The organism is Sphingomonas sp. CFBP 13714 (genome assembly GCF_014842205.1).
In the GTDB taxonomy this organism is placed as follows: domain Bacteria; phylum Pseudomonadota; class Alphaproteobacteria; order Sphingomonadales; family Sphingomonadaceae; genus Sphingomonas; species Sphingomonas aerolata.
This window is the reverse complement of sequence record NZ_JACYVG010000004.1, coordinates 1-57671: the sequence shown is the minus strand read 5'-3', so window position 1 is coordinate 57671 and position 57671 is coordinate 1. Positions and strand designations below refer to the sequence as shown.

48 protein-coding genes and 1 tRNA gene (1 of these 49 running past the window's edge) are annotated in these 57671 nt (G+C 66.2%); 25 read left to right on the top strand and 24 right to left on the bottom strand.

Annotated elements, in window-relative coordinates:
* From IFT54_RS10465 to IFT54_RS10450, 4 genes are all read left to right on the top strand, one after another.
* On the top strand, positions 1-781 hold the 3' portion of the coding sequence (locus IFT54_RS10465; RefSeq protein WP_192070600.1) for a 4-(cytidine 5'-diphospho)-2-C-methyl-D-erythritol kinase. 77 nt of this gene lie to the left of the window's left edge; only the last 781 of its 858 coding nucleotides appear in the window; the start codon falls outside the window, past its left edge; the stop codon is at positions 779-781.
* Between the two features lie 313 nt (positions 782-1094).
* Positions 1095-2168, top strand: a complete 1074-nt coding sequence (recA, locus tag IFT54_RS10460; RefSeq protein ID WP_031396669.1) for a recombinase RecA — start codon at positions 1095-1097, stop codon at positions 2166-2168.
* Between the two features lie 259 nt (positions 2169-2427).
* Complete coding sequence (locus tag IFT54_RS10455; RefSeq protein WP_192070599.1) at positions 2428-3285, top strand: class I SAM-dependent methyltransferase; 858 nt, start codon at positions 2428-2430, stop codon at positions 3283-3285.
* The gene (locus tag IFT54_RS10450) at positions 3282-3917 is read left to right on the top strand and encodes a glutathione S-transferase family protein (RefSeq protein WP_192070598.1); all 636 of its coding nucleotides are present in this window, start codon (positions 3282-3284) and stop codon (positions 3915-3917) included. The genes IFT54_RS10455 and IFT54_RS10450 overlap by 4 nt, the downstream gene beginning before the upstream one ends.
* Positions 3918-3975: 58 nt before the next feature.
* Here the strand turns inward: IFT54_RS10450 and IFT54_RS10445 are convergent, their stop codons facing one another.
* Complete coding sequence (locus IFT54_RS10445; protein WP_031441733.1) at positions 3976-5313, bottom strand: dicarboxylate/amino acid:cation symporter; 1338 nt, start codon at positions 5311-5313, stop codon at positions 3976-3978.
* A 72-nt stretch (positions 5314-5385) separates the two neighbouring features.
* Between IFT54_RS10445 and IFT54_RS10440 the strand changes: the two genes are divergently transcribed.
* Positions 5386-6654: a M24 family metallopeptidase gene (locus IFT54_RS10440; protein WP_192070597.1), complete on the top strand. Its 1269-nt coding sequence runs from the start codon at positions 5386-5388 to the stop codon at positions 6652-6654.
* 16 nt (positions 6655-6670) lie between these two features.
* Here IFT54_RS10440 and IFT54_RS10435 read toward each other — a convergent pair whose 3' ends face one another.
* The 5 genes from IFT54_RS10435 to IFT54_RS10415 form a co-directional block, all read right to left on the bottom strand.
* Positions 6671-7372, bottom strand: a complete 702-nt coding sequence (locus IFT54_RS10435) for a phosphocholine cytidylyltransferase family protein (protein ID WP_192070596.1) — start codon at positions 7370-7372, stop codon at positions 6671-6673.
* A 1-nt stretch (position 7373) separates the two neighbouring features.
* Positions 7374-8465, bottom strand: a complete 1092-nt coding sequence (locus IFT54_RS10430) for an inositol-3-phosphate synthase (protein WP_031396675.1) — start codon at positions 8463-8465, stop codon at positions 7374-7376.
* A 15-nt stretch (positions 8466-8480) separates the two neighbouring features.
* On the bottom strand, positions 8481-9251 hold the full coding sequence (locus IFT54_RS10425) for a CDP-alcohol phosphatidyltransferase family protein (protein WP_244648837.1): 771 nt from the start codon (positions 9249-9251) through the stop codon (positions 8481-8483).
* Positions 9252-9371: 120 nt separating this feature from the next.
* Positions 9372-11447 (bottom strand): NAD(+) synthase, encoded by a 2076-nt coding sequence (locus IFT54_RS10420; RefSeq protein WP_192070594.1) that lies wholly within the window; start codon positions 11445-11447, stop codon positions 9372-9374.
* A gap of 69 nt (positions 11448-11516) precedes the next feature.
* The gene (locus IFT54_RS10415) at positions 11517-11750 is read right to left on the bottom strand and encodes a hypothetical protein (protein ID WP_192070593.1); all 234 of its coding nucleotides are present in this window, start codon (positions 11748-11750) and stop codon (positions 11517-11519) included.
* Between the two features lie 254 nt (positions 11751-12004).
* Here IFT54_RS10415 and IFT54_RS10410 point away from each other — a divergent pair, with 254 nt between their 5' ends.
* From IFT54_RS10410 to IFT54_RS10375, 8 genes are all read left to right on the top strand, one after another.
* Positions 12005-12361 (top strand): ArsC family reductase, encoded by a 357-nt coding sequence (locus tag IFT54_RS10410; RefSeq protein ID WP_192070592.1) that lies wholly within the window; start codon positions 12005-12007, stop codon positions 12359-12361.
* Positions 12362-12372: 11 nt separating this feature from the next.
* Entirely contained in the window at positions 12373-12654 is a 282-nt protein-coding gene (locus IFT54_RS10405) for a DUF427 domain-containing protein (RefSeq protein ID WP_192070591.1), read from the top strand.
* Between the two features lie 71 nt (positions 12655-12725).
* Positions 12726-13598 (top strand): 3-methyl-2-oxobutanoate hydroxymethyltransferase, encoded by an 873-nt coding sequence (panB, locus tag IFT54_RS10400; RefSeq protein ID WP_192070590.1) that lies wholly within the window; start codon positions 12726-12728, stop codon positions 13596-13598.
* 92 nt (positions 13599-13690) lie between these two features.
* Entirely contained in the window at positions 13691-14428 is a 738-nt protein-coding gene (locus tag IFT54_RS10395; RefSeq protein ID WP_192070589.1) for a tetratricopeptide repeat protein, read from the top strand.
* Positions 14425-15747, top strand: coding sequence for an outer membrane protein assembly factor BamB family protein (locus IFT54_RS10390; protein WP_056406153.1), 1323 nt, complete (start codon positions 14425-14427; stop codon positions 15745-15747). The genes IFT54_RS10395 and IFT54_RS10390 overlap by 4 nt, the downstream gene beginning before the upstream one ends.
* 71 nt (positions 15748-15818) lie before the next feature.
* A complete protein-coding gene (gene der, locus IFT54_RS10385) occupies positions 15819-17207 on the top strand; it encodes a ribosome biogenesis GTPase Der (protein ID WP_192070588.1) in 1389 nt (462 codons plus the stop codon).
* Positions 17208-17210: 3 nt separating this feature from the next.
* Positions 17211-17492 carry a sulfurtransferase TusA family protein gene (locus IFT54_RS10380; protein WP_342354803.1) on the top strand — a complete coding sequence of 94 codons (282 nt, stop codon included), beginning with the start codon at positions 17211-17213 and terminating at the stop codon, positions 17490-17492.
* 55 nt (positions 17493-17547) lie between these two features.
* Entirely contained in the window at positions 17548-17985 is a 438-nt protein-coding gene (locus IFT54_RS10375; protein WP_031395627.1) for an Hpt domain-containing protein, read from the top strand.
* A gap of 54 nt (positions 17986-18039) precedes the next feature.
* Here IFT54_RS10375 and bfr read toward each other — a convergent pair whose 3' ends face one another.
* From bfr to purL, 3 genes are all read right to left on the bottom strand, one after another.
* Positions 18040-18555 (bottom strand): bacterioferritin, encoded by a 516-nt coding sequence (gene bfr, locus IFT54_RS10370; RefSeq protein ID WP_042467738.1) that lies wholly within the window; start codon positions 18553-18555, stop codon positions 18040-18042.
* Between the two features lie 93 nt (positions 18556-18648).
* Positions 18649-18819 (bottom strand): (2Fe-2S)-binding protein, encoded by a 171-nt coding sequence (locus IFT54_RS20475; protein ID WP_037527780.1) that lies wholly within the window; start codon positions 18817-18819, stop codon positions 18649-18651.
* Positions 18820-18912: 93 nt separating this feature from the next.
* Positions 18913-21132: a phosphoribosylformylglycinamidine synthase subunit PurL gene (gene purL / locus IFT54_RS10365; protein WP_166746066.1), complete on the bottom strand. Its 2220-nt coding sequence runs from the start codon at positions 21130-21132 to the stop codon at positions 18913-18915.
* Positions 21133-21296: 164 nt separating this feature from the next.
* Here purL and IFT54_RS10360 point away from each other — a divergent pair, with 164 nt between their 5' ends.
* Positions 21297-21719 (top strand): hypothetical protein, encoded by a 423-nt coding sequence (locus IFT54_RS10360; RefSeq protein WP_192070586.1) that lies wholly within the window; start codon positions 21297-21299, stop codon positions 21717-21719.
* A gap of 135 nt (positions 21720-21854) precedes the next feature.
* Here IFT54_RS10360 and map read toward each other — a convergent pair whose 3' ends face one another.
* A complete protein-coding gene (gene map / locus IFT54_RS10355) occupies positions 21855-22682 on the bottom strand; it encodes a type I methionyl aminopeptidase (RefSeq protein ID WP_192070585.1) in 828 nt (275 codons plus the stop codon).
* Between the two features lie 52 nt (positions 22683-22734).
* On the opposite strand from map, the gene IFT54_RS10350 reads away from it, so the two are divergent.
* Positions 22735-23493 (top strand): competence/damage-inducible protein A, encoded by a 759-nt coding sequence (locus tag IFT54_RS10350; RefSeq protein WP_037527778.1) that lies wholly within the window; start codon positions 22735-22737, stop codon positions 23491-23493.
* Positions 23494-23818: 325 nt separating this feature from the next.
* Positions 23819-26575 (top strand): hybrid sensor histidine kinase/response regulator, encoded by a 2757-nt coding sequence (locus IFT54_RS10345; RefSeq protein ID WP_192070584.1) that lies wholly within the window; start codon positions 23819-23821, stop codon positions 26573-26575.
* A gap of 66 nt (positions 26576-26641) precedes the next feature.
* Here the strand turns inward: IFT54_RS10345 and IFT54_RS10340 are convergent, their stop codons facing one another.
* Positions 26642-27256 (bottom strand): TetR/AcrR family transcriptional regulator, encoded by a 615-nt coding sequence (locus IFT54_RS10340; RefSeq protein ID WP_031441750.1) that lies wholly within the window; start codon positions 27254-27256, stop codon positions 26642-26644.
* A gap of 22 nt (positions 27257-27278) precedes the next feature.
* On the opposite strand from IFT54_RS10340, the gene IFT54_RS10335 reads away from it, so the two are divergent.
* A complete protein-coding gene (locus tag IFT54_RS10335; protein WP_342354802.1) occupies positions 27279-28280 on the top strand; it encodes an NAD(P)-dependent oxidoreductase in 1002 nt (333 codons plus the stop codon).
* Here IFT54_RS10335 and IFT54_RS10330 read toward each other — a convergent pair.
* The 5 genes from IFT54_RS10330 to IFT54_RS10310 form a co-directional block, all read right to left on the bottom strand.
* A complete protein-coding gene (locus IFT54_RS10330; protein WP_192070582.1) occupies positions 28277-28648 on the bottom strand; it encodes a DCC1-like thiol-disulfide oxidoreductase family protein in 372 nt (123 codons plus the stop codon). The genes IFT54_RS10335 and IFT54_RS10330 overlap by 4 nt on opposite strands.
* Entirely contained in the window at positions 28645-29220 is a 576-nt protein-coding gene (locus IFT54_RS10325) for a TspO/MBR family protein (protein WP_192070581.1), read from the bottom strand. The genes IFT54_RS10330 and IFT54_RS10325 overlap by 4 nt, the downstream gene beginning before the upstream one ends.
* Before the next feature lie 3 nt (positions 29221-29223).
* On the bottom strand, positions 29224-29475 hold the full coding sequence (locus IFT54_RS10320; protein WP_244648835.1) for a glutaredoxin domain-containing protein: 252 nt from the start codon (positions 29473-29475) through the stop codon (positions 29224-29226).
* A gap of 91 nt (positions 29476-29566) precedes the next feature.
* Positions 29567-30586, bottom strand: a complete 1020-nt coding sequence (locus IFT54_RS10315) for a phytase (RefSeq protein WP_192070580.1) — start codon at positions 30584-30586, stop codon at positions 29567-29569.
* Positions 30586-33642 (bottom strand): TonB-dependent receptor, encoded by a 3057-nt coding sequence (locus IFT54_RS10310; protein ID WP_192070579.1) that lies wholly within the window; start codon positions 33640-33642, stop codon positions 30586-30588. Before IFT54_RS10310 ends, IFT54_RS10315 begins: the two co-directional genes overlap by 1 nt.
* Before the next feature lie 278 nt (positions 33643-33920).
* On the opposite strand from IFT54_RS10310, the gene IFT54_RS10305 reads away from it, so the two are divergent.
* A tRNA-Gly gene (locus IFT54_RS10305) sits at positions 33921-33994 on the top strand.
* A 95-nt stretch (positions 33995-34089) separates the two neighbouring features.
* Here IFT54_RS10305 and IFT54_RS10300 read toward each other — a convergent pair.
* Positions 34090-35742, bottom strand: coding sequence for an OFA family MFS transporter (locus IFT54_RS10300; protein WP_244648833.1), 1653 nt, complete (start codon positions 35740-35742; stop codon positions 34090-34092).
* Between the two features lie 81 nt (positions 35743-35823).
* Entirely contained in the window at positions 35824-36498 is a 675-nt protein-coding gene (locus tag IFT54_RS10295) for a fumarylacetoacetate hydrolase family protein (RefSeq protein WP_192070578.1), read from the bottom strand.
* Between the two features lie 141 nt (positions 36499-36639).
* Here IFT54_RS10295 and IFT54_RS10290 point away from each other — a divergent pair, with 141 nt between their 5' ends.
* Positions 36640-37731 (top strand): catalase family protein, encoded by a 1092-nt coding sequence (locus IFT54_RS10290; RefSeq protein ID WP_192070577.1) that lies wholly within the window; start codon positions 36640-36642, stop codon positions 37729-37731.
* A gap of 1 nt (position 37732) precedes the next feature.
* On the top strand, positions 37733-38497 hold the full coding sequence (locus IFT54_RS10285) for a metallophosphoesterase family protein (RefSeq protein ID WP_192002988.1): 765 nt from the start codon (positions 37733-37735) through the stop codon (positions 38495-38497).
* 112 nt (positions 38498-38609) lie between these two features.
* On the opposite strand, the gene rpoC is transcribed toward IFT54_RS10285, so the two are convergent.
* Together rpoC and rpoB are read right to left on the bottom strand one after the other, a co-directional pair.
* Entirely contained in the window at positions 38610-42896 is a 4287-nt protein-coding gene (gene rpoC / locus IFT54_RS10280) for a DNA-directed RNA polymerase subunit beta' (RefSeq protein ID WP_192070576.1), read from the bottom strand.
* Positions 42897-43065: 169 nt separating this feature from the next.
* A complete protein-coding gene (gene rpoB / locus IFT54_RS10275; RefSeq protein WP_031393738.1) occupies positions 43066-47247 on the bottom strand; it encodes a DNA-directed RNA polymerase subunit beta in 4182 nt (1393 codons plus the stop codon).
* Between the two features lie 550 nt (positions 47248-47797).
* Between rpoB and IFT54_RS20900 the strand changes: the two genes are divergently transcribed.
* Together IFT54_RS20900 and IFT54_RS10265 are read left to right on the top strand one after the other, a co-directional pair.
* Positions 47798-49075 carry an EAL domain-containing protein gene (locus IFT54_RS20900; protein ID WP_192070575.1) on the top strand — a complete coding sequence of 426 codons (1278 nt, stop codon included), beginning with the start codon at positions 47798-47800 and terminating at the stop codon, positions 49073-49075.
* Positions 49076-49201: 126 nt separating this feature from the next.
* Positions 49202-50545 (top strand): hypothetical protein, encoded by a 1344-nt coding sequence (locus tag IFT54_RS10265; protein ID WP_192070574.1) that lies wholly within the window; start codon positions 49202-49204, stop codon positions 50543-50545.
* Between the two features lie 212 nt (positions 50546-50757).
* Here IFT54_RS10265 and rplL read toward each other — a convergent pair whose 3' ends face one another.
* Entirely contained in the window at positions 50758-51132 is a 375-nt protein-coding gene (gene rplL, locus IFT54_RS10260; RefSeq protein ID WP_031392842.1) for a 50S ribosomal protein L7/L12, read from the bottom strand.
* A gap of 64 nt (positions 51133-51196) precedes the next feature.
* A complete protein-coding gene (gene rplJ, locus IFT54_RS10255) occupies positions 51197-51712 on the bottom strand; it encodes a 50S ribosomal protein L10 (protein WP_031392843.1) in 516 nt (171 codons plus the stop codon).
* Positions 51713-52113: 401 nt separating this feature from the next.
* On the opposite strand from rplJ, the gene IFT54_RS10250 reads away from it, so the two are divergent.
* The gene (locus tag IFT54_RS10250) at positions 52114-54618 is read left to right on the top strand and encodes a PhoX family protein (RefSeq protein WP_192070573.1); all 2505 of its coding nucleotides are present in this window, start codon (positions 52114-52116) and stop codon (positions 54616-54618) included.
* Positions 54619-54713: 95 nt separating this feature from the next.
* A complete protein-coding gene (locus tag IFT54_RS10245) occupies positions 54714-55568 on the top strand; it encodes an oxidoreductase (RefSeq protein WP_192070572.1) in 855 nt (284 codons plus the stop codon).
* A gap of 84 nt (positions 55569-55652) precedes the next feature.
* Here the strand turns inward: IFT54_RS10245 and rplA are convergent, their stop codons facing one another.
* Together rplA and rplK are read right to left on the bottom strand one after the other, a co-directional pair.
* Positions 55653-56345 (bottom strand): 50S ribosomal protein L1, encoded by a 693-nt coding sequence (gene rplA, locus IFT54_RS10240; protein WP_031439626.1) that lies wholly within the window; start codon positions 56343-56345, stop codon positions 55653-55655.
* A 4-nt stretch (positions 56346-56349) separates the two neighbouring features.
* Positions 56350-56781, bottom strand: a complete 432-nt coding sequence (rplK, locus tag IFT54_RS10235; protein WP_031392847.1) for a 50S ribosomal protein L11 — start codon at positions 56779-56781, stop codon at positions 56350-56352.
* Positions 56782-57306: 525 nt separating this feature from the next.
* Here rplK and IFT54_RS10230 point away from each other — a divergent pair.
* Positions 57307-57618 carry a hypothetical protein gene (locus IFT54_RS10230; RefSeq protein WP_192070571.1) on the top strand — a complete coding sequence of 104 codons (312 nt, stop codon included), beginning with the start codon at positions 57307-57309 and terminating at the stop codon, positions 57616-57618.
* Positions 57619-57671 lie beyond the last annotated feature (53 nt).

Below are 57671 nucleotides of genomic sequence, written 5' to 3'. Positions count from 1 at the left end.
TCACGAGCTTGAAACGCTGTTTGCCTTTGCCGAGCATGGCGACGTCGTCACGATGCGCACGGCGGACGTGGACAGCTTTGCCATCATCGGGCCGTTCGCCGCGGCATTGCGCCCGGCGGCGGGGGGCACCGACGGCGCGCCATGGGACGGCAACCTCGTGACGGCCGCGGCGGACGCGTTCGTCGCGACGTTCGGGATCGCCGCGCATCACGCGATCACGCTCGACAAGCGGCTGCCGATCGCATCGGGGATCGGTGGCGGATCCGCCGATGCCGCAGCGACGCTGCGCGCGCTGGCGCGGTTGCACGGCGTCGCGGTGCAGGATCCGGCTCTCCAGGACATTGCCGCTCGACTGGGTGCGGACGTGCCTGCGTGCCTCGTCAACCGGACGACGTTCGGGACCGGGCGCGGCGACACGCTCGTCGCGGTCGACGGGCTGGCGGGAACGCCGTTGCTGTGCGTCAATCCGGGCGTAACGGTGTCGACCGCGGCGGTATTCGGCGCGTGGGACGGGATCGACCGCGGGCCGCTCGGCGCGGGGCCGCTGCTCGAACGCGCGATCGCCGGGCGAAACGACCTCGAGGCGCCGGCCTGGGCGATCGCGCCGGCGATTGCCCGGGTCCGCGCGCTCCTCGACGCGGCGCCGGGCGTGCTGCTCTCGCGCATGTCGGGATCGGGGGCGACCTGCTTTGCGCTGTTCGACAGCATCGCGGCCCGCGATTCCGCGGCGACGGATGCCGCTGCGCGGGGCTGGTGGACGCTGGCGTGCGCGCTGCGCTGAACGCAGGTCAAATGCCGCGTTGAAACTGTTCGGCTTTGGGACTCCGGACGCTGTAAAATCGATTGCATCGCACCAGTCGGAAGCGTCAAATCGGGATGTCCACTACCGGATCGGCGCCACGGTTTGCCGACCGGCCCAAGGTTTCTCCCAAGACGCCGAAGCGGACCAATGATGGGAGGGCGGTCACCGAAAGGCGGCCGCCCTTTTTCACATTCCCCGATGTTCCGTACTTGTTCCGTGAGAACAAAAGCAATACATGGCGTTTGACGCGTTGAATGGCACGCGCGCTTGCTTTAGCGATGGGAGCTTATCGATGGCCGCTAATCTGAAAGTGATCGACACCGGCATGGCAACAGCAACCAACGACCGGCAAAAGGCGCTCGATGCCGCACTCGCGCAGATCGACCGCGCGTTCGGCAAGGGCTCGGCGATGCGTCTGGGCTCGAAGGAGACGATGCAGGTCGAGGTGATATCGACCGGCTCGCTCGGGCTCGACATTGCGCTCGGCGTCGGCGGCCTGCCGCGCGGCCGCGTGATCGAGATCTACGGTCCGGAAAGCTCGGGCAAGACCACGCTCGCGCTCCACGTCATTGCCGAAGCGCAGAAGAATGGCGGCACCGCCGCGTTCGTCGACGCCGAGCATGCGCTCGACCCGGTCTATGCCAAGAAGCTCGGCGTCAACATCGATGAGCTGATCGTGTCGCAGCCCGACACCGGCGAGCAGGCGCTCGAGATCGTCGACACGCTGGTCCGCTCGAACGCGATCGACGTACTCGTTGTCGATTCGGTCGCTGCACTCGTGCCGCGCGCCGAAATCGAGGGCGAGATGGGTGACAGCCATGTCGGGCTTCAGGCGCGTCTGATGTCGCAGAGCCTCCGCAAGCTGACCGGTTCGATCAGCCGGTCGCGCTGCATGGTGATCTTCATCAACCAGCTGCGCATGAAGATCGGCGTCATGTACGGCAACCCGGAGACGACGACGGGCGGCAACGCGCTGAAGTTCTACGCCTCGGTCCGTCTCGACATTCGCCGCATCGGTGCGGTCAAGGCAGGCGATGAGGTCACCGGCAACCAGACGCGTGTGAAGGTCGTCAAGAACAAGGTCGCACCGCCGTTCAAGCAGGTCGAATTCGACATTATGTACGGGCAGGGCGTCTCAAAGCTTGGCGAGATCCTCGATCTCGGCGTGAAGGCCGGGCTGGTCGAGAAATCGGGTGCGTGGTTCAGCTATGACAGCGTCCGGTTAGGTCAGGGTCGCGAGAATTCGAAGACGTTCCTCAAGGACAATCCCGAGACCGCCGATCGTCTCGAAAAGCAGATCCGGGCGCGCACCGACAAGGTCGCCGAGGAAATGATGGTCGGTCCCGACGCCGAAGACGACGCCTGAGTGAGAGTCGGAGCCCGTATCCTCGCGGCGAAGGGCTCCGCGGCCTGTGACAGGGCGAAGTAGCGTCCAGGGCTGATGGGACGGGCAGGTTTCGTCACGCCTGGTTGAGCTAGTGGGCCGCAGCGGGACGCGTGTTGGGCGATCGTCCGTAAATCCATTGAGCCTTAGCGGGCATACGCTTCACGACTTGCGTCAAACGCGCCACAAGAGCGGATTTTGTGCGCACAGACGGAAGCTCAACCATGCAATATGGCCAATCATGACCAGTGATCGAGACTGGACCGGACGCGTCGGCGACATCTGGGCCACGGAATGGCGCCGTACCGACCGCAGCTTTGAGGGGCTCGCGCCCGTACTGAACGCCGCGATCCTTGCGGCGGCAGGACCGCAGACCCGCAAGATCGTCGATATCGGTTGCGGCGCCGGCGCCACGTCGCTGGCCAGCGCGCAGGCGCTGCCGGACGGGCAGGTGATCGGCATCGACCTCTCCCCGAAACTGATCGCGGTGGCGAACCACCGCGCCGGACGCCTGACCAATGTCGCGTTCCGCTGCGCCGACGTCGCATCCGCGGTCGGTATGCACGCGCCGGTCGACCTTTATGTATCGCGGCACGGGGTCATGTTTTTCGCCGATCCGGTGGCCGCCTTTGCCCAGCTCGCTGAGGCCGCCGCCCCCGGCGCCGCGCTCGTCTTCTCGTGCTTTGCCGAGCGTGCCGCCAATCGCTGGGCGGTGGAAACCATCGCGGGTGTGGATGACGCATCCGGACCGACGGGGGCAATGACCGCGCCGGGGCCCTTTGCCTTTGCCGATCCGGCCTATGTTGCGGAGATGCTGAAGCAGGCCGGGTGGCGCGCGACGACGCCGCAGCGAGTCGACTTCGGCTATCGCGCGGGAGGCGGCGCGGATCCGGTGGCGGACGCGGTCGACTATCTCAGCCGGATCGGCCCCGCGGCGTCGCGGATCCGCGACACGCACGGGGCGGAACGCGAACAGGCGCTGGCGCGTCTGACCAGCGCCTGCGTCGATCGTCTGGCCGGGGATGCGGTCGAATTTCCGGCCGCTGCCTGGATATGGACGGCGCACGCGGCGCGCGACAGCCAAGGGAGCCTGCCATGATCACCGTCCACCATCTCGAAAACTCGCGGTCGCAGCGGATCCTGTGGATGCTCGAGGAACTCGGGTTGTCCTATGAGATCAAGCGCTATGCGCGTGATCCGAAGACGATGCTCGCACCCCCGGAACTGAAGGCGGTCCATCCGCTCGGCAAGTCGCCGGTGATCGAGGACCGCGACGTCGAGGGTGGCCGGGTCGTGGCGGAGACGGGCGCGATCGTCGAGTATCTCGTCGACAAGGCGGACGGTCGGCTCGGGGCCCCCGCCAAGCGCGCGGATGCGCTGCGCTATCGGTTCTGGCTGCATTATGCCGAAGGTTCGATGATGCCGCCGCTGTTGCTCAAGCTGGTGCTCGCGAGGATTCCGGTGATGGGGAAGATCGCGCTGAAGCGCATCCAGCCGATGATCGATGTCCATCTCGATTATGTCGAGGCAGAGCTCGCGCAGCGCCCCTGGTTTGCGGGCGACCAGATGACCGCGGCGGACATCATGATGAGCTTTCCGCTCGAGGCGGCGCGCAGCCGTGCGGGGCTCGACGAATCGCGCCCCGCGACGATCGCCTGGCTCGGCAAGGTCCACGCGCGCCCGGCCTATCAGGCGGGGCTACAGAAGGGCGGCCCCTATGCCTATGCCTGACCCGGGCGCACGCCACGAGGCGGGCGGGGCGACCGCCTCCTGACGTCCCCCGTGCCGCTCAGGCTTGGCCGGGCTTGATCTTCTCATAGCTGTCGACATTCACCTTCGGGCCATGCCCGGTCGGTGCGTGCGGCGGGTCGCGGTCGGCGGGTTCACGCTCGTCGAGCCCGCCCTCCCATTTCGCGACCACGGTCGCGGCGACCGCATTGCCGATGACGTTGGTCGCCGACCGGCCCATGTCGAGGAAGTGATCGACCGCGAGGATGAGCAGGATGCCGGCCTCCGGAATCTTGAACATCGACAGCGTGCCCGCGATCACCACGAGCGAGGCACGCGGCACGCCGGCGATGCCCTTCGACGTGACCATCAGCACCAGCAGCATGGCGATCTGCTGGCCGATCGGCATGTCGATTCCGTAGGCCTGCGCGATGAACAGCGACGCGAACGTCATGTACATCATCGACCCGTCGAGATTGAACGAATAGCCGAGCGGCAACACGAAGCTGGCGATCCGCGGCGGCACGCCGAACCGGTCGAGCGCCTCAAGCGTACGCGGATAGGCCGCCTCCGACGACGCCGCGGAGAAGGCGAGGATCAGCGGGTCGCGGATATAGCGCACCAGCAGCCGCGTCCGCGGGCCGATGAGCAGGAAGGCGATGCCGATCAGCATCAGCCAGAGCAGTGCCAGCCCGAGATAGAAGGTCAGCATGAAATAGCCGAGATCGCCGAGGATGCTCGGGCCCCGTTCGGCGAGCGTCGCGGTCACCGCGGCAAACACCGCGAACGGCGCGAACCGCATCACATAGTTGGTGATCTGCAGCATCACCGCGACGAGCGCCTCGATCGCCTTGACGAGCGGGGCGGCCTTTTCGCCGACCGCGGTGATCGCGACGCCGACGAACACAGAGAAGACGACGATCTGAAGGATCTCGTTGCTCGCCATCGCCGAGATCATCGAGTCGGGAACGATATGGGTGATGAACTTGGCGAGATCGAAGGCGGCTCGGTCGACGCCGCTCGACGCGGTCGCTGGCGGGATGGCGAGCGCGAGGCCGACCCCGGGCTGCAGCACGTTCACCAGGATCATGCCGAGCGTCAGCGACAACAGGCTCGCACAGATGAACCAGCCGAGGCTGCGCAGGCCGACGCGGCCGAGCGCGCCGGTGTCGCCCATATGCGCGATGCCGACGACCAGCGTCGAGAAGACCAAGGGTGCGATGATCATCTTGATCAGCCGCAGGAACAGCGACGTGACGATCGAGAAATAGCCGGCAATGTCCTTCAGCTGCGCGGCGGATTGCGCGCTGCCGTCGTCGATCGACGCGTTGAGGATCCAGCCGACGGCCATGCCCGCGACCAGCCCGAACAGGATATAATAGGTTAGCCGCTTGGCCATTAAACGCTCCCGAAACTCGCGCAGGAGGGAAGGGGATTGCGGCGCCCGGGTCAAGGACCCTATCGTCCCGGCATGGCAATCTCACCCGAATTACCCACCAGGCGCATGCTCCTCGGTGCCGCCGCCGCGCTCCCGCTGCTGTCGATCGGCGCGGTCCTGCGCGCGGCCGAGCCCGACCTGTCGGCGCTGTCCGATCTCACGGGGGGCGCCAAGCCGATCGATGCGGACGAGCGCGCCGCCCGGCTGGTGCGCGCCCAGGCGCTGATGAAGGCGGCGGGGATCGGCGCGGTCCTGATCGAGCCGGGATCGTCGATGCTCTATTTCACCGGGGTCCGCTGGAGCCGGAGCGAGCGGCTGACCGCCGCAATCCTGCCGGTCGAGGGGCAGCCCTGTATCGTCACGCCGTTTTTCGAGGAGCCGTCGGTGCGCGAGAGGCTCGCGGTACCGGCGGAGGTCCGCGTCTGGCAGGAGGATCAGAACCCGCTCGCGGTGGTCGCGGGCTTCCTGCGCGATCGCAGGCTCATCGCGCATCCGATCGCGATCGAGGAGACGATGCGCTTCTTCGCCGTCGACGCGCTGCGTCGGCTGGTACCGGAGGCGCGGATCGTATCCGCCAACCCGGTCGTACGCGGCTGTCGGATGATCAAGACGCCTGCCGAGATCGCGCTGATGCAGACGGCGACGGACGTCACGCTCGCCGCCTATCGCTGGACGCATGCGCGCGTCGAGACGGGCATGACCGGTCCCGAGATCGGCGCGCTGATGACGGCCGCGACCCGGAAGCTCGGCGGGGCGCCCGAATTCTCGATGGCGCTGGTCGGCGAAGCCTCGGCCTATCCGCATGGCAGCCGGGAGATCCACCGCGTTGCGGACGGGCAGGTCGTGCTGATGGATTGCGGGTGCACCGTGCAGGGCTATCAATCCGACGTCTCGCGCACCTGGGTTCACGGATCGGCTACCGCCGACCAGCGCAAGACCTGGGACCAGGCGATCCGCGGTCAGCAGATCGCGTTTGCCGCCGCGCGGATCGGCGCGACCGCGGGCAGCGTCGACGATGCGGTGCGGCAGCATTACCAGGCGCTGGGCTATGGTCCGGGCTATAAGCTGCCCGGGCTGTCGCATCGGACGGGGCACGGGATCGGCATGGACGGGCACGAACCGGTCAATCTGGTGCGGGGCGAGACGACGAAACTCGCGGCGGGCATGTGTTTCAGCGACGAGCCCGGCATCTACATCCCTGGGCGCTATGGCATCCGGATCGAGGATTGCTTCCACATGACCGAAGCGGGGCCGACATGGTTCAGCGTGCCGCCCACATCGCTCGACCGCCCGCTGGGCTGACGAGCCTGGGGGCTGCTCAGGCGGCCTGGCTCATCCAGCGTTCGGCATGTGCGAGGGCGGCTGCGTCGTCGACGTCGATCCAGTCGATGTCGCTGCAGTCGACGGTCTCGGCACGGTTCTCCGCGGCGAGCATGCGGACGCCTTCGGTCAGCGAGGGACTGGCCAGCGTGGCGAGTGCGGCGCCGAGGCGAGGCGAGATCGCGAAAACGCCCGTGTCATAGGCGTCATGCGGTTCGAGGCCCTTGCCGATCGCCACGATCGCCGACCCGTTGGTCGCGACACATGTGACGTCTTCGGGGTCGACCCAGGGATGGCCGAGCCGGCGGTCGATCCCGAGCCGAAGCCCGTTGCCCGATCCGGCGGTGGCCATGCGGCGATACAGCGCGGGGAGGACGAGGTGGTCGCACATCGCCAGAACCGCGTCCTGCCCGGCCAGCGCCTCGGTCGCGGCAAGCACCGATACGCCATTGGGCTCGCGGTGATCCGCGAGGACGGTTTCGACATGAAGCGGCCAGCTGCGGCTGGCGAGATAGGCCTCGATCGCGTCACGGCCGTAACTCAGCGTGACGATCGCACGCTTGAGGCCGGCCTCCGCAAGACCCTCGAGCGCATGCGCGATGAGGGGGCGGCCAGCGACCGGGCAGAGCGGTTTATAAGGCGCCGAGGCGCGAAGACGGCTGCCCTCCCCGGCGGCGAGGATGACAGCCGTCTCGATCATGTCAGGCGGCCTTGATGAACCGCTCGACCTCGATCTGCGCGAGATCGTCGGTCATCTGCGTGCGCGGGTGCTTGCAGAAATAGGCCGATGCAGGGTCGATCACGCCGGCGATGCCGCGATCCTTGGCGATCTTGGCGCAGCGGATCATGTCGATCGCGACACCCGCCGAGTTGGGCGAATCCTCGACCGAAAGGCGCAGCTCGAGGTTCATCGGCACGCCGCCGAACAGCTGGCCTTCCATGCGCAGGAAGCAGACCTTGTTGTCGTTCTGCCAGGGGACATAGTCCGACGGACCGATATGAACGTTGTCGTCGTCCATGCGCTCGGCCGCGACCGACTGGACGGCTTCGGTCTTCGAGATCTTCTTCGATTCGAGACGGCGATGGTTCGACATGTTGAGGAAGTCGGTGTTGCCGCCGGTGTTGAGCTGGTAGGTGCGATCCAGCTTCACGCCGCGCTTGGCGAACAGGTCGGTCAGCACGCGGTGGACGATCGTCGCGCCGAGCTGTGCCTTGATGTCGTCGCCGATGATCGCGACGCCGGCGTCTTCGAACTTCTTTGCCCAGACGGGGTTCGACGCGATGAAGACGGGAATGTTGTTGACGAACGCCACGCCGGCTTCGATCGCGCAGTCGGCATAGAATTCGGTCGCTTCCTGCGAACCGACGGGCAGGTAGTTCATCAGCACGTCGGCGCCCGACGCCTTCAGATCCGCGATGACCTGCTCACGCGTCGGCTCTGCGGCGTCGGCGAGGAGGAAGGTGCGGTCGTCCTTGAAGTCCGACATGTGGTCGGCGACGCCGTCGAGCGTCTTGCCCATCTTCACGATGGTGCCGGTGTTGCCGACATTGGGGGCGAACACTGCGGTGCAGTTGGGCTTGGCGAAGATCGCCTCCGCGACGTCCTTGCCGACCTTGCGACGATCGACGTCCCAGGCCGCGACGACCTTGATGTCGCTCGGCTTGTAGCCACCCATGTCGAAATGCATCAGGCCGACCTGGTCGTTTGCCCCCTCGCGATAATGCTCGAGACCCTGGACGAGCGAGCTCGCGCAGTTGCCGATGCCGACCACGGCGATCCGAATGCTATTCATTACTGACCCTGTTCCTTACGAAAGATGCATGCGCGACGCGGTCTTCGATCGCGGCGGTGTGGTATTACGGACGAAAGCCCGTTCGACACGACGGTGCCAGACGAGCCCGACGATGGCGACGAGCGTCAGAGGGACGATCTCGAACCACCAGAAGATGCGCGGGTTGCTTGCAAAGCAGGCGACGAAGATCGCCCATACTCTGACATTCGCGGTTAGCAAGGCCATGAAGCGCAATGGCGCCACTGCGCGCGCGGCATAGCTCTGGCCGAGCGCGACAGGATCGCTGGCCTGACCGAGCGTGCGTTCGAACGGCATCGCGATCCGGTCGATGCTGCCGGCCACTCCGTCATAGAAGCGGACGAGCGCGTTGCCGGTCGGCACGGGCGGCGCATCGAGTGCGACACCGCGGATCCGGCGATGGAAGCGCGAGCGCTCACCCTCGTACATGTTCGACTGCACCGCGTGCGCGCCACCGGCCGCAACCGCGAGGATCCAGGCCTCTGGCGTGTCGATGGTAAGGGCCAGCGAGATGTAGATCAGCGCGAACACGCCGTGATCGCATAGACCATCCAGCATCCGCCCGAGCGGGCTCGCGGTCTTGGTCGCGCGGGCGACCATGCCGTCGAGGCCATCGGCGATCAGCCACCCGATCGACAGGGCCAGGCCGACCAGTGCCAAAGCGGGATTGCCCCAATGCGTATAGGCCAGCGCAGCAGCGCCCCCCAGGACCAGTCCCGCCACCGACACCGTGTTCGCCGAGATGCGACGCGCGAGTGCGAGGGGCAAAAGCGCGCGGCCTGCCGGGTGAATCAGCCAAAGGTTAGATGGGATCTCGATCCGGCGATCGCGCGATCCATCCGGTGGAGCCACTGTCATAGGATTTTCATAATGCGCGCGGCACGCAATTTATGCAAGGTCGCCCGGCTCGGCCCGCGGAACGGCTGAGCGCAATTCGTCGATCCAGACCCGCGCGGTTCCGTCCGACGGTGCGCGCCAGTCGCCGCGCGGCGACAATGCGCCGCCCGCCGAGACCTTCGGTCCGTTCGGCAATGCGGATCGCTTGAACTGGCTCGTCGCGAAAAAGCGCTGAAGAAACCTTTCGAGCCATGCGGTTATCGTCGGCAGGTCATAGGCGACGCGGCCAGCCGCCGGCAGGTCCGCGGGCCATGCCCCGCTCTCCGCATCGCGCCAGGCATGCCAGGCGAGAAACGCGATCTTAGACGGCGCAAGGCCGTAGCGGACCACGTAATGCGCGAAGAAATCGTTCAGCGCATAAGGTCCGATCATCGATTCGGTGCTTTGCAGCGCGCCGTCCGCCCCCGCGGGGACGAGTTCGGGAGAGATTTCCTGCGCGACGATCGTCGACAGGATCGCATCGGTTGCCTCGTCATACTGGCCGGTCCGAATGCACCAGCGGATCAGGAACTGGATCAGAGTCTTGGGCACGCCCGCGTTGACCGCATAATGGCTCATCTGGTCGCCGACGCCGTAGGTGCACCAGCCCAGCGCCATCTCACTCAGGTCGCCCGTGCCGACCACGATCCCGCCGCGCTGGTTGGCGAGACGGAACAGATAATCGGTCCGCAACCCCGCCTGGACGTTCTCGAAGGTGATGTCATATGCCGGGGCGCCATCGGCAAAGGGATGCCGCATGTCCTCGAGCATGCGCCGCGCCGCGGGGCGGATGTCGATTTCCTCCGCGGTGATGCCCAGCGCGCGCATCAGCGCCCAGGCATTCGCCTTCGTGCCCTCGCCCGTCGCGAAGCCGGGCATGGTGAAGCCGAGGATGTCGGCACGCGGGCGGCCAAGCCGGTCCATCGCCTTGGCCGCGACGATCAGCGCATGCGTCGAGTCGAGCCCGCCCGACACGCCGATCACCAGCGTGCGGGCGTGCGCCGCCTCGAGCCGCTTCGCCAGCGCCTCCACCTGGATGTTGAACGCTTCGTAACAATCCTCGTCGCGGCGGGCGGGATCATTGGGGACGAACGGGAAGCGGGGGACGACGCGTTCGAGCCCGACGTCCGCGACGGCAGGATCGGGCAGGTGATCGAACGCGATCCGCCGGACGCGCGTCTCGGGATGCCCCGCAAACGTCGCCGCGTCGTTGAACGTGCCGGTCCGCAGCCGTTCCTGCGCGATCCGCTCGCAATCGACGTCCGCGACGACCAGATCCGGCTCGGTCGCGAAGCGGCGTGATTGGGCAAGCTGTTCGCCGAGCTCGTGGATCAGCCCCTGGCCGTCCCATGCGACCTCGGTCGTGCTCTCGCCCGGGCCCGCCGCGGAATAGACATAGGCGCATACCGCGCGCGCCGACTGCGCCGCCGCCAGCATCTCGCGCTCGCGCGCCTTGCCGATGACGATGTTCGACGCGGACAGGTTGCAGCAGATTAGAGCACCGGCCAGCGCACCCGCGGTCGATGGCGGGGTGGGGGCCCAGTAATCCTCGCAGATCTCCGCATGGACCACGAAGCCGGGCAGGTCGCGCGCCGCAAAGATCAGGTCGGTGCCGAACGGCACGGACTCGCCGCCGAGTTCGATCGACAGCCCCGTCAGTCCCGCTCCGCTCGCGAACCAGCGCTTTTCGTAGAATTCGCGGTAATTGGGCAAAAAGGTCTTGGGCACGACCCCGAGCACGCGACCGCGCGCGATCGCCACCGCGCAATTATACAGCCGCCCCGCGCGCACCAGCGCCGCGCCGACCAGCAGCACCGGCCGCAGCGTCGCACTCGCCGCGACGACGCTATCGATCGCCGCCAGCGTCGCACGCTGCTGCGCGGTCTGCAGATGCAGGTCGTCGAGTGCGTAGGAGGTGAGGTTGAGTTCGGGAAAGACGACGAGGTCGACATGCTGGGCATCCGCCTGCGTCGCCAGTGCGATCGTTGCCGCGGCATTGGCGGCGGTATCCCCGACCGATGCCCGCGGGGTCGCTGCGGCAACCCGGATCAGGCCGTGCGTGTGGATCGCGTAGAATGGGTGCGTCATGCCCCCATCGTTAAACGCGCGGGGCAGTTCATGCTACCGGCTTCACCGGCCGGATATGCTGAGGCTGCCTCAGGGGGCGCTCTGCGCAGAGGTGGAGGCAATGACCCCCTGCACGGCACGGGCGCGCCGGCGTTCGAGCTTCTGCCGTTCGGAGATCTGATAGGTCTTCGCAATCCGGTACCGCTGCTGCTTCGTCTTCGCGTCGACACTCCCCAGCGCGAGAATGCCGACAAATGCGAGGATCGCGAATAAGAGGGTAATGAGGTTCAGTTGTCGCGCTTCTGCAGCCTTGTCCGTCATCATCCCGCTCCCATCGCCTGCCGTCATCGGACCCGACGGGTCTTTCACAGCAACCCGCCGAAAAGCCTTCTATGTCCGCAACTTGTCTTGGTCATTCCGTACATCGTACAGCCATTTCGCGGCGTCGAGGTTCCACCGTCCCTGGCGAAAATCAGCACCGTGGCCGCCATTGCGCGATCGGCAGGCAGATCTGCTATCGGGACTGACAGGCGATGGCGCGCGGGGTGCGTGGCAGGGTGTTTTATGGGGAAGCGATTTTGACGATCACGCTGTTCGGGATCAGGAACTGCGACACGATGAAGAAAGCGCGTGCGTGGCTTGATGCGCATGACGTCGCCTATGTGTTTCATGACTACAAGACCGCCGGGATCGATGACGCGCGGCTGCGGGACTGGATCGGCCGGGTCGGGTGGGAGCCGTTGCTCAACCGCGCCGGCACCACGTTCCGGAAACTGCCCGAGTCTGACCGCGCCGATCTGGACGCGGACAAGGCGGTCGCGCTGATGCTTGCGCAGCCGTCGATGATCAAACGCCCCGTGCTCGATACCGGCGAGACGCTGCTGGTCGGGTTCAAGCCCGAGCGGTATGAGGCGGCGGGGCTGGGGACCGCCTGAAGGAGACGAACATGCCTGTCGCTACATGGAACGGCCAAGAGATCGCCCGGTCCGACGATACCGTCGTCGTCGAGGGCAATCACTATTTCCCCGCGGACAGCGTCGATCCCGCGCTGCTCGTAGACAGCGCGACGCAGTCGAACTGTCCGTGGAAGGGCACCGCGCGCTACAAGACGCTGGTCGTCGACGGCAAACGGAACGTCGATGCGGTCTGGTACTATCCCGATCCCAAATCCGCCGCGGCCGAGATCAAGGATCGCTATGCCTTCTGGAAGGGCGTGACGGTCGGCTGAGCCGCGCCGCCTGGGCGGGCGCGACCGGGCGGGCTGGGCGAGCGGCGTCGGCTTCGCTAGAACGCGCGCCCATGTCCACGACCTACACGCTCGACACCGCGACGAGTCGCGCCAACCCGACGCCCGCCCCGCTCAAGCGGCTGACGATCCCCGCGATCCGCCGGCAAAAGGGGCAGGTGCCGCTCGTCATGCTCACCGCCTATACGGTGCGCAACGCGCAGCTGCTCGATCCGCATTGCGACATGCTGCTGGTCGGCGACAGCCTGGGGCAGGTGATCTATGGCCTGCCCTCGACCGTGCCCGTCACGCTCGAGATGATGGCGGCGCACGGCGCGGCGGTGGTGCGCGGCAGCTATCACGCGGTGGTCGTGATCGACATGCCGTTCGGCAGCTATGAAGCGTCTCCCGAAAAGGCGTTCGAAAGCGCCGCCTGGCTGCTGAAGCAGACCGGCGCGGCGGCGGTGAAGCTCGAGGGCGGTACCGCGATGGCGCCGACCGTGCAGTTCCTGGTCGAGCGCGGGATTCCGGTGATGGGGCATGTCGGCCTCACCCCGCAGGCGGTCAACGTGCTGGGCGGCTATGGCGCGCGCGGCCGTACGCCCGAAGAGGCGGCGAAGATCGTCGCGGATGCCAAGGCCGTTGCCGAGGCGGGCGCATTCGCGCTGGTGATCGAGGGCGTCGTCGAGCCGATCGCGATCGAGATCACGCGCGCGGTCGCCTGTCCGACGATCGGCATCGGCGCATCGGTCGAGTGCGATGGCCAGGTGCTTGTTGCCGAGGACATGCTCGGCCTGTTCGACCGTACCGCCAAGTTCGTGAAACGGTTCGAGGATCTCGCCGCCAAGATCTCGGGCGCGGCGGAGACCTATGCCGACGAGGTTCGCGCCCGCGCCTTTCCGGGACCCGACCAGAGCTATGCGCCGCGCGCCGGCACGGTGGATTGATCCGGCTTTTGTTTCGGACGCGTGGCGGCTAAGGTCCGCGCCATTCCATCATCCCCCGATTTCCTTTCCTCCCTTTGTCTCCGGAGTCACCCTTGGCCCTGCCGCCGAAAACCGATGAAGCGTTCCTCCGCGAGGTCGACGAAGAACTGCGCCGCGACCAGCTCGCGGGTTTCTGGACGACCTGGGGCAAATGGGTCGCGCTCGGGGTGGTCGCAGCACTCGTCGCGCTGGCCGGATTCCTCTATTATCAACACCGCACCGAAACCCAGGCGGGTGTCGAGGGCGAGCAGCTCCAGGCCGCTTATGACGCGCTGGCCGCGGACAAGGTCGCCGAGGCGAACACGACGCTGACCAAGCTCGCCGCGTCCGACCGTGCCGGTTACAGCGCGCTGGCGCGGTTCACGGAAGCGGATATCCTTCTCCAGAAAGAGGATATGAAGGGCGCTACGGCCAAGCTGGCGGCGATCGCCGCTGACACGTCGGTCGCCAAGCCGTTCCGCGACCTGGCGCTGGTCCGGCAGACGTCGGCGGAATATGACACGCTCAAGCCGCAGGTCGTGGTCGAGCGGCTGCGTCCGCTTGCGGTGACGGGCAACCCCTGGCTCGGCAGCGCGGGCGAGATGGTCGCGGTCGCCTATGTCCGGATGAACCAGACCAAGCAGGCAGGGACGCTTTTCGGCCAGATCGCGGCTGATCCCGGCGTGCCCGAGACGATTCGTCAACGCGCTGTTCAGATGGCCGGTGTACTGGGCGTCGACGCCGTTGCCAGCACCGGGACGGCCGGGACCGCCGCTGCTGCTGCATCAAACGAGGATACCAACGCGCAATGACGAAGTCTTATCGGGTGACGGTCGCGGTGGCTGCGCTCATGGCCTTGAGCGGCTGCGGCATTTTCAAGGGTGGCGTCAAGAAGACCCCGACGGTCGGAAACCGGGTATCGATCCTGACCTCCGAAAACGGGGTCGAGACCGACGCGACGATCGCCGATGTGCAGGTCCTCCTGCCGGCCCCCTCGGTCAACGACGCCTGGGCACAGCCGGGCGGCAATCCCGCGAAGTCGATGGGCCAGCTTGCGCTCGCTGCGCAGCCCACCAAGGCATGGCAGGCCTCGATCGACGGTGGCTCCAACCGCGAACGCATGGCCGCGCCGCCCGTCGTCGGTGAGAACAAGCTGTTCGTGATGGACGTCCACGGCGTCGCGCATGCGTTCAAGTCCGACACCGGCGGGGCGTTGTGGACCACGCCGATCACCGAGGGCAAGATCAACCAGTCTGCGCGGTTCGGCGGCGGCGTGAGCTATGACGACGGCAAGGTCTATGCGACCGACGGCGTCGGCGATGTGGTCGCGATGAACGCGTCGGATGGCGCGATCCTGTGGCGCGCCAAGCCCGGCGGCCCGCTGCGTGGCTCGCCGACCGTGTCGAACGGTGCGGTCTATGTCCTGACGCAGGACAACCAGATCTTCTCGCTCAACCAGGGTGACGGCAAGGTCCAGTGGGTCCAGTCGGGCACGCTCGAGACGCAGGGCGTGTTCGGCGTCGCGGCACCCGCGGTCAGCCAGGGCACGGTCGTCTCGGGCTTCTCAAGCGGCGAACTCAGCGCCTATCGCTACGAGAATGGCCGTATCCTGTGGCAGGACGCGTTGTCGCGCACGTCGATCACCACATCGGTGTCGAGCCTGTCGGATATCGACGCGGCACCCGTCATCGATGGCGGCCGTGTCTATGCGGTCGGGCAGGGCGGGCGCATGGTCGCGCTCGAGCTCTCGACCGGCCAGCGTCTGTGGGAACAGAATTTCGCGGGCATCTCGACCCCCTGGATCGCGGGCGAATGGCTGTTCGTGGTCACCGACGATGCGCGGCTGGTCTGCCTGTCGCGGTCGAACGGCAAGGCACGCTGGATCGCGCAGCTGCAGCGGTTCGATAACGAGAAGAAGAAGAAGGGGCCGGTGACCTGGTATGGCCCGATCCTGGCGGGCGGACGCCTGATCCTGACCAATTCGCGCGGAGAGATCGTTTCGGTCAATCCGGGCGATGGCGCGGTCGGCAGCACGATCGAGACCAAGACGCCGTTCACGCTGCCGCCGATCGTCGCAAACTCGACGCTCTACACGCTCGACCAGAAGGGCAAGATCACCGCCTATCGGTGAGCCATCACCCCTCTCCCGGTGGGAGAGGGGTAACAGGTGACGACGGAGCGTTCCCGCGCTAAGGGCACGGCATGTCCAAACTCCCTGTGGTCGCAATCGTCGGCCGCCCCAATGTCGGCAAGTCGACCCTGTTCAACCGCCTCGTCGGCAAGAAGCTTGCGCTGGTCGACGACCGGCCCGGCGTCACGCGCGATCGCCGCGAGGGCGATGCGTCGCTGATCGGGCTCGATTTCCGCATCATCGATACCGCCGGATATGAGGATCACGACGCGCAGACGCTGCCCGGGCGGATGCGTCAGCAGACCGAGGCTGCGGTCGGCCAGGCCGATGTCGCATTGTTCCTGTTCGACGCGCGCGCCGGCATCGTGCCGCTCGACGAGGAGATCGCCCGCTGGCTTCGCACCGCCGACGTGCCGGTCGTGCTCGTCGCCAACAAGGCCGAGGGCCGCGCGGGCAATGATGGCGTGCTTGAGTCGCTGGCGCTCGGCTTCGGCGATCCGGTCGAACTGTCCGCCGAGCATGGCGAGGGCATGGGCGACCTGTTCGAGGCGTTGCTCCCGCTGCTCGAAGGCAAGGACGAGGTTCCCGAAGAACAGCCCGACAATGAATATGAGGGGCCGCTGAAGCTCGCGATCGTCGGACGTCCGAACGCGGGCAAGTCGACCCTGGTCAACCGCATCTTGGGCGAAGACCGGATGATCACCGGTCCCGAGGCCGGCATCACGCGCGACTCGATCAGCGTCGATTACGACTGGCATCCGACCGGCGGCGAATCGCGCCAGGTCCGGCTGATCGATACGGCGGGCATGCGCAAGCGTGCCAAGGTCCAGGACAAGCTCGAGAAGATGTCGGTCGAGGACGCGCTCCACGCGGTCGACTTCGCCGAGGTCGTCGTGCTGCTGCTCGACGCGACGCTGGGGCTCGAGGCGCAGGATCTGCGGATTGCCGACAAGGTGCTGCAGGAGGGCCGTGCGCTCGTCATCGCGCTGAACAAATGGGATATCGCGGAAAGCGCGTCGTCGCTGTTCAACGGCGTCAAGCGCGCGCTCGAGGACGGCCTCAGCCAGGTCAAGGGCGTCACCGTGATGACCGTGTCGGGCGCGACCGGCAAGGGCATCGACCAGCTGCTTCAGGCCTGTTTCGACACGCGGGATGCCTGGTCGAAGCGCGTCGGCACCGGCGAGCTCAACCGCTGGTTCGAACGCGCGATCGAGGCGACGCCGCCACCGGCCCCGGGCGGCAAGCGGATCAAGATGCGCTATGTCACGCAGGTCAAGACGCGTCCGCCGAGCTTCGTGATCTTCGGCACGCGCGTCGACCAGCTGCCGGCGAGCTATGAGCGCTATCTGGTCAATTCGATGCGCAAGGATCTGGGCTTCGGCGCGGTGCCGGTCCGGCTGATGTTCCGCGCGCCGAAGAATCCGTACGACGATAATCGCGGCGGCGGCGGCGGCTACTAGACGGTGGCGTCCGGGGTGGTCCGGATCGACGCGCGGGGCATGCAGTGCCCCTGGCCCGCGATGCGGCTGGCCAGAACGCTGCGTCAGGCGGGCGAGGGATCAGGCTCGGACGGGATGTCGGCCAGTGTTCGGATCGAGGTCCGCGCCGATGATCCGCGTGCGCCTGCCGAGCTGGCGGCGGTCGCCGCAGCGGCGGGCGCGGACATGGCGATCATTTCCGATCCAGTCGCGCCAATATTTGTCGTGACACGCGGGTCCGACAGCAACAATGTCTTTACGGAATAGCGATAGGCTGACCGTCGACGTTCATGGCGGGCCGGCCAAACGGGAGTAGGCGTCAGTGTCATTCGAAGGAAACACCCTGGTCGACTGGCCGGCGTTTCAACAGGCCCGCAGCGAGCTTGGCGGCGGGTTCATTCGCATCCTCGGCTATTTCCGCGAAGACGGCGTGAAATCGGTCGCGACGATCGAAGCGGCGATGCGCGCCGGCAGCGCGGCGGCGCTGATCATTCCCGCGCATACATTGAAGGGCGAGGCGCGCCAGTTCGGCGCCGAGCCGCTGGCCGATCTCGCTGAGACGATCGAGACGATCGCACGCGACTGTGTCGAGCTTCACGATACCCCGGACGCCGCGCTCGAGCATGTCGCGCGGTTGCGGCCGCTGTTCGGCGAGACGCTGACGCTTCTCGAGCGCGAGGCCAATCCGCTGGTCCCTCGCCGTCCCGCGGCGGGCGGGTTCGGACGGCGTGCCGTCCCATCGGGGTTTGGCGCCGAATAAGCACACCGCCGGCGCGCGCTGCCGGTCGCCGCGGACGACGACCGGCAGACGAGCTCAGCCCTTCAGATAGGGTGCCGCACCGGCCTTGGGCGAATCATGCTCGGAGATCGAGTTGAGCTGGATGTAGTTGTGGATGCCCATCCGCGCGATCATCTCGAACTGGCGTTCGATCGTGTCGACATGCTCTTCCTCGCTGGCGAGGATGCGCGCGAACAGGTCGCGGCTGATATAGTCCTTCACCTCTTCGCAATAGGCGATCGCGCTCTTCAGCTGGATCGTCGCCTCGACTTCTAGCGCGAGGTCCGACTTCAGAACCTCCTCGACGGTCTCGCCGATGCGCAGGCGGCCGAGCAGCTGGAAATTGGGCAGGCCATCGAGAAACAGGATGCGCTCCGACAACCAGTCGGCATGCTTCATCTCGTCGATCGACTCCATGCGCTCATACTGGGCGAGCTTGTAGACGCCCCAATGCTCGAGCATCCGATAATGGAGCCAATATTGGTTGACCGCGGTCAACTCGTTCTTGAGCGCCTCGTTCAGGAAATCAATTACCGTGGGATCGCCGCGCATTGCCATAACTCCGTCACCTCTGAGCGGCATGTAGCGGTTTTACATTCGTGGCGGCAAGGGCGACGGGACCGCGCCGTGTGGCGCCGCGCCAGGTTAGGCTGCGGCGCGTTCCTCGTTGATGATCGCCCGGGCGACCGACGTGCACTGACCGCATTTCGGCTGGCGACCCAGCGAGCGGAACGCCTGGCAGGGCGTCGTGCACCCGCCCCGCGCGCAGCTGCGAACGTCGGATTCTCGAATGGCATTGCAGACGCAGACGACCATGGAAGCTCCCTCGTGAGAGCTTCCAATTAGCGATAATGCGAACCAGTCGCAAGCGCTTTTGCGTCTGACTCGCAACTAATGCCGCGTTGGCGTTCAGGCCAGCGCGGCATCGGCCCCCATCAAATTCGGGAAGAAGCCTTCATGCGCGGCGCGCAGCGTGTCGAGTGCGATCACGTCGTCGCGGTCGGGGCGTTCGAAGATCAGGCGCTTGCCGCCGGTGCGGCCCAGTGGTTCGGCCTCGACATCGGCCGCATGCGCGGCGCCGAGGAAGTCGAGCAGCGCGTGATCCTCGACGGTGACGATATAGACGCCCTGGTCCTCCGCGAAGAACGCGCGGGCGCAGTCGAAGGGCTGCTTGCGGTCGATCATCGCACCAATGCCGCCCGCGAGCGCCATTTCGGCCAGGGTCACGGCGATGCCGCCGTCCGAGACGTCGTGAACCGCCGACAGCTGGCCCTCGGCGATCGCGTTGCGGATGAGGTCGCCGACGCGACGCTCCGCCGCCAGATCGACCGCGGGCGGGGGGCCTTCCTCGCGGCCATGGCATTCGCGCAGCCACAGCGACTGGCCGAGATGGCCGTGCCGCGTGCCGACCGCGAGGATGATGTCGCCCGAGCCTTTGAACGCGATCGTCGCATTCTTCTGCCAGTCGGCGAGCAGGCCGATCGCACCGATCGCAGGCGTCGGCAGAATCGCCGAGCCGCCGCCGGTCGCCTTGGATTCATTGTAGAGCGAGACGTTGCCCGAGACGATCGGGAAGTCGAGCGCGATGCACGCGTCGCTCATCCCCTCGAGGCAGCCGACGATCTGGCCCATGATCTCGGGGCGCTGCGGGTTGGCGAAGTTGAGGCAGTTGGTGACCGCCAGCGGCAGCGCGCCGACCGCGGTGAGGTTGCGCCATGCCTCGGCGACCGCCTGCTTGCCGCCCTCGACGGGATCGGCGAAGCAATAGCGCGGCGTGCAGTCGGTGGTCATCGCCAGCGCCTTTTGCGTGCCATGGACGCGGACGACCGCGGCGTCGCCACCGGGGCGCTGGACGGTGTCGGCGCCGACCATGTGGTCATACTGCTCCCAGATCCAGCGGCGCGAGGCGATGTCGGGCGAGCCCATCAGCGTCACCAGATCGGCGGCGATGTCGTTGCTGTGCGGCACGTTTTCGAGCGGCGCGGGCTTGGGTGTCGGCACGTGCGGGCGATCGTAGAGCGGTGCCTCGTCGGCCAGCGGCCCGAGCGGAATGTCGCAAACCGTCTCGCCCTTGAACGTCAGCACCATGCGGCCGGTGTCGGTGACGCGGCCGATCACCGCGAAATCGAGCTCCCACTTCTTGAAGATCGCCTCGGCCTCGGCCTCGCGGCCGGGCTTCAGCACCATGAGCATCCGCTCCTGGCTTTCACTCAGCATCATCTCGTACGGCGTCATGCCCGTTTCGCGCTGCGGCACGTCGTCCATGACGAGTTCGATGCCGACTCCGCCCTTCGACGCCATCTCGACCGACGAGGAGGTGAGGCCGGCGGCGCCCATGTCCTGGATCGCGACGATGACGTCGGTCGCCATCAGTTCGAGACAGGCCTCGATCAGCAGCTTTTCGGTGAAGGGATCGCCGACCTGGACGGTCGGGCGCTTGGCATCCGAATCCTCGCCGAAGTCCGCGCTGGCCATCGTCGCGCCGTGGATGCCGTCGCGACCGGTCTTGGAGCCGACATAGACGATCGGATTGCCGATGCCGCTGGCGGCCGAATAGAAGATCTTGTCCTGATCGGCGATCCCGACGGTCATCGCGTTGACCAGGATGTTGCCGTCATAGGCCGCGTGAAAGTTCACCTCGCCGCCGACCGTCGGCACGCCGACGCAATTGCCATAGCCGCCGATGCCGTGGACCACGCCCGAGATCAGGTGGCGCATCTTGGGGTGATCGGGCCGGCCGAAGCGCAGCGCGTTCATGTTGGCGATCGGCCGCGCGCCCATCGTGAAGACGTCGCGCAGGATGCCGCCGACGCCGGTTGCCGCGCCCTGATAGGGTTCGATGTAGGACGGGTGGTTGTGACTCTCCATCTTGAAGATCGCCGCCTGATTGTCGCCGATATCGACAACGCCGGCATTCTCGCCCGGGCCGCAGATGACGCGCTCGCCCTTGGTGGGCAGCTTCATCAGGTGGATCTTGCTCGACTTGTAGCTGCAATGCTCGGACCACATCACCGAGAAGATGCCAAGCTCGACGAGATTGGGCTCGCGGCCGATCGCGTGGAGCACGCGCTCATATTCTTCGGGGGACAGGCCGTGGTCGGCGACGATCTGCGGTGTGATCTCGGTCATGGGGCGGGCTTTAGCGGGGTGGGGGGCGACTTGCCAGCGTCGATCCTGCTCGAAGCGCGAGGGACTGGCGACGTGCAATTGCCATGTCATCAAACGGCGTCAGACTTCCCGTCGATACCGCCCGGTATATGGCAGGGCGGTCGTCATTCGGGGGGGGGGGGTAAATGAAGCTCGCGTCGATACTGGCGATTGCGGCGCTGGGGAGCACGGCGATGCAACTGCCCGCGCAGGCACCGACGAGTTTCTGCGAGCGGCTTGCTCCCAAACTCAACATGAAGCAGGCCGGATCGAAGCCCGCGCGGGCCACCGAATGGCGCGTCAATACGATGGGTCTTGGATCGCATCTGTTTGGCGGGTCGTCGATGGTGTCGTTCATGGTCCGGCCGTCGGGCGAGCAGACCCAGGCGGCCTATGACAAGGCGACGAAGGCCTGCAGCCAGTCGCCCAAGGGTATCCTGTGCCGGATCGAGGGGCCGGCCGAGCTGACGGTGCAGACCAAGGGTGGCGAAGCAAAGGGCGATGCGGCCGCCGGTGAAAGCGCCGAGGTGGAGTTGCGGAAGGCTGCGATCCTCTGCCGCGACCTGTAGTCGTCATCCCACTTTGCGTCGTCATTCTGACGGACGTCAGGATCTAGGGTAACGAGATACGCGCCTTGCGGCTCTGGATCCTGACTTTCGTCAGGATAACGGGAGGGGGGCGATTGCGCCCCCCTCCCGTGCGTATCACCCGTAGGGCGGCTGCGTGTAACCCTTCGGACTGAGCGTGAAGATGTCGCGGCCGGTCTCGGTGATGCCGATCGAGTGCTCGAACTGCGCCGACAGCGAACGGTCGCGCGTCACCGCGGTCCAGCCATCGTCGAGCAATTTCACGTCGGGGCGGCCGATGTTGATCATCGGTTCGATCGTGAAGATCATGCCGGGGCGCAGTTCGGGTCCGGTGCCGGGCTTGCCGACATGGACGACCTCGGGCGCGTCGTGGAACAGGCGGCCGACGCCGTGGCCGCAGAAATCGCGGACCACGCCGTAGCGGTGCTTCTCGGCATGACGCTGGATCGCATGCGCGACGTCGCCCATGCGGTTGCCGGGCTTGGCCTGCTCGATGCCGAGCATCAGGCATTCATAGGTCACCTCGACGAGGCGCCGTGCCTTGATCGGCACGTCGCCGATCAGGTACATCCGGCTCGTGTCGCCGTGCCAGCCGTCGAGCAAGGGCGTGACGTCGACATTGACGATATCGCCGGACTTCAGCGCCTTCTCACTCGGGATGCCGTGGCAGACGACATGGTTGATCGAGATGCAGACGCTGTGGGTATAGCCGCGATAGCCGAGCGTCGCCGGCACCGCGCCGGCGGCAGTAACGAAGTCGTAGATCAGCCGGTCGATCTCGGCAGTGGTCACGCCCGGCACCATGTGCGGGACGATCATGTCGAGCGTCTCGGCGGCAAGCCGGCCGGCCTTCATCATGCCTTCGAAGGCGGCGGGGCCGTGGAGCTTGATGGCGCCGGTGCGCGCGTCCGGCGCGTCGGACGTGACGGTTACATATTCGGTCATGGCGAGCGATATAGCGTGGCGGCGCAACTTTTGCGAGGCTATGCGAAGGGCCATGACACAGGAACGCATCTGGACGGCCGCACTGACGATCATCGGCGACGAGATCCTGTCGGGCCGCACGCAGGACAAGAACGTCGCGCAGATCGCGGCCTGGCTCAATGTGCAGGGCATCCGGCTGGCCGAAGTGCGCGTCGTCGCCGACCGGACCGAGGCGATCGTCGAGGCGGTGAACACCCTGCGCGCACGCAACGACTATCTGTTCACCACGGGCGGGATCGGCCCGACGCATGACGACATCACTGTCGACTCGATCGCCGAGGCGCTGGGCGTCGCGGTCGAGCATCATCCGCGCGCGATGGCGGTGCTTGAGGCCTATTATGCGACCCGCGGCGGGCTGACCGAAGCGCGTGCGCGGATGGCGCGCGTGCCGGTCGGTGCGGACCTGATCGACAACAAGGTGTCGGGCGCGCCGGGGATCCGGATCGGCAACATCTTCATCATGGCGGGGGTGCCGCACATCACCGCCGGCATGCTCGACGCGCTCACCGGCACGCTCGAGGGCGGACGCCCGGTCGTGTCGAAGACGATCGGCTGCTGGGTGGCGGAGAGCGAAGTTGCCGATTTGCTGCGCGATGCCGAGAAGGCGCATGACGGCGTCGCGGTCGGCAGCTACCCGTTTTTCCGCGACGGCCGGACGGGCGCGAATTTCGTCGTGCGCAGCGCGGATGCCGCGCTGGTCGATCGCTGCATCGCCGATCTGGTCAGCGCGCTCGAGGCGACCGGTCGCGTGGTGACACCCGAAGGCATCTGATGCCGCGGGCGTACTCCACGCTGGTGGACGGCCGGCTGGGCCGAGTCGCTTGCAAAGCACGGCAATACCCGTCAGCCTTCGTAAAAATACGAAGGAGAGGCTGGATGACTGCAAGCAATCTGATGCTGATGATCGTGGGCTGTATGGCGGTGTTGCCGCTGGTGGCGCTCGCCTTCGTGATGTGGCGGCCGGTGTCAAAGCCCGTCGACTGAGGGGCTTCCCGCCGTGTGCACGTCGGTCGTGCGCGCGGCTCGCTCCGTCTGCCAAGTCCGGTGCCGATGCCAAGCGTGATTGACAGGCGCGGTCGGAGAGCTACCCCGGTGGCATGGTTACCCGACAGACCCGCAACCCGGTGCTCGCGTCCGAACTCGACCGCTTCATCGATGCCCGAGTAATTGCCGGCACCGGCACCAGCGCCGATGCGGTTGCCGCTGAGACCCTGACGCTGCTGCGCGACCGGCTGGGGCGATCCGGCGCCGCCACCCCGGTGGCCTGGCCGATCGCCGGCGGGGCATGTGGCGCAGCGATACGAGCGCATGACTGGAGCGCGACGCCGCTCGGCGCGATCGACACCTGGTCCCCGCAGCTTCGCTCGACCGTCAATACGGTGGTCAACTCGCCCGTCGCCAAGGTGCTGATGTGGGGCGCCGACGGCCTGATGCTCTATAATGACGGCTATGCCAGGATCGCGGGCGGCAAGCATCCGGCTGCGATCGGTGCGCGCGCCGTCGACGTCTGGCCCGAGCAGGCGGACTTCAACCGCCACGTGCTGGGCGAGGTGATGCGCGGCGAGGTCATGCTGTTTCGCGACCAGCCGATGACTCTCCACCATGACGGCGCGGCGCACGCGGTGACGCTCGATCTCTTCTACACCCCGGTGCATGATTTCGACGGCAGCGTCGGTGGCGTGCTGGGAACGGTCATCGACAACAGCGAGCGGGTGGCGGCGGAACGGCAGCTGGCGCGGAGCGAATCGGAGCTGCGGATCGTCACCGACGCGCTGCCCGTGCTGATTTCCTATATCGATCGAGATTATGTCTATCGGTTCGCCAACAGCTTTTACGAGGACTGGGTCGGGCTGACACCCGCCCAGATCGTCGGACGGCATGTCCGCGACGTCATCGGGCAGCCTGCCTTTGCGGTACGGCAGCCGATGATGGACCGGGCTCTGGCCGGCGAGACGGTGACCGCCGATGCGCGGCTGCCGCACCGCGACGGCGGCGACCGCGCGTCCGAACTGCGTTACATCCCGCGGGTCGAGCCCGATGGCGCGATCAACGGCTTCTACGTGCTGGTCTTCGACGTAGAGGAGCGCGTCAATCGCACGCTGCAGCTCGAACGACAGATCAGCCACCGCGAACGCGCCGAACGCCAGCTGCGCGTTCTCAACGAGACGCTCGAGGCGCGCGTCATCCGCGAGATCGAGGAGCGTCGGCTTGCCGAAGCGGGGCTCGCCCAGGCGCAGAAGATGGAGACGATCGGCAAGCTGACCGGCGGTGTCGCGCACGACTTCAACAACCTGCTCCAGGTCGTCTCGGGCAATCTGCAGCTGCTCGGCAAGGACATTGCAGGGAATGCGCGTGCCGAGCGTCGGGTCAGCAACGCGATGGCGGGGATCGAACGCGGCGCCAAGCTCGCCGCACAGCTGCTCGCCTTCGGCCGACGCCAGGCGCTCGAACCCAAGGTGGTCAACGTCACGCGGTTCGTGCGCGGGATGGACGACATGCTGCGCCGTGCGATCGGCGAGGCGATCGAGGTGGAGACGGTCGTCGGCGGTGGGCTGTGGAACACGTTCATCGACCCGACGCAGATCGAGAATGCGCTGCTCAACCTCGCGATCAATGCACGCGACGCGATGGAGGGGCGCGGCAAGCTGACGATCGAGCTCGGCAATGCCAGCCTCGACGACGCCTATGCGCGCGGCCATCTGGAGGTCGCGGCGGGGCAATATGTCATGCTGGCGGTTACCGACACGGGCAGCGGCATGGCGCCCGACATCATCGACAAGGTGTTCGAGCCGTTCTTCTCGACCAAGAGCGAGGGCAAGGGATCCGGGCTCGGCCTGTCGATGGTCTATGGCTTCGTCAAACAATCGGGCGGCCATGTGAAGATCTACAGCGAGGTCGGCGAGGGCACGACGATCAAGCTCTATCTGCCGCGCGCGATGGGCCCCGAAGACGTCGAGGTCGCGACCAGCGGTGGGCCGATCATCGGCGGGACCGAGACCGTGCTGGTGGTCGAGGATGATGACGAGGTCCGTGCGACCGTCGTCGAGATGCTCGGCGACCTTGGCTATGGCGTGCTGAAAGCGGTCGACGCGGGCAGTGCGCTGAACGTCATCGAAAGCGGCGTGCCGATCGACATGCTCTTTACCGACGTGGTGATGCCGGGGACGCTGAAGAGCCCCGAGCTCGCCCGTCGCGCGCGCGAGCGGATCCCCGATCTCGCGGTGCTGTTCACGTCGGGCTATACGGAGAATTCGATCGTGCATGGCGGCCGGCTCGACGTCGGCGTCGAGCTGTTGTCCAAGCCCTATACGCGCGAGGCGCTCGCCCGGAAGTTCGAACAGGTTCTCGCCGGCCAGCGCGCGCGGCGGCGCACGGCGGAGGGTCACGAGGATGCGCCGCGGTCGGATGGAGACGTCCCGATCCGCGTCCTGCTCGTCGAGGATGACGCGGCGATCCGTGCGGGCGCGGCCGAGATGCTGCGCGATCTGGGCATGGCGGTGATCGAGGCGGTCAGCGCCGAAGCGGCGCTCGCGACGCTGCAGGCCCGCCCGGTCGATGTGCTGGTCAGCGACGTCAACCTGCCGGGGCTGTCCGGCCCGGAGCTTGCCGAAGCGGTCCGCATGCGTCGGCCGGGCATCGGGGTGGTGTTCGCAACCGGCGACAGCGAGGTCGCGCTCGTACCGTGGGATCCCCAGGCGATCCTGCTGCCGAAGCCCTATGGCGTCGAGGCACTTCGCTCGGCTGTAGTCAGGGCGGCGTCCAAGGCGGCGATCGACAGGCCAGCGCCGGCTGAGACTGCGGCCGAAGGACCTGTGCTAATGCAGATCGCGTCAGACGGACAGACCAGAGGGTAATCCTGACCGGCAGCGACCGTGCCGGGGGGAGGGGAGCGCGCGACGGAGGCGTGCGTGTCCCGGCGCCTAGCGCGTCGGCCAGACCATCATGCAGGTGTCGACAAGCTGATTGAGCTCGCCACAGGTGGCGCCCGATCCGCCCTGGATCGCCAGCCCCTGCATGACCGCGAACAGATAGCGCGCGAGAGCGGGCGACTCGAGACCGTCGGGGAACTCGCCCGCAGCCTTGGCCTCGTCGAACCGGCGGATCAGCGCAGCCTGCGACGACTCGCGGCGTTTGGCGACCTCGGCCTTGATCGGTTCGGCCTCGACGCCGCAGGCGACGCTGCTGATGATGCTCAGGCACCCCTTGGGATCGCAGGTGCTCGTCTGCATCTGGAGCGCCCCGCGCAGCAGCCGCTCGGCCACCGCCTTGGCGGTCGGCGCATCAAGCGCGGAGGTCATATAGGCGAGCTTTTCGCGTTCGTAGAGGTCAAGCGCCTTGTGAAACAACGCTTCCTTGTTGCCGAACGCGGCATAAAGGCTCGGTTTGGTGATCTTCATCTCGGCCGTGAGCTCGGCCATCGACGCCGCCTCATACCCGTTTCGCCAGAAAACGCGCAGCGCGGCCGCAAGCGCCTCCTCGAGATCGAACTCGCGGGGGCGGCCCTTGGGGGCGGTGAGCGTGCACAAGCTATTCATACCAGTCGGTATATAGGCACAAGTGGAAAAACGTCCAGTATCCCGGACGTTCCGGGACCGATCGACCGGATCCCGCGCGTCGAACATCCGCGCCGCCCGCGCGTTGGGCGGGGCAGTACCGGCGGCTGATCCTGCTGCGGTCGGACAAGGGATTATGATCATGAGAATCGGGTTTATCGGTCTGGGCCAGATGGGGCATGCGATGGCCACCAATTTGGTCGAGGCGGGTCATGAGGTGACGGTGTGGAACCGCTCGCCGGACAAGGCCGATGCGCTGGTCGAACGTGGCGCGACTCGCGCCGCGACGCCCGCCGAAGCGGCGCAGGGCGACGTGGTGATGACGATGCTGGCGGACGATGCCGCGCTGGAAGCGGTGGTCTACGGCGATGACGGGATCCTCGGTGCGCCGGCGGTCCATGTATCGCACAGCACGATCAGCGTCGCGCTGGCGGAGCGGCTGACGGCGGACCAGGACGGGGCCGGTGGCTATGTCGCGGCCCCCGTCTTCGGTCGTCCGCCCGCGGCGGCGGCGGCGATGCTGTTCGTCGTCGCGGCGGGACGCGACGATCTGATCGCCCGGTGCGAGCCCGCACTGAATGCCATCAGCCAGCGCGTGTTCCGCGTCGGCGAGGCGCCGTCCGCCGCCAATCTGGTGAAGCTCAGCGGCAATTTCATGATCATGGCGGCGGTCGAGGCGATGGCCGAGGCGATGACGCTCGCGGAAAAGGGCGGGGTTGAACCGGCGCTGCTGCTCGAGGTGCTGACGGGTACGCTGTTCAACGCCCCGGTCTACAAGACGTATGGCGAGATGCTGGTCGAACAGCGGTTCACGCCCGCTGGTTTTGCCGCACCGCTGGGGCTGAAGGACATGAACCTCGTCGACACCGTAGCGGGACGACTGCGTACGCCGATGCCGCTGCTCGGCGTGGTGCGCGATCATCTGCGCGCCGCGATCGCGCAGGAGGGGGAGGATGTCGACTGGTCGGCGGTGGGCGCCGCCGTCCGGCGCAACGCCGGGCTTTAACGCCGCCGCTCGCCCGCCTGTCGGCCGCGTAGCGCGGCCTGCAGGCGGGGTCGGACCACGAGGAAGCCGAGATAGGCACGTTCGAGCAGGCGGAGCGCCGTGCCGTTGCGTGCGAGCAGGCCGAGCGGCCGCAGGACCGGGATTGCGCGCCACATCGCGGCGAACGCCGCCGCGCCCGACAGCATCGTCCCGTCTTCACGTGCATGAAACCGCGCGAGCAGGTCCCGGCGGTCGATCGGGCAACTCGCATCGGGATCGGTGGCATCGACGAAGGTGATCGCGCCGCGCCGGTCGAGCCGCCGCATGAGCGCGATCTCGCGCCGGCATAACGGGCAGTCGCCGTCATGCCAGACGACCAGATCGGTCACCGGGCGTCCGCCGCGTCGGAGTCGGGGTTGCGTGCGCTGATGCGCGTGGAGAGCAACGTCGCAAAGCCGAGCCAGCCCACGAACGGCACGCCGAGCAGCGCCGCGGGACGATCGACCTTCGCCGCCGCCGCGACATATGCGCCGCCAGTTGCGACCATCGTGCCTGCGACGACTGCACCGGATCGAAGCGCCCGCTTACGAAAGAAGATCTCGGTCCAGCCGCCGACCATCGCGGTGTTGAGCAGCCACAGCCCGACCGCACTCGTGCGACGTGGCCCTGAGGGCTGGCGGAGCAGACGATATCCGCCGACCGCGAGCCCGGTCTCGAGCACCGGCCACACCGCGCCGAACACGGCATCGGGCGGGGTATAGCTGGGCTTGTCGAGCCGCTTGTACCAGCGGCGGGTCCGCGGGTGGGAGGGATCCGGCGCATTGCGGCGACCGATCGCGGCGCTGACGCCGAGGACCGACACGACGATCAGCGCGGCAGCCGTCCGCGACAGTGCTGGCGGTGGCGGTGGCGCATGCGCCGGAACGGGCGACGCGACCGGATGGTGATCAGGATGGGCCATCGCTCAGCTCTCCGCCAGATAGCGTTCGAGATCATCGCAGCCACCGATCGTCTCGCCATCGATGACGATCAACGGGGTCGTCGCGATGTCGTGCTCGGTCTTGAACGCCTCGACCGTGTCCCGATCGCGCAGAATCTGGTCGTCGACGTCATAGCCTTCGGCCTGAAGCAGCTGCTTGGCGCGGACGCCGAACGGGCAGGTGTGATCGGGCAGCACCATCCGGTGCAGCGTCGCGGTACGGGTCTGGGTCATCATCGTCCTCGGATCTGCGGCCTTTCGATACGCCGATCGATGCCAGATCCTATAGCGCGGGATGGCCCCAGACGTTCCCTGCGGCTGTCGCAGGCTAGTGCCGCAGGGCTCGACGCACAGCCGTCCAGCTGACGAACTTGAAGTTCTGCGTGTCGGGGGCATTGTCGCCGTCCTGCGCGACGAACAGGCCGCCCGGATAGGCCGGGCCGAAATCGCCGAGCATCAGGTCGATGCCGTCGGTATCGCTGGTCCCGTCGATCGCCCCGCCGCCGATCCGGAACCGCCCTGCATAGGTGACGCCGGGCAGGCGGTAGAGCGTATAGGCGTTGTCTCCCTGGCTCGACACGACCAGATAGCCGCCGCGGCGACCCGAGGGCGCGAGCGCGAGGCCTTCCGCATCGGCGACGAGCGTCCTGCCGTCGACCTGCGCGATCGGCGTCGCGGTCCCCGGTGCCGCCGGATCCGCGTCGAACCGCCCGAGCCCGACATCTTCTTCCGCGACGTAGAGCAGCCCGGTCCGGTCGTCGACGACGCAGCCCTCGGCCTGGCTCGCGAGCTTCATCGAGCGGACGGTCGTGACCTTGGGGACCGTGCCCGAGACGTCGATCGCGACCTGATCGATCCGCCCGTCCTTCAGCACGACGAAGCCGAACAGCGCGTGATCGCGCGCGCGCGTCCACAGGCACATGCCGTAAGCCTCGCCCGGGCCGACTGGGAACCGACCGAGCGGCACGAGCCTCGCCGCCGCGGTGTCGAGCGTGAACAGCGAGACGTGTGCGGCGTCGACATCGGCGCGGTCGCTTGCCGCCGCGATCACGCGCGTGCCGACGGTGCGCAGGTCGACATTGTTCAGCCGGTCGGCGGGCGTGAAGCTCAGCCGCTTGCCGGCCAGGCTGTAGACGTGGATGCCCGCCTTCTTGTCCGTCCCGATGACCAGGCTCTTCGCCGGGTCCGCGGGGTTGCGCCAGATCGCGGGATCGTCCGCCGCATCCGCCGCGGTATCGACCGGATCGGTTTCCGCAGTCGCCGCGACCAGCGGCGCGGTGGCCGTCTGGGGCACGCTCGTGGTCGCGCAGCCGGCGAGGATCAGCGCGACGAGCGGCAAAGCGCGCATCAGAAGGTCACCCGCACGCCGCCGGTATAGCGCCGCCCGAACGTCTCATGCTCGATCGTATAGGCGGACGAGCCGGCATAGCGGCGGCCGGGGCCGTTCAGGAGATTGGCGAAATCGCCGTAGATCTCGACATTGTTGTTGATCGCGTACCGCACACTGGCGTCGAGCTCATTGTCCTTCGCCCAGTAGAAGTCGCCGCCGTCGATCCCGCGGACGACGCCGCCGATCGTGTCGGTGCCGCCGATCGCATCGAGCCATGCCGAGCGGTTCTGATAGGACACCCGCGCCGAAAAACCGTATTTCTCATAATAGGCGATCAGATTGTAGATCGCGTCCGACGCACCGGGCAGCGGCACCTTGCGCGAGGGCAGGGCAGCGGTCCCCGGCGTCTCGGCGCGGCTCTTGTTGATCGTCGCGTTGAGCTGGACGCCGAAGCCACCCATCCATTCGGGCAGTCCGAGATCGGCGGTGAAAGGCTCGAGCTGCTGCTGGATCGCACCCTCGATGCCCATGATATAGCCGCTGCCGCCGTTGACGATCGTCGAATAGAGATAGCCCGAGCGATCGACGCCGCCGGTGTTCAGCGTCGTCCGCCCGAACGTCTGCGTCGAATCGAACAGGACGTCGGTGACGTCCTTGTAATAGGCACCGATCGACAGGAAGCCGCGCGGCATCGTGTAATATTCGACGTAGAGATCGACGCCCTTCGCCTTTTCGGGCTTCGCATCGGGATTGCCGCCGGAGATGGTGGCGTTCGCGTCGTTATAGCTGAGATTGGGGCGCAGCTGATCATAATCCGGACGCGCGGCGCCGGTGTTGAACGACAGTCGTGCCTTCATCCGGTCATCGACGTCCCAGTTGAGGTGGAGGCTCGGATAGACCAGCGTCTGGCTCGACTTCACGTCGATCGGGGTGGTGACCGTGGTCGCTGCGGTGCCGGTCCCGACCGTGCCGATCGAGAAGGCGCGTGCGTCGTTGCGGATATGCTCGACGCGGGCGCCGCCGATGATGCTGCCCCAACCGGTCGTCGCGGTCGCCATCGCATAGGCCGAATAGACCTTCTCGCCGACGTCGTAGAAATTGGCGTCGCTGCGGACATAGCTGCCGACCGCCTTGGCCTGATCGACCAGTCCGAGAACCTTGTCGCGGTCGAAATACTGGAAGGTGTAGCCGAGCGGGATCTCGCCCTGGAACCCGCCGGGCTTAGCGATCGCCGAATAGTCCGTCGCGATACCCGCCGCGGCGAACTGCGCGGGCGTCGACAGGTCGAGGAGATATTCGTTCGACGTCTTGGTGCGGTCGTCATAGCGCACGCCGGCGGCGAGGATCGTCGAGGCGCCGAACACCGACGCCTCGCGGCTGATGTCGAGCTTGGCGGTATAGGCCTCGGTCACGTCCTGCGCCTTGAGCGAGCGCAGGCGCGACAGGGTGCGCGGGAAATCCTCGATCGCCGTGACCCGGTCGCCGCGCGAGAAGCTGCCATCAGCATTGCGGATCGTCCGGTACAGCTGCACCTTGGCGAGCTGCGGATCGGTCAGGTCATAGCCGACGGTCAGGCGGTTGGCGGCATTCGCGCCATTGGTGCCGAACGAGGGGCTGTCATAGTTGAGCTGCGCAGGCTGCGACCGGTCGTCGATCGAGCGGGTGTAGTTGCCGCGCCACGCGACCTTCCAGTCGCCGAGTTCGTGATCGCCGCCCAGCGTGTTGGTGAACACCGACTGCTTGTACTTGCGCACCGTGAAGTTCGAATTGAGATCGATCCCGTACACCGTGCCGAGCAGGGGGGTGTTGCCCGTGCAGACATCCGCATAGCCCGTGGTGCCCGAGGCCGGGCGCGCATTGACCGCGCAAGCTGCGGTGCCGTTCGGGGTGCGCGACTGCTGGTCGTCCAGATCGAAGATGTAATTGTTGCGCTGCTCGTCATCCTCGAACGCCGAGTAGATCGTCTCGGCGAACAGCTTGTGGCCGGGGGCGGGGCGCCAGTCGAGCCGGCTCGACAGCGAATAGTTCTTGCGCGTCAGCCGGTAGAGCTTGTTCTCGGTCTCGCGCGCCCAGTTGCGCGTCTCGTACCCGGGGCGCAGGTCGCGGTCGACCGCTTCGAAATCGGTCTCGAAATTGTCGGTGACCATGCCGCGGCGATAGAGGCTGGCGGACGAGACGATGCCGAATTCGCCGATCCCCGTGTCGAACCGGTCGGATACGACGAGCGAGCCTTCATATTCGGTCTTCTTGCCGAGCTCGACATGGCCGAGGCCGCCCTTGGCCTGAACCTTGAGCCCCGGATAGTCGAACGCCGAGCGGGTGATGATGTCGACATTGCCCGCGATCGTCTCGCCGGTCATGTCGGGGGTCACCGCTTTCCGCACGATGATCTGCGACGCGATCGCCGAGGGGATCGAATCGAACCGCGCGTCGCGACCTTCCGGGCTGACCACGTTGATCCCGTCGAAGGACAGCGTCGTCCAGTTGATCGGGCTGCCGCGCAGCGTGATGTAGCGGGCCTGGCCCTGGTCGCGCTGGACGCCGACGCCGGGCAGGCGGCTGACCGCCTGCGCGACATTCTGGTCGGGCAGGCGCCCGATCGAATCCGACGCGATTACCGAGACGAGCGAGGGGCTGGTCCGCTGGATCTGCAGCGCGGCGGCTTCGGACTCGGCGATCGGGCGTGACCCCGAAACGACGATCTCGTCGCCGTCGGCACTGGTCTCGATCGTCATCGCGACATCGAGCACGACCGCCGCGTCGGTGACCGTGACGCTGCGCCGGGCATCGGGAAAGCCGACATAGCGGACGACGACGTCATGCGTCCCGGCGGGGATCCCGGCCAGCGTGAACCGGCCCGCGCGATCCGCCGCGGTCGCGAGCCCCAGCGCCGGAATCGAAACCGACGCGCCGTCGAGATAATCGCCGCTGCCGGCCTGCGAGATCGTGCCCGTGATGCTGGCATTGCCACGCGGGGCAGGGGCTGCGGCTGCGGCGGGGCCATCGACCGGTTCGGCGCGGGCGATCCCGATCGCGAGCGGGATCATCGCGCTGCCGATGAGAAGCGCGCGCAAGACAGCAGGGCCGCGTGCGCGGTGTGACAGGCCGATGATCATGATGGTTCCCCGATTGGTCCAGCTATGGGCTGGCTTGCCGGGGTGCCTATTGCAGACCAATGGCAGCGTGGTGACACGGGGGTGACAGTTTCGTTACGTCAGGCCGCGCATCTCCAAAGACAGCGCGCCATTCCGCGTCGAGAAGCATCTTGCGTCGCTCTCGCCGAGCCGATAGACGCTCGCCATCGCATCGCGACCGCCGGCGCTCATCCGCCGCACGGACGCACGGTCGATATGCGGGTGTAGCTCAATGGTAGAGCTTTTGCTTCCCAAGCAAGTGACGAGGGTTCGATTCCCTTCACCCGCTCCACGCCGACACCGTCGGTGCCAACTCAAATCCTTTTCCACGCCGACCACCGGGTCGCGATCGCCTGTCCGGCGATGCGACCGCGGTGTCGCGTTCGGTCACTTGATCAGGATGACCGCCTTCGACAGCGTCATGTAGATCCCCCATAGGATCGGCACGCCCACCGCCAGCCAGGCGAGGATGACGGTGGACCGCGATCCGCCGCCATGCTGTGCGCTGGTGGTGGCCGTCGCGGCGTCGACGGCCGTCGTCGAAGCCACGCCCTCGGTCACCGGCATGTGGAATCGGCTTGCCACCGGATTGACGAACAGGTTGGCGATGAAGCCGACCACGAGCATCGCCGCGAGCATCAGGAAGATCGGCTGATAGACCTGATCGCGCGGGATCCCCGCGGCAATCCGGCCGTCGCGCATGTTGGCGACGAGCAGCGGCCCGACAACGCCCGCGGTCGACCAGGCGGTCAGCAGCCGGCCGTGGATCGCACCGACGAACTTCGTCCCGAATATGTCCGCCAGATAGGCGGGCACGGTCGCGAAGCCGCCGCCATAGGTCGAGGCGAGGATGCAGAAGACGAGGATGAAGAGACCGAGGCTGGTGCCGGCAAGCGCGGGGGCGGCGATACCGTAGAGCACAGCGCTGATTGCCAGGATCACCGCGTAGAGCGGCTTGCGCCCCAGCCGGTCGGAGAACCACGCCCAGAAGAAGCGGCCACCGATGTTGAACAGGCTGATCGCGCCGACGAAGCCGGCACCGACCGCCGCCGCGGCGACCTTCTGACTGTCGCTGAATGCGGTGAAGAGTACGCCCGGCGCATCGATCAGGCGACCGCCGAAGATCTCCTGGAGCATCGGCGATGCGACACCGATGATGCCGATCGACGCGGACACGTTGAGCAGCAGGACGATCCAGATGAGCCAGAATTGCGGCGTCTTGTGCGCATCCTTCAGATCGACGTTGAACCGGCTGATCGTTGCCTTGGCATCGGTCGGCGGGGTCCAGCCGGCGGGCTTCCAGCCCTCCGCAGGCACACGGTAGCCGAGCGCGCCGGCCATCATGAACACGAAGTAGATGACCGCAAGGACGAGGAACGTCTGCCAGACGCCGACGCCGGTGGGGCCGGAGAAGTGCTTCATTAGAGAATTGGCGAGCGGGCTGCCGATCATCGCGCCGCCGCCAAAGCCCATGATCGCCATGCCCGTCGCCATGCCGCGCCGGTCGGGAAACCATTTGATCAGCGTCGAGACGGGCGAGATATAGCCGAGACCCAGACCGATGCCGCCGATCACGCCGGAACCGAGCCAGATCAGCCACAGCTGGTGCATCGACACGCCGATCGCGCCGATCCCCATCCCGCCGCACCAGCAGAAGGCGGCGACGACGCCGGCCTTGCGCGGACCGGCGCGTTCGAGCCAGCCGCCCCAGATCGCGGCCGCGGCGCCGAGCACAACGAAGAAGAGCGTGTAGGTCCAGACGAGGTCGCTGACCCGCCAGTCGCAGGTCGTGGTCGTCAGCGCCTGGGCCAGCGTCATGCTTTCGCAGACCACCGGATCGGTGATCCCGATCGCGCGCGACAGCGGTAGCCAGAACACGCTGAAGCCATAGGCCATGCCGATGCACAGATGGATGGCGAGCGCGCAGGGCGGCACCAGCCAGCGATCAAAGCCCGGCCCTGCTACCGTCCGTGCCCGGTCGAGCAGCCCGCCGGTTGATCCATCCGCCATCATCATCCCCTTTTTATGAAGGGGATGCATGCGGGCGGGCGGCGACAAAGGAAAGCCGACTAAGGTCGGGGACGACCATATTTATACAAAAACCTCGCCCCGCCATGCCGATCAGGCGTCGAACAGGATCTCGAGCGGCTCGAGATCGGTGATCGTCGCGCGGACCTGTGCCGCGGGCAGGATCGGCCCGACGCCCGCGGGGGTGCCGGTGAAGATCAGATCGCCGGGGGCGAGTTCGACTCGGCGTGACAGCGCGGCGATGACTTCGGCGACCGACCAGATCATCATCGACAGGTCGCCCGACTGGCGCGGTTCGCCGTCGATCGTCAGCCCGATCGCACCTGTTGCAGGCGGCGCGCCCGGGGTGAGCGCGCCGATCGGGGCGGACCGGTCGAACCCCTTGGCCATGTCCCATGGCCGCCCGGCCGCCTTGGCCGCCGCCTGCAGGTCGCGCCGCGTCAGGTCGATACCGACCGCATGACCGAAGATCTTCGCCGTCGCCTCCGTCGCATCGATGTCCCGTCCGCCTTCGCCCAGCGCCACGACCAGTTCGACCTCGTGATGCAGATCCTGCGTCATGCTCGGATAGGGCAGGGTGCCGCCACCGGGCACGACGGCATCGGCGGGCTTGGTGAAGAAGAAGGGCTGCTGCCGATCCGGATCCGACCCCATTTCGCGCGCGTGGTCGGCGTAATTCTGCCCGACGCAGAAGATCCTGCGGACCGGAAACCGCGCCGCGGATCCGACGATCGCGATCGTGGGGGCGGTGACGACGGGAATCTGCATCGGTTTCTCCTTCGATGGGCGCCGACCGCGTGGACCGGGGCGCGGCGCTTTGCAACAGCGTGCGGGATCGTACCGATCGCCCGTGCAGCGGGAACGTCGCGGAGTTCGGCGGGTTTGGATCGGAAACGACAGGAGATCCGCATGTCCACCCAGCCCGTACGATTCGCCCCCTCGGTCGAGACCATCGCCGACGACGAGGCCGAGACGCTGGCATCGCTCAAGGACAGCTTTCGCGAGATCCTCGAGACCACGTCGCAGGATTATGCGCATGCCGTGCGCGCGGTTCATGCCAAGGCACATGGCATCGCGCGCGGCACGCTGACGATCGCTGACGGCCTGCCCCAAACGCTCGCGCAAGGCATTTTTGCGCAGCCGGGGCGTCATGAGGCGGTGCTGCGCATCTCGACGAACGCGGGCGACATTCTCGACGACAGTGTCAGCCTGCCGCGCGGTGTCGCGCTGAAGATCCTCGACGTGCAGGGCGATCGCCTGCCGGGCTCGGAAGGCGAGACGACGCAGGACTTCATCATGGTCAACGCGCCGGTCTTTGCGGCACCCGATCCCAAGGCGTTCTCGAAGAACCTCAAGCTGCTTGCCAAGACGACCGACCGGTTCGACGGTGTGAAGAAGGCGATGTCGGCGACCTTCCGCGTCGTCGAATCCGCACTGGAGGCGGTCGGGGCGGAGTCCGCGACGCTCAAGACGCTCGGCGGCGCGAAGCCAGTTCACCCGCTCGGCGAGACCTATTTCTCGCAGACGCCGCTGCGCTACGGGGATTATATCGCCAAGGTCGCGCTGTTCCCGGTCTCGCCCGAACTGACGCGCCTGACCGGCGACACGGTCGACATCGCCGCACGCCCCGATGCGCTGCGTGAGGTCGTGCGCGAGGAGCTGATCGAGCATGGCGGTGTCTGGGAACTGCGCGTCCAGTTGAACACCGATCTCGACGCGATGCCGATCGAAGACGCAACCGTCGAATGGGATCAGCAGGCGAGCCCGTTCGTCACGGTCGCCACGCTCGAGGTGGCGCCGCAAATCTCCTGGGAGCATGGCGTGACCGATCATACCGACGATGCGCTGTCCTACAGCGTGTGGCACGGGGTGGTCGACCATCAGCCGCTGGGCGGCGTCAATCGCGTCCGCAAGGAAACCTATGAGCTCTCGGCGGGATTCCGCGGGACGTTCAACGGATGTCCGATGCACCAGCCCAAGACGCTGGCCGAACTTGCCTGACATGGCAGATGTTTCAGGACGCTCGCACACGCTGTTTCACGTCAGCGACGTTCATTTCGGGGCAGAGGATCCGGCAGCGCTCGCTTGGTTCTCCGCCTGTGTCGAGGCGGAGCGGCCCGACGCGGTGATCATGACCGGCGATCTGACGATGCGCGCCACGAAGGAGGAGTTCCAGCGTGGCGGCGACTGGTTGCGCAGCCTCGGCGTGCCCGTCACGCTCGAGGTCGGCAATCACGACATCCCCTATTACTGGGACCCGTTCCGTCGGTTCTTCTCTCCCTATCAGCGTTATGCCGCGGTCGAGTCGATGATCGAGAAACCCCTGGAACTGCCCGGGATCACGATCGTCCCGCTCAAGACGACGGCCCGCGCGCAGTGGCGCTGGAACTGGTCGAAGGGGCGTGTCAGCCCGGGGTCGCTGTCGCGCGCGCTGGCGATGATCGAGGATGTGCCGAAGGATCACCTGGTCTTCGTTGCGGCGCACCATCCGCTGATCGAAGGCGGCACGACCGGGACAGCAAAGACCCGCCATGGTGACAGCGCATTGACCGCACTGGCCGATGCGGGAGCGCATGCCGTGCTGTCAGGTCATGTCCACGATCCCTTCGACATTCCCGTCGAACGCAGCGGCCGGGAGATCCGCATGATCGGTGCCGGCACCCTGTCCAAGCGGACGCGCGGCAGTCCGCCCGCGTTCAACGAGCTGCGCGTCACCGGCCAGCAGCTCCGGACGATCCCGCGAACGATGGGCGAAGGCACCGGCTGACCCACCGAGGCGCGCGGTTCGACCCGTTCGCCCCGCCAGTCGCCAGAAACGACAAAGGCCGCCGCCCGGATATCCGGACGGCGGCCTTTTCATTGGCGTCTGATGCGCCCGATTACTCGGGCTTGTTCAGATACTCGCCGGCATCCGCATCGGTGCCGGTGCCCGAGGTCACGACTTCGCCAAGCGCGTCGTCCCCCGTGCCGCCGGAATCGCGCGGCGAGCGGGCGAGTTCGGCGTCATGCTCTTCCTTCGCCGACTTCGGCGCGATGATCGAGGCTTCGGCCATCTTGCGCTGGGCGACGCGCATCGAGGCGTCGCGGCTGTTCGCCACGACCCGCAGGCGGTTGAGACCTGCACCGGTGCCTGCCGGGATGAGCCGGCCGACGATCACGTTCTCCTTCAGACCCATCAGCATGTCCTGCTTGCCCTGGACCGCGGCCTCGGTGAGAACGCGGGTGGTCTCCTGGAACGATGCCGCCGAGATGAAGCTGCGGGTCTGCAGCGACGCCTTGGTGATACCGAGCAGGATGGGCTTGCCCTGTGCACGGGTCTGCTTCTTGTCGAGCTTCTCGTTCGTCGCGTCCATTTCCTCGCGATCGACCTGCTCGCCCTTCAGCAGCGTGGTGTCGCCGCCGTCGGTGATCTCGACCTTCTGCAGCATCTGACGAACGATCGTCTCGATGTGCTTGTCGTTGATCTTCACGCCCTGGAGTCGATAGACCTCCTGGATTTCCGACACGAGATACTCGGCGAGGGGCTCGATACCCATCGTCTCGAGGATGTCGTGCGGATCGGGCGAGCCGCCGATCAGGTTGTCGCCGCGCTTGACGTAATCGCCTTCCTGCACGTCGATGACCTTCGACTTCGGCACCAGATACTCGACGACGTCGCCGCCATCCTCGGGCTGGATGCCGATCTTGCGCTTCGCCTTGTAATCCTTGCCGAACACGACGCGGCCCGAGATCTTGGCGATGATCGCCGAGTCCTTTGGAATACGCGCCTCGAACAGCTCGGCAACGCGCGGCAGACCACCGGTGATGTCACGCGTCTTGGCGCTCTCGCGGCTGACACGGGCCACGACGTCGCCGCCGAACACCTGTGCGCCATCCTCGACCGACAGGGTCGCACCGATCGCCAGCATGTAGCGGCCGGTCTCGCCCGACGTCTCGTCGAGCAGGGTCATGCGCGGACGCAGATCCTCCTTCGACTTGGTCGCCGCACGATATTCGATCACGACGCGCTGGGCGATGCCCGTGGCTTCGTCGGTCTGCTCGGTGAGCGTCTTGCCCTCGATCAGGTCGACATACTTGATCGTGCCCGGGTTCTCCGTGATCACCGGCATGGTGAACGGATCCCACTCGGCCATCCGGTCGCCGCGCGACACGATGTGGCCATCGTCGAACAGCACATACGCACCGTAGGGGATACGATCGACCGAGAGCTCGCGGCCGTCCATGTCGACGATCGCGATTTCACCAGAGCGGCTGAGCACCACGCGACGGCCACGCTGGTCGACGATGATACGCAGATCGCGGAACTGCACCGTACCGTCGGCATGCGCCTCGAGGTTCGACGTCTCGTTGAGCTGCGCTGCACCACCGATGTGGAACGTACGCATCGTCAGCTGCGTGCCCGGCTCACCGATCGACTGCGCGGCGATGACGCCGACAGCTTCACCGATGTTCACCGGCGTACCGCGGGCGAGATCGCGCCCGTAGCACTTGCCGCAGACGCCGATCTTGGATTCGCAGACCAGCGGGCTGCGGATCTTGCACGACTGCGTGCCGAGGCCTTCGATCATCGTGATCATCGGCTCGTCGAGCAGCGTGCCCGACGGGATGATGACCTTGCCGGTCTTCGGATCGGTGATGTCCTCCGCGGTCGTACGACCGAGGATGCGCTCGCCGAGGCTTGCGATCGTCGAACCACCCTGAAGGATTGCCTTCATTTCGAGTGCGCGCGTGGTGCCGCAATCCGGTTCGATGATGACGCAATCCTGCGACACGTCGACCAGACGACGCGTGAGGTACCCCGAGTTCGCCGTCTTCAACGCCGTATCCGCGAGGCCCTTACGAGCGCCGTGGGTCGAGTTGAAGTACTCAAGGACGGTCAGACCTTCCTTGAAGTTCGAGATGATCGGCGTCTCGATGATCTCGCCCGACGGCTTGGCCATCAGGCCGCGCATACCGGCAAGCTGCTTGATCTGCGCCTGCGAACCGCGGGCACCCGAGTGGGCCATCATGTAGATCGAGTTGATCGGCTTTTCACGGCCGGTCTCCGTATCGACCTTCACCGCACGGATCTCGTCCATCATGGCGTTCGCGACCTGGTCACCGCAACGGCTCCAGGCGTCGATCACCTTGTTGTACTTCTCCTGCTGCGTGATCAGACCGTCCTGATACTGCTGCTCGAAGTCCTTCACGAGCGCCTTGGTATCATCGACCAGACCGACCTTCGCGTCCGGAATGATCATGTCGTCCTTGCCGAACGAGATGCCGGCGCGGAAGGCGTGGCGGAAGCCGAGCGTCATGATCGCATCGGCGAACAGCACGGTCTCCTTCTGGCCGGTGTGACGATAGACCTCGTCGATCACGTCGCCCACGTCCTTCTTGGTGAGCAGGCGGTTGACGGTGTCGAACGGCACCTTGTGGCTGTGCGGCAGGCACTCGCCGAGCAGCATGCGGCCCGGCGTCGTCTCGTAACGCTTGAGATACTGCTTGCCGTTCTCATCGGTCTGCGGAACGCGGCTGATGATCTTGCTGTGCAGCGTCACGGCCTGTGCGTTCAGCGCCTGATGCACTTCGGCCATGTCGCCGAGCAGCATGCCCTGGCCCGGCTCATTCTCCTTCATCATCGACAGATAATAGAGACCCAGCACCATGTCCTGCGACGGCACGATGATCGGCTTGCCGTTGGCGGGCGACAGGATGTTGTTCGTCGACATCATCAGGACGCGCGCTTCGAGCTGCGCTTCGAGCGACAGCGGGACGTGCACGGCCATCTGATCGCCATCGAAATCGGCGTTGAACGCGGAGCAGACCAGCGGGTGAAGCTGGATCGCCTTGCCCTCGATCAGCACCGGCTCGAACGCCTGGATGCCGAGACGGTGAAGCGTCGGCGCACGGTTCAGCATGACCGGATGCTCGCGGATCACCTCGTCCAGGATGTCCCAGACTTCCTTGCGCTCCTTCTCGACCCACTTCTTCGCCTGCTTCAGCGTCATGCTGAGGCCCTTGGCGTCGAGGCGTGCGTAGATGAACGGCTTGAATAGCTCGAGCGCCATCTTCTTCGGCAGGCCGCACTGGTGCAGCTTGAGCTCAGGCCCGGTCACGATGACCGAACGACCCGAATAATCGACGCGCTTGCCCAGAAGGTTCTGGCGGAAGCGGCCCTGCTTGCCCTTGAGCATGTCCGACAGCGACTTGAGCGGACGCTTGTTGGCGCCCGTGATCGTGCGACCGCGGCGACCATTGTCGAACAATGCGTCGACGGCCTCCTGCAGCATGCGCTTCTCGTTGCGGACGATGATGTCCGGCGCGCGGAGCTCCATCAGACGCTTCAGGCGGTTGTTGCGGTTGATCACGCGGCGATACAGATCGTTCAGATCCGACGTCGCGAAACGACCGCCGTCCAGCGGCACCAGCGGGCGCAGCTCGGGCGGGATGACCGGAACGACCTCGAGGATCATCCATTCGGGGCGGTTGCCCGAATCGATGAAGCTCTCGACGACCTTCAGGCGCTTGATGATCTTCTTGGGCTTCAGCTCGGACTTGGTGACCGCGAGCTCTTCGAGCAGCGTGGTACGCTCACCTTCGAGATCGAGCGACTCCAGCATGATGCGGACCGCCTCGGCACCGATACCGGCCGAGAACGCGTCCTCGCCATACTGGTCCTGCGCGTCGAGGAGCTCGTCCTCGGTCATCAGCTGATACTTCTCGAGCGGGGTCAGGCCCGGCTCGATGACGATGTACGCCTCGAAGTACAGCACGCGCTCGAGCTGCTTGAGCTGCATGTCGAGCAGCAGGCCGATGCGCGACGGCAGCGACTTCAGGAACCAGATGTGCGCGACCGGTGCGGCCAGCTCGATATGGCCCATCCGCTCGCGGCGAACCTTCGAGACGGTAACCTCGACGCCGCACTTCTCGCAGACGATGCCCTTGTACTTCATGCGCTTGTACTTGCCGCACAGGCACTCGTAATCCTTGATCGGACCGAAGATGCGCGCGCAGAACAGGCCGTCACGCTCGGGCTTGAACGTGCGATAGTTGATGGTCTCGGGCTTCTTGATCTCGCCGAACGACCAGCTGCGGATCTTGTCCGGCGATGCGATGCCGATCTGGATCTGGTCGAACGTCTCGGCCTTGGCGACCGGATTGGCGAAGGGGGTCATCTCGTTCATGAGCTGTCCTTAGGAAAAATCTTCCCCCCTACCGCTTGCGGGAGGGGGAGGGGCCCAGCCTCTTCAGGCTGGGAGGGGGTGGGCGCCCGGCATCGGCATCGCGTTTCGCTGCCGGCCGGGAGCCCACCCCTCGGTCCCCTCCCGCGAGCGGGAGGGGAGGGCACAGGAGTTACTCCGCCGCGATCTGGATGCCGTCGCTGTCGAAGCCGGGCTCCGACTGCTTCAGGTCCACATTCAGGCCCAGCGAGCGCATTTCCTTGACGAGCACGTTGAAGCTCTCCGGAATGCCCGCCTCGAACGTGTCGTCACCCTTGACGATCGCCTCGTAGACCTTGGTGCGGCCGACCACGTCGTCCGACTTCACCGTGAGCATTTCCTGCAAGGTGTACGCCGCGCCGTAGGCCTGGAGTGCCCAGACCTCCATCTCGCCGAAGCGCTGACCACCAAACTGCGCCTTACCACCCAGCGGCTGCTGCGTGACGAGCGAGTATGGCCCGATCGACCGTGCGTGGATCTTGTCGTCGACCAGATGGTGGAGCTTGAGCATGTAGATGTACCCAACCGTCACCTTGCGATCGAACTTGTCGCCGGTACGTCCGTCGAACAGGTCCGACTGGCCCGACGGGTCGAGACCCGCCAGTTCCAGCATCGCCGACACGTCCGCCTCGCGTGCACCATCGAACACCGGCGTCGCCATCGGCACGCCGCCCTTCAAGTTCTTGGCCAGCTCGATGATCTCGTCACCCGAACGGGCGTCGATCTCTTCGTGATACTGCTCGCCATAGACCGTCTTGAGACGATCGCGGACCGCCTCCGGCATCGCACCGGCCTTGGCCTCCGGATTCTCCTCGCGCCAGGTTTCGAGCGCGTGAGTGATCTGCTGACCCAGACCACGTGCGGCCCAGCCCAGATGCGTCTCGAAGATCTGCCCGACGTTCATGCGCGACGGCACGCCCAGCGGGTTGAGCACGATATCGACCGGCGTCCCGTCGGCGAGGAACGGCATGTCCTCCGCCGGCAGGATGCGGCTGATGACGCCCTTGTTCCCGTGACGGCCGGCCATCTTGTCGCCCGGCTGCAGCTTGCGCTTCACCGCGACGAACACCTTGACCATCTTCAGCACGCCCGGCGACAGCTCGTCACCACGCTCCAGCTTCTCGCGACGATCGTGGAACTTGTCCGTGATCAGCTTGGCGGCATCGTCATACTGGATCTTGACCGCTTCCAGATCGCTCTGGATCTTGTCGTCAGCGACCGCGAACTTCCACCACTCGTGGCGGTCGACGCTGTCGAGCAGATCCATGTCGATCACGACGCCCTTCTTGACGCCCTTGGGCGCCGAGGTGGCCGTCTGGTCGAGCAGCATCTCGCGGAGACGCGACCAGGTCGCACGGTTCAGGATCGAACGCTCGTCGTCCGAATCCTTCTTCAGACGCTCGATCTCCTCGCGCTCGATCGCCATCGCGCGCTCGTCCTTGTCGATGCCGTGACGGTTGAAGACGCGAACGTCGACGACCGTACCCGACACGCCCGGCGGCAGGCGAAGCGACGTGTCGCGCACGTCGCTGGCCTTCTCACCGAAGATCGCGCGGAGAAGCTTCTCCTCCGGCGTCATCGGCGATTCACCCTTCGGCGTGATCTTGCCCGCGAGGATATCGCCCGGCTCGACCTCTGCACCGATGTAGACGATGCCCGCCTCGTCAAGGTTGCGCAGCGCTTCCTCGCCGACGTTCGGGATGTCGCGCGTGATGTCCTCGGGCCCGAGCTTCGTGTCGCGGGCCATCACCTCGAACTCGTCGATATGGATCGACGTGAACACGTCGTCCTTCACGATCCGCTCGGAGATCAGGATCGAATCCTCGTAGTTGTAGCCGTTCCACGGCATGAACGCGACGAGGCTGTTGCGACCCAGCGCCAGCTCGCCGAACTCGGTCGACGGACCGTCGGCGAGCACGTCGCCCGCACGGACCACGTCGCCCACCTTCACCAGCGGACGCTGGTTGATGCAGGTCGACTGGTTCGAACGCTGGAACTTCATCAGCGTGTAGATGTCGACGCCCGACTTGCCGGCATCGATCTCGCCGGTTGCACGGATCACGATACGTGCCGCGTCGACCTGGTCGACGATGCCCGCACGCTTGGCCGAGATGGCGGCGCCAGAGTCACGCGCGACCGTCTCTTCCATGCCGGTGCCGACGAACGGCGCCTCGGCCTGGACGAGCGGCACGGCCTGACGCTGCATGTTCGAGCCCATCAGCGCGCGGTTGGCGTCATCGTTTTCCAGGAACGGAATGAGCGATGCGGCGACCGAGACGAGCTGCTTGGGGCTGACGTCCATCAGCGTGATGTTGTCGGGCAGCGCCATCAGGAATTCGCCCGCCTGACGCGACGAGACGAGTTCCTCGGTGAAGCCGCCGTCACCGGTCAGATCGGCGTTGGCCTGCGCGATCGTGTGCTTGGCCTCTTCCATCGCCGACAGGTACACGACGTCGTCGGTCACCTTGTGGTCGACGACCTTGCGGTACGGCGTCTCGATGAAGCCGTACTTGTTGACGCGGCTGAACGACGCGAGGCTGTTGATCAGACCGATGTTTGGGCCTTCCGGCGTCTCGATCGGGCAGATGCGGCCGTAATGCGTCGGGTGAACGTCGCGGACTTCGAAGCCAGCGCGCTCACGCGTCAGACCACCTGGTCCAAGTGCCGACACGCGACGCTTGTGGGTGACTTCCGACAGCGGGTTGGTCTGATCCATGAACTGCGACAGCTGCGACGAGCCGAAGAATTCGCGAACCGCGGCAACCGCAGGCTTCGCGTTGATCAGGTCGTTCGGCATGACCGTCGACACGTCGACCGACGACATGCGCTCCTTCACGGCGCGCTCCATGCGGAGCAGGCCGACGCGATACTGGTTCTCGAGCAGCTCGCCGACCGAACGGACACGACGGTTACCGAGGTTGTCGATATCGTCGATCTCGCCCTTGCCGTCCTTGAGGTTCACGAGCGTCTTGATGACCTCGAGAATGTCCTCGGTGCGCAGCGTCGTGACGGTGTCCTCGACGTCGAGGTCGAGACGCATGTTGAGCTTCACGCGGCCCACGGCCGACAGGTCGTAGCGATCCGGATCGAAGAACAGACCCGAGAACAGCGCCTCGGCGGTCTCCAGCGTCGGCGGCTCGCCAGGGCGCATCACCCGGTAGATGTCGGACAGCGCCTGCTCGCGCTCTTCGGCCTTGTCGACCTTGAGCGTGTTGCGGATCCACGGGCCGGTCGCGACGTGATCGATGTCGAGCAGGTCGAGACGCTCGATGCCTGCCTGGTCGAGCAGTTCGAGGTTCTCGGCGGTCACTTCGTCACCGGCTTCGATGTAGATGCGGCCGGTCGACTCGTCGATCAGGTCGTATGCCGAATAGCGGCCGAAGATTTCCTCGGTCGGAATCAGCAGGTCGGTGAGACCGTCCTTGAACGCCTTGTTCGCGGCGCGCGGGGAGATCTTCTGGCCGTTCGGGAACACGACTTCGCCGGTCTTCGCATCGACGATGTCGAACATCGGCTTCTGGCCACGCCAGTTCTCGACCTGGAACGGAACGATCCAGCCACCCTGGCCGCGGACGAACGTCACGCGGTTGTAGAAGTAGTTGAGGATCTCTTCCGACGTCATGCCGAGCGCGTAGAGCAGTGCCGTCACGGGCAGCTTGCGCTTGCGATCGATGCGGACGTTGACGATGTCCTTGGCGTCGAACTCGAAATCGAGCCACGAACCGCGATACGGGATCACGCGGGCAGCGAACAGATACTTGCCCGACGCGTGCGTCTTGCCGCGATCGTGATCAAACAGCACGCCCGGCGAACGGTGCATCTGGCTAACGATGACGCGCTCGGTGCCGTTGATGAAGAAGGTGCCGTTCTCGGTCATGAGCGGCATGTCGCCCATGTACACGTCCTGCTCCTTGATATCGATGACCGACTTGGCCTCGGTATCGGGATCGACCTCGAACGCAGTCAGACGCAGCGTGACGCGCATCGGCGCGGCATAGGTGATCCCGCGCTGGCGGCATTCCTCGACGTCGAACTTCGGCGGCTCAAGGACGTAATCGTCGAAATCGAGATAGGCGGTGCCGGCGAAATCCTGGATCGGGAACACGCTGCGCAGCGTCTTCTCGAGACCCGAGACGTGGCCGATCGACTTGTCGGAGCGCAGGAACTGCTCGTAGCTCTCGCGCTGGACCTCGATCAGGTTCGGCATCTGCACGACTTCGTGGATGTTGCCGAAGACCTTGCGGATGCGACGCTTTGCGGTGCCGCCGTCGCGACGCTGCTTGGCAGCGCCCTCGTTGATCGCCTTGGAAGCCATAGGTTATTTGCCCTCAATAAACTGACGGGTCAGCCGTAATTTCGTGCCCGGGAACCCCCGGACGGGGCGTGCAGTAACGCAAAAAGGCCGCGCGCAATCACATGCGGCGGCTTTCGGCGAATGAAACCCCGGCATCCAATACGATCGACATGCTGCGCGACGGCCTGTCATTTCCCGGATGCTGTGGTGAGTGGCTTATATAGGACGGTGGCCGGCGCTTGTCAAAGCGGTCCGGTCTCGCGCGGAAAATGTCGAAGACGGGATGCCCTTGCGGCCAGGCGAGCGCGGCGCAGCGGCTCGTGGAAAAATATTTGTAATAAAATCACAATGCCACGCAACGGCTTATTGGGCGACGAGCGACCTGGCGCGGACGCGACGCTGTTCGCGGGGATGACAGTCCTGATCAGGATTAGTAGATACCAATTGGCTACCGGGATTGAATCCGCCGCACGGCGGGGCTTGCCGGTGTCGTTCAGCCGTCATTCGTCAGCGTCCACCCTATTGCCGAGTTCACGCCCATGTCGATAGCCGCCCGGTCGGACCCGTCCGCGTGAGCGCCGATCCCAGTCTGGCGCCCCCACCGGGTGCGGCAGCAGGTTTCGGCCTGGGGCTGGCAAGCCCGGCCTCCGCTTGTCTGCCTGTGGCGGGGGAGGGGCGCGCCGTGCTGCCGCGATTGCTGTTCGTCCATGCCGCCGATGCGGCATCGTGCCAGGCGCACGCGGAACTGCGGTCCCGTGGCTATGCCGTCGCCTGGATCGGCCATGCGGGGGAGATTGCGGCGGGAACGGCGTTCGCGCCTGACGTCGTGATTGCCGACGCGCAATCGCGGGGCGACGATCTGATCACCGTGCTCGATCAGATCGGGCACGACGGCCGGATCTGCCCGGTGATCGAGTTGCGGCCGCCGGGCGAATATCCGTCCGCCGTCCTCGGCGAGGCGATGACCGGCGAGCATCCGCTCGTCGGGTCGCTCGAGCGGACCTACAAGATCGGCGCACTCACCGCGATCCTCGCGTCGCTCGCGACCGGAACGGGCCGGTCGGAAGACGCTGCGGGCGACCGGCGCATGATCGCGGCGCTGCTTGTGGAATCGCGGCTGCTGCCGAACCTGCATTACGAGTTCCTGCCCAAGATCGACCTGACCACCGACCAGGTTGCCGGCTATGAAGCGCTCGCCAGGCTGCGCAACATCCCGGGTGTGAACCCCGAATGGCTGTTCGCCGCGATGACCGACGCGGGGATCGAGGCGGCAGCGACGATGAAGGCGGTCACCGCCGCGCTCGACCTCTGGCTTGCGCTGAGCGTCGAGCAACGGTCCGCGCCGGTCGCGATCAACTGCAGCCAGGCGGTGCTGGCCGATCCGCTGTTCCAGGCGGCGCTGGGCGATGAACTGCGCCGGCGCGGTGTCGCGTCGAATGGGCCGGGACGGGGCGTCCTGATCATCGAGATCACCGAGGATGCCCGGCCGGTCGATACCCAGCGGCTGGTCCGCGACATGAACGGGTTGCGCGATCTGGGCGTGGTGTTCTCGCTCGACGATTTCGGCAAGGGGGCGACGAATTTCGATCGCGTCTTCACGCTGCCGATCGCCGAGCTGAAGATCGACAAGGACTTTTTTGGCCATTGCGCACGCCACGTGCACGAACTCGGCATACTGCGCGAGGTCGTCCGGTCCTGCCACGCGCGGGGGCTGAGCACGGTCGTCGAGGGGGTCGAGACTGAAGAGCATCTCGCGATCGCCCGCGACCTGGGCGCTCGCTGTGCACAGGGCTTCTACTGGGGCCGGCCGATGGCGGCGGGGAGCTTCGCGCACGTCCGCGTGATCTGAAGGCCAGCAGTTCGCGATGCGGACGATCATCTGGTCGCCCTCGCGGCGCGGCTCATCGCATGGCGACTTGCCGCCGCGACCCGTTCGGCCTCCCCGCGCTAGCGTTGCAGGAGGGAATTTTCGACGATGAGCATACAATGGCGCCGCGCGCTTCTGATCGTGCCGGCTGGCCTGGCGCTGGCGCCGCCCGTGGTCGCGCAGGAGGCGGGCCAGACGTCGGACGCCGCGTCGCAGCAGTCGACCCCACCGGCGCCTGCCGGGACGGTTCGCGGGCTCGAGCCGCTCCAGGCCCGCGACACGGGGACGGCAGCGGTTCCCGTACCCGATACGCCACGACTGGTTCTGCCGGCTCCGACGACCGCAGACGCGCCGCCGCGCAGCCGCACCCCCGCGCGGGCGCCGGCGACACGCACTGCAGACCCGGATACGCCGAGGGCCGGGCGGGTCGACGCCGCGACGACGTCCAGGCGTGCGACCGAGGCCGTGCCGTCGGTCGCACCGCGGGACGCAGCGGACAGTCGGGTGGATTCGGCACCCGCATCGACCGTCACCCCGGTGGCGACCACGCCGGCACCAGCCGTTCCGGCAACCACCGCGAGCCCCGAAGTCGCCCCCGCCGTCGCGCCGTCCTCCGCTTCCAACGAACGCACGATCGCCGCGCCGGAGCAGGGCAAGGCGATGCCGTTCTGGCTGTGGCTGGCGGTCATTCCGATCGTCGTCATTGCGCTGTGGTTGCTGCGCAGGGGGCCGCGTAAACGGCATGATCGGCTGGACTATCACGAGCCCGAGACGTTGACCGACGCGGAGGCACCGCCGGCAAGCCCGGTTCTCCCGCTCCCCACGCCGGCGCCGGTCCCGCCGAGCCCCGCACCGGTGGTGACGCCGACCCCGGCAATCGCGCCGCCGTCCCCGCCGGAGCCTGCGACGACGGCAACCCCGCAGTTTCTCGACCGGCGGGCGCGCGAGCCGGAGCGGGCACGTCTGTCGGTCGAGCTGCGCCCGCTTCGTGCTGGGTTGAACCTCCTCAGCGCGACGGCTGAATGTGAGCTCGTGGTGACGAACGTCGGCGCAGGCGTCGCGGAGGCGATCCGGGTCCAGGCGGTCCTGCTGAGCGCGCATGCTGGACAGGACGCCGATCTGACGGCGGTGAATGCGGGTCAGGTCGCGCGTCCGGCGACCGCGCCGTTCACGCTCGCGCCGGGCGAGTCACGCACGATCCGGACGGTCTCGGCCATGTCGCGCGAGGCGATCCACAGCATGACCGCGGCCGACCGGCCGATGTTCGTGCCGATCGTCGCGGTCAACATCCGCTATGCCAGCGGGGCGATCGCCGGTCAGACCGCGCGTGCCTGGGCGATCGGTGTCGAGCGGGTCGACTCGGCCAAGCTTGCGCCGTTCTGGCTCGATACCCCCGCGCGCATGTATGACGGGATCGCCGCGCGGCCCCACGCGCCCGCGATCATGGTCTAGGCGGGCGCAGGCGAGGGGCCGGGTCGCATCGATCCGGCCCGGTTGCGATCTATCAGGCACAAAAAAAGGGCGACCCCATCGCTGGGGCCGCCCATTTTTTAGCTGCGGCCAGCAGGGGCGGAGCCCCTGCTTCGTCGGTCGGTGCAAGCACCGCCGGCCGGCCTTGCGGGGAGTGCGCTTCAGCGTGGCTGAAGCGTCTCTCCCGCTGCGGCTTACTTGACCTCGACGGTCGCGCCAGCTGCTTCGAGCTGTGCCTTGATCTTGGCGGCTTCGTCCTTCGACACGCCTTCCTTGACGGCCTTGGGAGCCGACTCGACCAGCGTCTTTGCTTCGGTCAGGCCGAGCGACGTGATCGCGCGGACTTCCTTGATGACGTTGATCTTCTTGCCACCGTCGCCGGTCAGGATGACGTCGAATTCGGTCTGCTCTTCAGCGGCCGGTGCGGCTGCGCCGCCGCCAGCTGCCGGTGCTGCGACCGCTGCTGCGGCCGAAACGCCCCACTTCTCTTCGAGCAGCTTCGAAAGCTCAGCTGCTTCGAGAACGGTCAGTTCGCTCAGGCTCTCAACGAGCGCGTTCAGGTCTGCCATGATAAATCTCCATCTCGGGGCATGTGCCCCATCAGTTCAAAAAGTAACGAAAGAGCCTGCAAGATCAGGCGGCTTCCTTCTCCGCGTAGGCGGAAAGCACGCGCGCGAGCTGCGCTGCCGGAGCCTGCGTGATCGTCGCCAGCTTCGTGGCAGGTGCCACGATGAGGCCGAGGATCTTGGCACGCAGTTCATCCAGCGAGGGCAGCGTTGCGAGCGCCTTCACACCGTCGACGTCGAGGGTCGTCGCGCCCATCGCCCCACCCACGATTTCGAACTTGTCGTTCGTCTTCGCGAATTCCACGGCCACCTTGGCGGCCGCGACGGGATCGATGGAGCTGGCCAGACCGACCGGACCCGTGAGCATGTCGCCCAGCGAGCTGTAGTCGGTGCCGTCCATGGCGATCTTGGCAAGCTTGTTCTTCGAGACCTTGTAGGTCGCGCCGGCGTCACGCATCTTGTTCCGCAGCACAGTGGACTGTGCGACGGTCAGGCCGAGGTTGCGCGTCACAACGACGACGCCGACCTCGGAGAAGGTGCGGTTCAGCTCGGCTACGGCCGCGGTCTTTTGATCACGATCCATGCCATTCTCCACGTTTTCAGGTTCACCATTTGCACGGTGGACCCGGTTACTAACCGGAGGCGCAGACAAGCCCGCGCTTCCGGGTGTCTCGTCGATGGGGCATGGGAGAGGGCAGGCGCCGGAGCGCTCCGCAAAATCTCATTCCCCGTCTAGGTGGGAGATTAAGCGCCGGCAAACCCGGTGCACCCACTGTCTCGGACGGAGTTCGGCAGGCGGACCCGCCGAACGAAGCCGCCGCATAGCCGAATCGGTCGCGAAGTCAATCGCCCAGATGCGGTCCGGCGGGTGTCGCGGAACCGTCACGCGACTGACGCGAAGGTGTCTCCGTTCCTTCACCGCACTGCCGCTTTACCCGGCCAAAGCTCCCCGCAGCGGTCAGATCGGCCGATCCGGGGGGACGTATGAAAATTCCGACGAACATGACGATGGCCTATCACGATGGCGATATCGACACGAACACCAGCGCCAATCCGCATCTGAACGATCTGATCGCGGTGCGCTATTCCCGTCGCCAGACGCTGATGGGCGGCCTGTCCGCCGCGACCGCCGCGGTGTTCGGCGGCATGCTGCTCGCGGGTTGCGACGAGGATGACCCGCGGCGTGCGGTCACCGTGCAGGCCGGTGCATCGGGCGCGACCTCGGCAGGCAAGACGGTCACCCTGACCGGGACGGTAGCGTCGGGCAGCGCGACGGGTGTCGCCTGGGCCCAGACGGGAGGCCCGGCCGTGACGCTCGCCAACGCGAACACCGCGACCGCGACCTTCACCGCGCCCAGCGTCGCTGCCGACACCACGCTCACCTTCACCTTCACTGGCACCAGCACCGACGGCATCCGCAGCGAGACCTCGACCAGCGTCACCGTCAGCCCGGCGCGGCTCGACTTCACCGCGGTTCCCAAGAGCCTTGCCGACGTCGTCTCGGTGCCGGCCGGCTACAGCGTCACCGTGCTCTACCGCCTGGGCGATCCGATCGCGAGCGGCGTCGGCGCCTATGCCAATGACGGCAGCGACACGAACTTCGCACGCCGTGCGGGCGACCATCATGACGGCATGAGCTATTTCGGGCTGGCCGCGACCGGCAGCACCCCCGACGCCAACGGCAACACGCGCGGCCTGCTCGTGCTCAACCACGAGAATATCACCCAGGCCTATCTGCACCCCAACGGTGCGACCAGCACCGGCGGCGCGATCGCAGCGGGCGGTGTCCGCCCCGAGGCCGAGGCGCTGAAGGAAATGGAATGCCACGGCGTCTCGGTGATCGAGATCAGCCGCTCGGCGACCGCGTGGAGCTATGTCCCGGCCTCGGCGTTCAACCGCCGGATCACGCCGCTGACGCCGATGAGCTTCAGTGGTCCGGTCCGCGGCAACGCACTGCTCAAGACGCGCTATTCGACCGACGGCACGGCGGGTCGCGGGACGATCAACAATTGCGCGAACGGCACGATGCCGTGGCACACCTATCTGACCAACGAGGAGAATTGGGCGGGCTATTTCCGTCGCCAGTTCGGTGACGTCGCCGCACGCGGCGGGTCGACCGCCAAGCAGAATGTCTCGCTCGCCCGCTACGGCATCCGCGAGACCGCCAACGCCACCACCTTCAACGGCAATTACGGCTGGGCGTCGGTCGTGCCGGCAGACGCTGCCAACACGCTCTATGCGCGCTGGAACGTCACCACGACCGCCGCGACCGATGCCACGGGCGATTTCCGCAACGAGGCGTTCCAATATGGCTGGGTGGTCGAGATCGATCCGTTCGATCCCGCCTCAACCCCGCGCAAGCGCACCGCGCTCGGCCGCATGAACCATGAGGGTTGCGAGATCGGCCGCACGATCGCGGGCGTCAAGCCGGCCTTCTACATGGGCGACGATGCGCAGAACGAATATATCTACAAGTTCGTGTCCGCCACGCCCTGGTCGGCGGCAGACGCGACCGCGACCAACCGGCTCGCGATCGGCGACAAATATCTCGACTCGGGCACGCTCTATGTCGCCAAGCTCAACGCCGACGGTTCGGGCCAGTGGCTGCCGCTCGTGTTCGGGCAGGGGCCGCTGACCAGCGCCAACACGACCTATCCGTTTGCGGATCAGGCCGATGTGCTGATCAATGCGCGTCTGGCGGGCGACGTGCTGGGCGCGACCAAGATGGATCGTCCCGAATGGACCGCGGTGAACCCGGCGACGGGCGAGATGTACTGCACGCTGACCAACAACTCGTCGCGCACCGCGGCGAATGTCGATGCGTCGAACCCGCGGGCCTATACCGATCCCAAGACCACTGGTGGCCAGACCACGGGCAACGCCAACGGCCATGTCATCCGTCTGCGCGAGACCGGCGACACGTCGGAGGCGACCGCCTTTACGTGGGACATCTACGCATTCGGTGCGGGCAGCGATCTCGATGCGACCAACATCAACCTGTCGGGGCTCGACGCGACCAACGACTTCTCGTCGCCCGATGGCCTGTGGTTCGGCCTGCCGAGCAATCCGACCGGCAACGTCACCCCGGTGATGTGGATCGAGACCGATGACGGCGCCTATACCGACGTCACCAACTGCATGCTGCTCGCGGCAATCCCGGGCCGCGTCGGCGACGGCGGCACGCGCGCCGTGACGAGCACGCTCGGCGGGACCAGCAACACGGTCACGACGCGGATCGGCAAGGCACCGGCCACCACGCTCCGGCGCTTCCTGGTTGGGCCGAAGGAATGCGAGATCACCGGCATCCACTCGACCCCGGATGGCCGCTCGCTGTTCGTCAACATCCAGCATCCCGGTGAGAATGGTGGTCCCACCAACATCACCAGCAGCTGGCCCGCGAACCAGGCCGGCGCGGTCGCGACCCCGTCGCGTCCGCGCTCGTCGACGATCGTCATCACCAAGAATGATGGCGGCATCATCGGGCTGTAAGAAGGGCAGGGGGCGGGTCGCATAACGGACCCGTCCCCGGCTTTCGGCGTTACCTCCAGCGAACGCATGTCCAGCGTATCCGGAAAGGTTCGTCCATGACTCTCCCTGCATCGCCCGTCTGGTTCATTACGGGTTGCTCGACCGGCTTCGGCCGCGATCTGGCCAGGCTGGTCCTCGATCGCGGATGGCGCGCGGTCGTCACGGCACGCCATGCCGACCGGGTCGCCGACCTGGTCGAGGGTCATGACGACACCGCGCTCGCCCTCGCGCTCGACGTCAACGACCAGGCGCAGGTCGAGACTGCGGTCGCGGCGGCCAAGGCGAAGTTCGGCCAGATCGACGTGCTCGTGAACAATGCTGGCTATGGCTATCAGGCGACCGCCGAAGAGGGTGACGAGGCCGAGATCCGTGCCCAGTTCGACACCAATGTGTTCGGGCTGTTCGCGATTACCCGCGCGGTCCTGCCGATCATGCGCGCACAGGGCAGCGGCAACATCGTCAACTTCACCTCGGTCGCCGGGCTCATCGGGTTTCCGGGATCGGGCTATTATGCGGCATCGAAGCACGCGGTCGAGGGCTGGTCCGACTCACTGCTTGCCGAGGTGGGGCCACTCGGCATCGGCGTGACCTGTGTCGAACCGGGCCCGTTCCGCACCGACTGGGCGGGGCGATCGCTGCGCCAGACGCCGAGCCAGATTGCCGATTATGCCGATACCGCGGGCGCGCGGATGGCGGGAACGAAGGACGTCAGCGGGACGCAGGCCGGGGATCCGGTCCGGGCAGGCGAGGCGATCATCGCCGCGGTCAGCCAGGACGTGCCGCCGCGCCATCTGGTGCTCGGCGCATTCGGCTATGAGGCCGTGACCGCAAAGCTGCGCGAACGGCTGGCCGCGATTGAAGCGGCGCGCGACATCAGCCTGGGTGCGGACTTTCCAGCCGATGCGACCTGAGCGCATCAGGCGGCCCTGACGCAGAAAGGGCCGGGAGATCGCTCTCCCGGCCCCTTTCCTAACACTCGAAAGCGCGAACGCCGATCAGGCGCCGGCGACTTCCGTCGTGTCGACCTTGATCCCGGCACCCATGGTGCTCGAAACCGCAATCTTGCGGACATACTTGCCCTTCGCGCCCGACGGCTTGGCCTTGACCACGGCGTCGACCAGCGCATCGAAGTTCGCGCGCAGGTCTTCTGCCGGGAACGACGCCTTGCCGATGCCCGAGTGGATGATGCCGGCCTTCTCGACGCGATATTCGATCTGGCCGCCCTTGGCGTCCTTGACCGCCTGCGCGACGTTCATCGTCACCGTGCCGAGCTTCGGGTTCGGCATCAGGCCCTTGGGGCCCAGAACCTTACCGAGACGACCGACGATGCCCATCATGTCCGGGGTCGCGATGCAGCGATCGAAATCGATCGTGCCACCCTGGATGGTCTCCATCAGGTCTTCCGCGCCGACGACGTCTGCGCCTGCTGCGAGAGCCTCTTCAGCCTTCGCGCCGCGGGCGAACACGCCGACGCGGACGGTCTTGCCGGTTCCCTTGGGCAGCGTCACCACGCCGCGGACCATCTGGTCTGCGTGACGCGGATCGACGCCCAGGTTCAGCGCGACTTCGATCGTCTCGTCGAACTTCGACGTGGCGCCCGAGCGTGCGAGTGCGATCGCTTCGTCAATTGCGTGCAGCTTGACGGTGTCGACCGTGACGGCCTTCTGCTTCTTGGTCAGCTTTGCCATGATATCAGCCCTCCACCACTTCGAGGCCCATTGCGCGGGCGCTGCCTTCGATGATCTTCGTCGCAGCGTCGATATCGTTGGCGTTGAGGTCCTTCATCTTCGTCGTGGCGATCTCGCTCAGCTGCGAGCGCTTGATCTTGCCAGCGACGACCTTGCCCGGCTCCTTCGAACCCGACTTGAGACCGGCGGCCTCCTTGATCAGGTACGATGCCGGCGGGGTCTTCGTCTCGAACGAGAACGAACGATCCGCATAGACCGTGATGACGGTCGGGATCGGCATGCCCTTCTTCAGTTCGCTCGTGCCGGCGTTGAATGCCTTGCAGAACTCCATGATGTTCACGCCGCGCTGACCCAGCGCAGGCCCGATCGGCGGCGCGGGCTTTGCCTCGCCTGCAGGGACCTGCAGCTTGATGTATCCGGTAATCTTTTTAGCCATGTCACTCTCTTGATAGGGGTCGCCCGCATAAGCGCGTACGGCCCGGTTTCGAGTCTAGCGGTACGAACGACGCACGCTCGACGCGCGTCTCCCGCAGGTTCCATCATCAGATGTTGGAAGCTGGCGCGCATAGCCGAGGCGTGCCGCTCGTGCAAGCCCATGCACCGACCAGTGGCTATTGCTGCGCAGGCGCCCGCCATCCCCAGGCGTCGGGACTACCCGGGCGGTCACAGCAACGGCCGACGCCGAGTATGCAACCGATTGCAGTCCGAAAGTCTCCACCTTCATCGCAATGATGCAGATCAGCAAATTTCAAGTTATTCGTACAAGATGATCTAAATCATGAGCGAAAACACAGTAAATGTGGCAAGTCCTGCACGAGGAGAGATTAGGACAGCCATGAGAGCGGCCTTTGATCATGACAGCGGAACATTGAGATTCCTTACAATGGCGCTAGGGCTTGCGCTTGGTCTAGTGATCCCGCTTGGTTTCATATTGGCATGCTCGCTTATACTTGACCGACCGGTGACGATACTTATCGTCGGAATTATCGTTGGAATATCCGCAACCTATGCCCTGTCGGTGATCCTGATGCGGCCGTCGAAGCATGACGAGGAGCATGTCGGGGACGCCGTTCCCAAGGTTTCGCTTGCCATGATTTGCCTGGCGACGGCGCTGATCGTCTGCGGGTTCAGCATCTATGTGTCCGACCGGCCGCATTATCTTCTCTACCGGGACATGCCGCATATCGCCGCGGCGATGCTGTTCCTCCCCGGCATGCTCATCGGGTCTGGCTGTATCCTCTGCATGATCGCCGGGCGCGCCGTGCCGCGCTAGGGTCAGGACTCATTGGTCATAGCCAGAAGATGACGGTGGCCGCGAGCGCGACG

Bases quoted from the DNA above. Each gene is read 5' to 3' on its own strand.
- IFT54_RS10345 (WP_192070584.1), top strand. From the start codon at position 23,819: ATGGTTACCCGACAGACCCGCAACCCGGTGCTCGCGTCCGAACTCGAC.
- panB (WP_192070590.1), top strand. From the start codon at position 12,726: ATGTCCACGACCTACACGCTCGACACCGCGACGAGTCGCGCCAACCCG.
- rplA (WP_031439626.1), bottom strand. From the start codon at position 56,345: ATGGCAAAGCTGACCAAGAAGCAGAAGGCCGTCACGGTCGACACCGTC.
- IFT54_RS10415 (WP_192070593.1), bottom strand. From the start codon at position 11,750: ATGATGACGGACAAGGCTGCAGAAGCGCGACAACTGAACCTCATTACC.
- rpoC (WP_192070576.1), bottom strand. From the start codon at position 42,896: ATGAACGAGATGACCCCCTTCGCCAATCCGGTCGCCAAGGCCGAGACG.
- IFT54_RS20475 (WP_037527780.1), bottom strand. From the start codon at position 18,819: ATGGTCGTCTGCGTCTGCAATGCCATTCGAGAATCCGACGTTCGCAGC.
- bfr (WP_042467738.1), bottom strand. From the start codon at position 18,555: ATGCGCGGCGATCCCACGGTAATTGATTTCCTGAACGAGGCGCTCAAG.
- map (WP_192070585.1), bottom strand. From the start codon at position 22,682: ATGACCGAATATGTAACCGTCACGTCCGACGCGCCGGACGCGCGCACC.
- IFT54_RS10245 (WP_192070572.1), top strand. From the start codon at position 54,714: ATGACTCTCCCTGCATCGCCCGTCTGGTTCATTACGGGTTGCTCGACC.
- purL (WP_166746066.1), bottom strand. From the start codon at position 21,132: ATGACCGAGATCACACCGCAGATCGTCGCCGACCACGGCCTGTCCCCC.
- IFT54_RS10445 (WP_031441733.1), bottom strand. From the start codon at position 5,313: ATGGCCAAGCGGCTAACCTATTATATCCTGTTCGGGCTGGTCGCGGGC.
- IFT54_RS10455 (WP_192070599.1), top strand. From the start codon at position 2,428: ATGACCAGTGATCGAGACTGGACCGGACGCGTCGGCGACATCTGGGCC.
- IFT54_RS10325 (WP_192070581.1), bottom strand. From the start codon at position 29,220: ATGGCCCATCCTGATCACCATCCGGTCGCGTCGCCCGTTCCGGCGCAT.
- rplK (WP_031392847.1), bottom strand. From the start codon at position 56,781: ATGGCTAAAAAGATTACCGGATACATCAAGCTGCAGGTCCCTGCAGGC.
- IFT54_RS10320 (WP_244648835.1), bottom strand. From the start codon at position 29,475: ATGATGACCCAGACCCGTACCGCGACGCTGCACCGGATGGTGCTGCCC.
- IFT54_RS10315 (WP_192070580.1), bottom strand. From the start codon at position 30,586: ATGCGCGCTTTGCCGCTCGTCGCGCTGATCCTCGCCGGCTGCGCGACC.
- rplJ (WP_031392843.1), bottom strand. From the start codon at position 51,712: ATGGATCGTGATCAAAAGACCGCGGCCGTAGCCGAGCTGAACCGCACC.
- rpoB (WP_031393738.1), bottom strand. From the start codon at position 47,247: ATGGCTTCCAAGGCGATCAACGAGGGCGCTGCCAAGCAGCGTCGCGAC.
- IFT54_RS10340 (WP_031441750.1), bottom strand. From the start codon at position 27,256: ATGAATAGCTTGTGCACGCTCACCGCCCCCAAGGGCCGCCCCCGCGAG.
- IFT54_RS10405 (WP_192070591.1), top strand. From the start codon at position 12,373: ATGCCTGTCGCTACATGGAACGGCCAAGAGATCGCCCGGTCCGACGAT.
- IFT54_RS10360 (WP_192070586.1), top strand. From the start codon at position 21,297: ATGAAGCTCGCGTCGATACTGGCGATTGCGGCGCTGGGGAGCACGGCG.
- IFT54_RS10435 (WP_192070596.1), bottom strand. From the start codon at position 7,372: ATGATCGAGACGGCTGTCATCCTCGCCGCCGGGGAGGGCAGCCGTCTT.
- IFT54_RS10250 (WP_192070573.1), top strand. From the start codon at position 52,114: ATGAAAATTCCGACGAACATGACGATGGCCTATCACGATGGCGATATC.
- IFT54_RS10390 (WP_056406153.1), top strand. From the start codon at position 14,425: ATGACGAAGTCTTATCGGGTGACGGTCGCGGTGGCTGCGCTCATGGCC.
- IFT54_RS10290 (WP_192070577.1), top strand. From the start codon at position 36,640: ATGTCCACCCAGCCCGTACGATTCGCCCCCTCGGTCGAGACCATCGCC.
- IFT54_RS10420 (WP_192070594.1), bottom strand. From the start codon at position 11,447: ATGACGCACCCATTCTACGCGATCCACACGCACGGCCTGATCCGGGTT.
- IFT54_RS10265 (WP_192070574.1), top strand. From the start codon at position 49,202: ATGAGCATACAATGGCGCCGCGCGCTTCTGATCGTGCCGGCTGGCCTG.
- IFT54_RS10300 (WP_244648833.1), bottom strand. From the start codon at position 35,742: ATGCATCCCCTTCATAAAAAGGGGATGATGATGGCGGATGGATCAACC.
- IFT54_RS10450 (WP_192070598.1), top strand. From the start codon at position 3,282: ATGATCACCGTCCACCATCTCGAAAACTCGCGGTCGCAGCGGATCCTG.
- der (WP_192070588.1), top strand. From the start codon at position 15,819: ATGTCCAAACTCCCTGTGGTCGCAATCGTCGGCCGCCCCAATGTCGGC.
- IFT54_RS10350 (WP_037527778.1), top strand. From the start codon at position 22,735: ATGACACAGGAACGCATCTGGACGGCCGCACTGACGATCATCGGCGAC.
- recA (WP_031396669.1), top strand. From the start codon at position 1,095: ATGGCCGCTAATCTGAAAGTGATCGACACCGGCATGGCAACAGCAACC.
- rplL (WP_031392842.1), bottom strand. From the start codon at position 51,132: ATGGCAGACCTGAACGCGCTCGTTGAGAGCCTGAGCGAACTGACCGTT.
- IFT54_RS10440 (WP_192070597.1), top strand. From the start codon at position 5,386: ATGGCAATCTCACCCGAATTACCCACCAGGCGCATGCTCCTCGGTGCC.
- IFT54_RS10285 (WP_192002988.1), top strand. From the start codon at position 37,733: ATGGCAGATGTTTCAGGACGCTCGCACACGCTGTTTCACGTCAGCGAC.
- IFT54_RS10295 (WP_192070578.1), bottom strand. From the start codon at position 36,498: ATGCAGATTCCCGTCGTCACCGCCCCCACGATCGCGATCGTCGGATCC.
- IFT54_RS10430 (WP_031396675.1), bottom strand. From the start codon at position 8,465: ATGAATAGCATTCGGATCGCCGTGGTCGGCATCGGCAACTGCGCGAGC.